The sequence below is a fragment of the Brachybacterium netajii (SeqCode) genome, from assembly GCF_054114245.1.
Window position 1 is genome coordinate 115,343 of the sequence record NZ_JBSYXB010000006.1, and the last position, 54,236, is coordinate 169,578.

A 54,236-nucleotide genomic window follows, 5' to 3' on the forward strand; every position below is an offset into this window, starting at 1 on the left:
GATTCACATGCGGCAGGGTCCGCTGGACCAGGTCCCGCGTCAGCACGCGCCGGGAGACCGGGTTGATGCTCGAGGCCCGCGGCAGGAACGAGCGGATGTCCTGCACCAGGTCCGTCGGCAGGCGGCCGACGTCGGCCCCATCCGCCCACTCGCGCAGCGAGGGCGGGACCTCGATCGGTGCGGGGATGCGGTCGCGCATCCGCTCCTGGATCACCATCGTCCCGGCGAGCATGTCCCCGAGGCGCCGCGAGCGGGAGTCGAGCACCGAGAGCGCGAGCGCGAGAGCGCCCGCCGTCGACCAGACCTCGAACATCGCCATGACCGCGCGCAGCAGGCTCTGGCGCACGTGCACGGGACCGCCGTCGTCGCGGACGACCCGCGTCCCCAGGGCGAGGCGTCCCAGGGACCGCCCCCGACCCAGCACCTCGCACAGCACCGGATAGCCGACGAACGCCGCGACCGACACCAGCACCGCCAGCGCGGAGGCCATCCCGTCGTCCAGCCCGCGGGCCGACAGCCAGGCGGTCGCGACGAGACCGCCGATCAGGATCAGCAGCTGGACGGCGCCGTCGATCGCCGCCGACAGCATCCGCACCGCGAACGAGGCGGAGCGCAGGTCCAGCCGCACGGCCTCCCCGGTGACCACCGCATCGCGATCCGCGGAGAGCGGGCCGGGGGCGGCGTACGGGGACGCGGCTCCGGCGGGGCCGGGGGATGCGGAGCTGAGGGATGCGGTGCCGGGGGACGCAGTGCCGGAGAGGGCGGACATGCGAGCCATCCTCGCAGGCTCGCAAGGGCTCCGTCAGCGCCGAGCGTCTGCTTCCGTGGGGGCGCGGCCCCGACGGAAGTCGGGGGCCCTCGCACGGGCCCGCGCCTACGCTGGGACGGTGGACATCGACGCCTTCATCGCCGTGCACCGGGGGGATTGGGAGCGCCTGCGGGAGCTGACCCGTCGGCGCCGGCTCGCCGCGTCCGAGATCGACGAGCTCATCGCCCTCTACCAGGAGACCGCGACGCATCTGTCGACCGTGCGCTCGACCGTCCCCGACCCCGCGCTCACGGCCCGGCTGTCGCTGCTCGTGCACCGGGCCCGGCTGCGGATCACGGGCACCCGCGTGCCGCTGTGGAGCCACGCGCGGCGCTTCCTCTGGGACGATCTGCCCGCCGCGCTCTACCGGGCGCGCGGGGCGGTCGCCCTCTCCGCGGTCCTGATGCTGGGATCGGCGCTCGTCTCCGGCCTGTACTTCGGCCTCGACGGCACCGCCCGCGACCTCGTCGCGACCCCCGAGCAGCAGAAGGCGCTCGTCGAGGAGGACTTCGTCGCCTACTACTTCCAGGGGGACGCCTCGGGCTTCGCCGCGCAGGTCTGGACCAACAACGCCTGGATCGCGGTGCAGGCCGTCGTGCTCGGCGCGACCGGCTTCTGGCCCGTCGTGATGCTCCTCCAGAACGGGCTCAACGTCGGCATGAGCGCCGGGGTGATGGGCGCCCACGGCGGGCTCGGCACCTTCTTCGTGTTCATCCTCCCGCACGGTCTGCTGGAGCTGACCGCGATCTGCGTCGGCGCGGGCGCCGGCCTGCGCGTGTTCTGGGCATGGGTCCGCCCGGGCGCGCTGCCCCGGCTGTGGTCGCTCGCGCGGGCGGCGCGCGCGCTGGTCACCGTCGCGATCGGGCTCGTGCCCGTGCTGCTGGTCTCGGGACTCGTCGAAGGCTTCGTGACGCCCAGCGCGCTCCCTGCGGGCGTCCGCATCGCCATCGGCGCCGCGGTCTGGATCGCGTTCCTCGTCTACATGCTGGGCCGCGGGCGCCAGGCCGTCCGGGAGGGCATCAGCGGGGACCTCTCGGAGGAGCTCGTGGGCGACGCCGTGGCCGTCGCCGGCTGAGGGGCCGCCGTGCCGGCCAGGGGAGGCGCCGCGCCGGCCGCAGGTTCGGCCGACGGACGGGGTCCTATACTCCGATCATGGTGAGCACGCGCGAGGAGCCGGCGCCGGAGGTGCTCTCCGCCCTCCGCCGCGCCTGGCCCGCTCTGCCCTGGGAGCGCGCGGAGCCCGCGCACGGAGCCTTCCATCGGGTGCTGGTCATCCCCGGCACGACCGTCGTGCGGCTGCGCGACGGCGCCGGGCACCGGACGGCCGTCGACCGCGAGCTGCGCGTCGCAGGCCTGCTCGCCGACGTCGGCCTGCGCGTGCCCGCGCCGCAGGGGACGGCGGTCCACGGAGAGGGCTGGTCCGCCGGACGCTGGGAGCACGCCCCCGGCCGCGGCATGCGCGCCCGCAGCTGGGCGGCGGATCGGAGCCTGCTGCTCGAGATCCTCGAGCGCTGGCGCGACGCCGCGATCGCGCACCCCGGACTGGCCGACGCCCTGCCGCCGGTGCGCACATGGTGCGGCGGCGAGGCCTGGCCGCGGATCCTCGAGGAGATCACCGCGCGAGATCCGGAGCTGCGGCGCCGCGCGCTCGACGCCGCCGCGGACGTGCGGCGCGACGAGACCGGGCCGGGCGCGGAGGAGGCGACCCTCGTGCACGGGGACCTGGGCCCGCACAACATCCTGCGGGACGCGCTCGTCGGAGACCCGAAGGACGGGGCCGACGATTCCTGCGGGCCGAGCGGGCCGCCCTGGATCATCGACGTCGATCACGCCGCCTGGGCGGATCCTGCCGTCGACGTGGCCCCGCTGCTGGCGTTCTACCCGCGCGGAGATCTCGCGCGGGACCTGCCGGCGGCGCTGCTGGATCGCGCGGTCCGCCTGCGACGGTCGCTGCCGCTGCAGGTCGCGGCGGCGGCGCATCTGCGCGGCGACATCGCCCTGCGCGAGCACGCGCTGGGCCGGGCCGGGAACCGGCTCACAGACGTCCCGCGGCCTTGAGCGCCAGGTAGGCGTCGGCGAGGGCCTGCGGCGCACGGTCGGGCGGTGCATCGACGACATGCGCGCCGACGCGCTCGACGGCCAGGGAGACGCCGGCGCGCTCGAGCCGTGCGCCCTCCGCCGCGGCCGCCCGGTACACGGCCTCGATGTCGCCGCGATCGGCGGCGAGCTCGTCGAGGGCCGGATCGGAGACCGAGGCCAGCACCAGCGGATGGTCCTTCGCGAGCCGGGCGACGACCGGCAGCAGGCCCGTGTGCAGCACCGACGCCTCCACAGGGGTGAGGAGCACGATGAGCGAGCCCCGGCCGGCGCGCTGCGCGATCGTCGACGCGGCGCGCTCCCAGTCGGTCTCCACGAGGGCCGGGTGGACGGGCGAGGTCGCGGCGACCATGTCGTGCAGGACCGTCGTCCGGCTGGACCCGGTGACGGAGGCATGGGGGATCCGGTCCAGGCACAGCAGGTCCACGCGGTCCCCGGCCTGACGGGCGAGGGCGGTCAGGAGCAGGGAGGCGTCGAACGCGGCGTCGAGGCGGGTGCCCCCGCCGATGCGCGCGGCGGAGACGCGGGAGGTGTCCACGACGATGAGGACGTGGCGGTCCCGCTCGGGCCGCCAGGTCCGCACGACGACGCTGCGGCGGCGGGCGGTGGCGCGCCAGTCGATCGAGCGCACGTCATCGCCGTCGACGAAGTCCCGCAGGGAGTCGAACTCGGTGCCGGCGCCCCGCTGATGGAGGGCGGAGAGCCCCTCGATCTCCCGCAGCCGCTGGACGCGGGAGGGGAGGTGCCGCCGGGAGCCGAACGGATGCAGCGCGAGGAGCCGGCCGGGGGCGTCGACGGCGGCGCTGCGTCGGCCGAGGCCCAGCGGTCCGCGGGAGCCGATGACGAGGGCCCGGGACGTGTGCTCGCCGCGACGGGTCGGGGTGAAGGACTGCTCGATCGCGCGCCGCTCGCGACCGGGGACCCGCAGCCGGTGGCGCTGCGCGTCGAGACCGGCGGTCGGATTCCAGGCATCGCGGATCTCGAGGTCCGCGGCGCGCGAGGCGGGGTTCGCGATCAGGAGCCGGCCCGCGGCGTCCGATCCCAGGCGCACCTGCCCGGGCGCCTGGCGCCGCACCGTCAGCGCTCGCGGCGACGGGGCGGCGAGGGCATCGCCCAGCACGATCGCCGCCCAGGCGACGACGAGCGCGAGGAGCGTCCACCAGTGCGGCCACAGCACCACGACGGGCAGCCCGACGAGGGCCGCGAGCGCGGCCCTCGGGGTCGGGGAGATCCTCATCGGTGCTCGCTCAACGGGGGACGGCCACGGAGGCGAGCGTCGCGGCGAGGACCGCCTCGACCTGCGTGCCCTCGAGCTCGGCCTCGGTGGTCAGGCGCACGCGGTGGGAGAGCGTGGCCGGGGCCATCGTCTTGACGTCGTCGGGGGTGATGAAGTCGCGGCCGGAGAGGTACGCCCAGGCGCGGGCGGTGCGCAGCAGGGCGATCGCACCGCGGGGGGAGACGCCCAGGGAGAGGCTGGGGGAGCGGCGCGTCGCGCGGCACACGTCGACGACGTACTGGACGACCGGGTCCTCGGCGGCGACGCGGGCGACGTCCTGCTGCGCCCGGTGGAGGGAGGCGACGTCGACGACGGGGCGCAGGCCCATGGCGGAGAGGTCGGTGGTGTCGAAGCCGTCGGCGTGGCGGCGCAGCACGTCGATCTCGACATCGCGCTCCGGCAGCGGCATGACGGCCTTGAGGAGGAAGCGGTCCAGCTGCGCCTCGGGCAGCGCGTAGGTGCCGTCGAACTCGATGGGGTTCTGGGTCGCCACCACGAGGAACGGGTCCGGCAGGGGCCGGCCGACGCCGTCGACGGTGACCTGCCGCTCCTCCATCGCCTCCAGGAGCGCCGACTGGGTCTTCGGGGGCGTCCGGTTGATCTCGTCCGCGAGCAGCAGGTTCGTGAAGACCGGGCCCTCGCGGAAGACGAGATCGGAGGTCGTGCTGTCGTAGATCAGGGAGCCCGTGATGTCGCCGGGCATCATGTCCGGGGTGAACTGGACACGGCGCATGCGCACGTCCAGCGCGGCCGCGAGGGAGCGCACGAGCAGCGTCTTGGCGACCCCGGGCACGCCCTCGAGCAGCACGTGCCCGCGGCACAGCAGCGCGACGACGAGGCTGGTGACGGCGGCGTCCTGGCCGACGACCCCCTTGTGGACCTCGGCGGCGAGGCCCTGGAGGCGGTCGCGGGCGGTGCCGTCGGGCCGGGGCGCGGGCTCTGAATCGGTGGACTGGGCGGAGGGCTGCGCTCCGGGCTGCGCCGCCGGGGAGGCGGAGGCGTCGGGGAGGTGGGTCATCGGTCGATCTCCTTCTCGAGGTCGTCGAGGCGAGCGGCCAGGTCGACGAGATCCTGGTCGGTGGGGACGGGGGTCGGGCCCAGCAGGTCGCGGAGGCTCTGCGGGGTGCGGGGTGTGACCCCCTCGGGGACGCTCAGATCGCCGATCGCGGCGATCAGCGCATCGAGGGAGTCCTCGCGGCGCAGCCCCAGGCGGGAGGCCAGGCGGCTGGAGGTCGCGGAGCGCAGCGAGGCCGCGGCGGCGTCGCGCGCATCGGCCTGCTGGAGCAGCCGGGCGCGCCCGAGCACGATCTCCTGCGGACGAACGGTCACCGGGAGCGGCTCGACGACGACGGGGCCGTCGCGTCGGCCGACGGCGACCAGCGCGATCACGGCGATGACGATCACCCACAGCGCGACCGGGGCGATCCAGCGGGGGAGATGCGTGAACAGGCTCGACGAGGCCGCCGCCAGGGGATCGGCCGCGGAGGGCAGGTACCAGGTCACTGCACGCGCTGCACTGTCCGCGCCATCCGTCTCGTCCGCCCCGAGGGCGTTCAGGGCGAGCGCGGCGTTGTCCGCGCGACCGATGCCCTCGTTGGTGAGCAGGTCCGGCGAGCCGAGGACGAGGATGGAGCCCTCGCGGGCGACGAGGCTGCGTCCATCGGCATCCCCGGCAGGGCCGAAGCATCCCTCGGCATCTCCGGCGGTGCGGTACAGGCGCGAGGCCCCGCCCGCGCCGTCCGTGCCCAGCACCTGCAGCGTGCGGGCGCCGTGGTCGAGGCCGCCGCAGCTCTCGGCGGTCAGCGTCGTCTCGTCCTCGAGCGCTCCGGCGGGACTGATGTCCGGCGCCAGGTACCCGAGGGCGATGGTGTCGGGACGCACGAGCACCAGGCGGCCCTCTCCCTCGGAGAGCGCCTCCTCGAGGAGATCGAGCTGCGCGAGATCGAGGGCGGCGGTCGAGGTCACGACGACGGTGCGGCCCTCGCGGAGGTCCTCGGCGGCATCGGAGGTGCGCCGGGCGACCTCCACGTCGACGTCGAGGTCCTCGAGGACGGTCACGACCGCGCGCGATCCCTGCGGCGTGGGGGCGTCGACCTCGAGCAGGCCATCGCGGTAGTAGCCGCGGGCGACGCCGGCGAGCACCGCGGCGAGCACCGCGAGGACCACGAGCGCCATGAGACCGGGATGCCGGCGCGGCGGACGGGCGGCGCTGCGAGCGGTGCCGTCGGCGCGATCGCCGGAGGGATCGCCGACGGGGCTGTCGACAGTCGCGGGGGCTGCGGGGGCTGCGGGGGCCGAGGGGGCCCCGGTGGGAGCGCTCACGGGGCGGCCTCGAGGAGATCCTGCTCCGGAGCGGAGAGGTCGGGCGCCGCCTCGGCGACGTACTCGGCGAGGCGCAGGAGGTCGTCGGCCTGCTTGCGGCGGACGCTGCGATGGGAGTAGGCGGCCATGTCGAAGGCGTCGGCGGCGCGCAGGAGCCGCGCCCGGAGATCGGGGAAGGCGGCGCCGGCCTCGCGCGCGGCCTCGTGCGCCGTCATCCCGGTGGTCGCGTCGAGCAGGGTGCGCTCCTCGAGGTCCCGCACGAGCGCGCGCAGCGCCAGGACGGTGCCGTCGTCGAGCAGCCCGTCGTCGATCGCGGCGCGGGACCGGTCGCGCAGCTCCTTCCCGCTCAGGCGCGCATCGGCGCCGAGGCGCGCGTCGACGCCGAGCACGGCGCCCCGCCGGATGAGGCCCGATCGTCGGATGACGAGGACGAGGACCACGACCAGGAGGACGGCGCCGAGGAGCGCGACGCCGGTGCCGAGGGCGCTGGATCCGTGGACGCCCTCGAGCAGGCCGTCGATCCAGTCCTCGATGCTCGAGAGCAGCCACGCCACGAACCCGTCGGACCCGGCGTACTCGCCCTTGGCGAGCTCCTCGAGCACCCGGGCGCGGGCCTCGTCGGGCTCGAGGGCGGGGCCGGCGAGGATCATCGGAGGCCCCCGGCGTCGCGGCCGGAGGACGGACCGTCGGCGAGCAGGCCACCGGAGCGGGAGCCGACCTGCCCGGCGGCGCCGCCGGAGCCGCCGGCGACCGCCATCGCGCCGGCGCGATGCGCGCGGTCGGCGCGGACGAGCTCCACGTCCCAGGCCTCGTGGCGCATGCGGATGTCGGCGTAGAGGGCGGCGACGGCGGAGGCGTAGAACGGGGTGAGCAGGAAGGTCGCGAGATAGGCGCCGATCATCGAGACGACCGTCAGGACGGTGACGCCGAGGACGACGGCCTCGAAGGAGGTCGCGAGCAGGATCGCGAAGTAGACGACGGCGCCGACGGTGCCGAACACCCCGGCGACCACCTGGCTGGCCAGGTAGTAGAGGATGTACGAGAGGACGCCGATGCCGAGCACGCGCCACTGTCGCCGTCCGGCCGTCAGCGCGAACGAGCGCCGGACCGCCCCGAGGACGCCGGTGCCCTCGACGGCGAGGGAGGGCACCGCGAGCAGCAGGCGGGCCCACACCCAGACCGACGCGAGGACGCCGAGGAGGAGGCCGACGAGCAGCCCTCCCACGGTCCCGATCCCGGCCTCGCGCACGATGAGCAGCGGGAGCGCGCCGAGCGCCGTGGGGACGACGAAGGCGACCGCGGTCAGGACGGCGACGATCAGCGAGACCGCCACGGCGGGCAGGGCGAAGCGGCGGGTCGTCGGCCAGAGCGCCCCGTCCTCGCCGCGGCCCGCGGTCGCGGCGTCGATCGCGAGCCGCGTCAGGGGCACCGTGACGACGGAGGCGGCCACGAGCGTGATGATCGAGGTGACGACGGTGGAGCCGACAGTGGAGAGGATCTCGCCGAGGCCCCCGAAGGTCGCGGAGGTCGACGTGCTGGTGGTATCCGCCATCACCGACTGCATCTCGCCGATCAGGGGGAGCATGCCGACGCCCGTGGTGATGGTGATCAGCACGTAGGCGATGCCGTAGACCGCGGCGGAGAGCACGAGCGCCGGGCGGGCGCGCAGCCGGTAGATCCGCACGGCGGCGCCGAGGATCTCGCCGAGCCCCAGCGGGCGCAGGGGGAAGAGCGGCTGGACGGTGTCGAGCTCGCGCGCGGTCCCGCCGGCGACCGGGGCGGCGCCGAGACCCGGCGCGGCCGGGCCGGATCCGAGCGGTTCCGGGCCTCCGCCGGGCATGCCCGCGGCGTCGTCGCCCTCGGCGGGACCCCGGTCGGGCGCCGTCGATCCGGGTGCTGTCCATCCGGTGCTCATGGGATGCGTGCTCCTCTCTGGTGCGAAGCGGTCCGTGCGGATCCCAACCTACGGACCCGGCGGGCACGGACCGATCCGACGAACGTCGATCCCGTCGATCCGGTGGTCCATCCCCCTCTCTGGGCGCCTTCCCCCCGGCAGCGGGCGGAAATGGCACAATGAGCCCTATGACGTCGCCTTCACGGATCCTCGTTGTCGATGACGACCAGGCGATCGCCGAGATGGTCGGCATCGTGCTGCGCGGCAAGGGCTTCGAGGTCGCCACCTCCCCGGATGGAGCCTCTGCCCTCGAGACCTTCCCCCGCCTCCGCCCCGATCTGGTCCTCCTGGACCTGATGCTGCCGGGCATGGACGGCATCGAGGTCTGCCGCCGCCTGCGCCGGGACTCCGGCGTCCCGATCATCATGCTCACCGCCCGCTCCGACACGGCCGACGTGGTCGAGGGGCTCGAGGCGGGGGCCGACGACTACCTGACCAAGCCCTTCGAGCCGGACGAGCTGGTCGCGCGCATCAAGGCCCGCGTGCGCCGGGTCGAGGCGCCGACCACCGAGCACCTCACCATCGGCGACCTCGTCATCGACGTCGACGGTCACGAGGTGCGCCGGGACGGCGAGCTGATCGCGCTGACCCCGCTCGAGTTCGACCTGCTCGCCCAGCTCGCCCGCAAGCCCTGGCAGGTGTTCACCCGCGACGTGCTCCTGCGCGACGTCTGGGGCTACCGCCACAGCGCCGACACCCGCCTGGTCAACGTCCACGTGCAGCGGCTGCGCTCGAAGATCGAGCACGATCCGGAGAACCCGGCGATCGTCGTGACCGTCCGCGGCGTGGGCTATCGCGCCGGCGGCGCCTGAGAGGCGACGACCGCAGGTGACCGGAGGCGAAGGAGCCTCGCGGCTGCGCGAGCGCGGCCGCCGCGTCCGGGAGGCGGTCGAGCCGCGGCGCTGGTCGCTCGCCCTGCGCGTCGTGCTGGTGACGACGCTGCTGGCGACCTTCGCGATCCTCTCCGTCGGCGCCTATCTGTCCTCGGTGATCGCCGACGGGCTCTACGAGCAGCGCCGCGAGCGGGTGCTCGACGAGACCGTCGAGGTGCGCAGCCAGCTCGTCGACGACCTCACCTCGCTGTCGGGGGCGACGAGCACGCAGCAGCAGGACGCGGCGTACGCGTTCATCACCTCGGTGGGCGGGCAGTCCGGCGCCGACGCCCGCGAGGTCGCCCTGTTCCCGGCGGACTCCTCGTCCACCCTCCTGCAGGTCGCCTCCGACCAGTCCCTCTTCGATGCGATCGATGACGAGTTCGAGGACTCGGTGGCGGAGTCCCCGGACTCGCTCGTCTGGAGATCCATCGGCCGCGACGACGGCACCGGGGCCGTGGAGCCCGCGCTGCTCGTCGGCACCCGGGTGATCGTCCCCGGCACCGGTTCCTACGACCTCTACATCGTCTACTCGCTCCAGGAGGAGCAGCAGACCCTCTCCTTCGTGCAGCGTGTGATCCTGGGCGGCGGCGCCGTGCTGCTGGCGCTCGTCGTCGGCATCGCCGTCGTCGTCGCACGGCTCGTGACCACGCCGCTCAAGCGCGCCGCCCTCGCCGCCGAGCGGATGGCCGGCGGCGATCTCGACAGCCGTGTGGAGGTCTCCGGCAGCGACGAGCTCGCGAAGGTGGGGGAGTCGTTCAACGACATGGCCCGCAGCCTCGCCCAGAAGGTCGACGACCTCACCGAGCTCTCCCGCGTCCAGCAGCGCTTCGTCGCCGACGTCTCCCATGAGCTGCGCACGCCGCTGACGACGATCCGCATGGCCGCCTCCGTGCTCGACGATCAGCGCGACCGCCTGCCCGGGGAGCTGTCGCGCACCGCCGAGCTGCTGTCGACGCAGGTCGACCGCTTCGACGCGCTCCTCGCGGACCTGCTGGAGATCTCCCGCTTCGACGCGGGTGCCGCGCGCCTGGAGACCCACCGCGAGGACATCGACGATCTCGTCATCGCCGCCGTCGGGGACGCACGGCCCCTGGCCGCCGCCCGCGGGAGCACCCTCGAGCTGCGCCTCGCCGGCGAGGGCGTCGAGGCGATGGTCGACGCCCGTCGCGTCGACCGGATCCTGCGGAACCTCCTGACCAACGCCATCGAGCACGGTGCGGGACGCCCGGTGCTCGTGCAGACCGCGGGCGACGAGGACGCGGTCGCGATCGTCGTCCAGGACTTCGGATCCGGGATCAGCCCCGAGGACGCCCGCCGTGTTTTCGACCGCTTCTGGCGCGCTGACCCCTCCCGCGCCCGCACCCTCGGCGGGACCGGGCTGGGCCTGGCGATCTCCGTCGAGGATGCGCACCTCCACGACGGCTGGCTGCAGGCCTGGGGGCAGGCCGGGGAGGGCGCGGTCTTCCGTCTCACGCTGCCGCGCCGGCCCGGCGGCTCGTTCTCCCGCTCCCCGCTCCGCCTCGAGCGCTCCTTCGACCGCAGCGCGGTCGACGACGGGGCGAGCACCATGACCGGCGAGATCGAGATCTCTCCCGACCTGCTGCCCGACATGCTGACCGACCCCGCCCCCCGGGCGGGAGAGACCGGAGAGGAGCACCGATGAGCCGTCCCGATGATCGCGACCCGTCGGCGCCCGGACGCCGGGCGCTCCTGCGCGCCGCCGGGATCGCGGCGGTCGCGGGCCTCGCGAGCGCCTGCGCGCGCATCCCCACCGACTCGGAGATCACCGTGCGCGAGCTCGCGGGCGAGGCGCAGGCCGGCGCCCCCTACGTGCGAGCGCTGCCGCCCGCGGAGGACGCCACGCCCTCCGAGGTCGTGCTGGGCTTCGTCCAGGCGGGCGTGGGCCCCGAGGACGACTACGCCGTCGCCCGCGAGTACCTCACCGAGGACCTCGCACGGACCTGGGACCCCGGAGAGCAGGTGACCATCTACTCGGGCAGCCAGGAGCTGCAGGTCGAGTCCGTCGACGAGGCCAGCGCGACGCTCCTGGTGCAGGTCGTCGCCTCGGTCACCAGCGGGGGGCTGCGCAGCCTCCTGGCGGGCGTCACCCCGCGCGAGGTGCCCATCGGGCTCACCCAGGTCGACGGGCAGTGGAGGATCTCCGACGTCCCCGACGGCATCTTCCTCTCGGAGGCCGCCTTCGACACCCTCTACGCCTCTGCGCGGCTCTACTTCGTGGACCCCCGGCAGCTCCACCTTGTCCCCGATCAGCGGTGGTTCTCCCTGAACCGCGGCGCCTCCGCGGTGCTCGCCGCGCTCGCCGCCGGCCCGTCCCCGTACCTCGACGGCGCGGTCGTCTCCGAGGTCCCCGCCAGCTCCGGCGTCGCCGCCGCCGTCGTCACGAGCGGCGCCGACGGCGTCGTGCAGGTCGAGGTCCCGACGGCCGTCGGACAGCTCGACCTCGGCCGTCGGGCGATCGCCCTCCGGCAGATCGAGGCATCGCTGCGCTCCATGTCGACGCTCAGCGGGGTCCGTCTGACCTGGGAGGGCGACGACCTCACGCCGGCAGGAGAGGACGCGATCCAGCGGGCGCTGCCCGGCCACCGGCCCATCGCCGCCGCGACCCGCGGCGTCATCTCCCTCACCGACACCGACATGCAGGGACTGCCCGTGCAGCTGGTGCCCGCCCTGGCCTCGGTCGCCGTCGCCGCGCCCGCGATCGCGCAGGACGGCATCCTGGCCGCCGCCCTCGGCGACGAGGACGCAGTCGTGCTCGTGACCTCCACCGACGGGTCCCTGCCGCTGCGCGAGGCCGCGAGCGGGGGAGTCTTCGTCGCCCCTCGGATCGACGACGCCGGCTACGTGTGGACGGGCGCCCGCGCGAGCTCCGGTGTGCTGCTCGCGCTCTCCGGCGTCGGAGCAGACGCCGACGTGAAGATCGACGCCCCCTTCCTGAGCGATCGCGAGGTGCTCTCCCTCGATATCGCCGCCGACGCCACCCGCCTGCTCGTGCTCTCCGCCGACAGCGCCGGGTCGCGGCTGGACCTGTGCGCCGTGCGGCGCGATGCGGACGGCGTCCCGGTCTCGCTCACCGAGCCCATCGTCATCCGCGCCCCGCAGATGAGCGGCATGACCCGCGCCGGATGGTACGACGAGGTCGCGATGCTCGTGCTCGGCGAGGACACCGGAGCGCAGGAGCAGCGCGCGCAGGTCCTCGACCTCGCCAACGGACGCGACCCCCTCCCGGACTTCGGCATCGAGGTCATCTCGATCGCCGGGACCTCGGTCGCCGAGACCGTCTGGGCCGGCACCGTCGAGGGCACCCTGCTGCGCAGCGACGGCGAGGGCTGGGCGGGCGTCGACCTCACGGCCACCGACCCGGCGTTCTACTGACCCCGGGGCGGGGCGGGGCGGGGCGGGGCGGGGCGGGGCGGGTGCCGGGGCCGGGGCGCTCGACAGAGCCGGATCGGCGGCGCGGCGATGCTCCTCCCCAGGGGCGCATCGTCCACAGCCGCGGGCCTCGCGGACTTCGAGGACCCGAGGTCGTGCTGGGATCGCCGGATGGACGGCCTCGGACGCGCAGAGCACGTGGAACGCACAGGACCCACAGGACCCACAGACCCCATCGGGCCCACCGGACCCTCAGGACCAGGAGTCGCTGAGCGCATTCGGCGCCCGGACTCCGTGAGCTCGGCGGCCGGGGCGCTCCTGCGTCGGACGGCGTTCCTGCTCGGCGAGATCCTGGCGCAGACCTGCGCCCTGATCGCCCCGAGGGAGTGCCCGTGCGGACGCGAGGGCGCATGGCTCTGCCGGGACTGCGCCCTGCTGCTCGAGGCGCCGCCGACCCGGGTCGACAGCGTCTGCGACGCTCTGCAGCTGCTCTCCTCCACCCGTGTCCGAGAGGAGGACGCCGTGCCCGCCGGGACGGACCATCGTCCGCTGCTGCCCGTCCTCGCGATCGGCGAGTACGCCGGCCCGCTGCAGAGCCTGGTGCTGGCCTGGAAGAACGGCGGGATGCTGCATCTCGGTCCCCACCTGGCCTCCGCCCTCGTGCCCGCCGTCGAGGCCCTCGCGTGCGAGACGCGCGAGACGGCGGCGTCGAGCAGCGACCCCGTGCTGCTGATCCCCGTCCCCTCCCGACGCTCCGCACGGCTGCGCCGCGGCGAGGACCATGTCGCCGAGCTCGTCCGGGAGATCGCGGCGCGAGGCGGGGGCCGCGCGCTCGTCCTGCGCGCCTCGCCCACCACTGCGCAGGAGGGCGGCGGATCGCGCCAGCGCCGCCATCGGCGCATCCGCCTCGGGCGCGGCGGGGTGCCGGAGCCGTTGCGCGGGAGAGCGGCTGTGATCGTCGACGACGTCGTCACGACCGGGGCCACGCTCCGCGGCATGCACGAGGCGCTGACCTCAGCGGGAGTGCCCGTCCTCGGCGCGGTGGTGATCGCCTCCGCCCGGCTTCCCGTCCCGAAGCGGCTGCCCCGCCGCGCCGCAGGGGCGGTCGGGACCTCAGGTGCAGAAACCCGATGAGATCCATGGCACACTGTTCTCACTCGCAGGGACAGATCGCGAGTCCTCTCCCGTCAGGAGGTGCCCACCCAGCCGAAGAGCCATCGCGGCCGGGCTCAGAGCGGCCGCACCCCGACCTGAGGAGTACCACTCATGGAGATCAATGTCGTCGGACGCCACATGGACGTCCCGGATCGCTTCCGCCGCCACCTCACCGACAAGCTCGACAAGGTCACCCAGCTCGCCCCCGCGGCCATGCGGGTCGACGTGGAGATCTCGCAGGAGAAGAATCCCCGCCAGAACGAGCTCAGCGATCGCGTCGAGCTCACGGTCTACGACAACGGGGCGGTCATCCGCTCCGAGGCGCGGGCGGACGACCTGTACGGTGCGCTGGATGTCGCTCACGGGAAGCTCCTCGAACGTCTGCGGCGCTCGCGCGACCGCCGGAAGGACCGTCGTCGCGGCCGCGAGCGCTCCCACCAGGGCGCCACGGCGAGCCTGCGCACGATGACCGCGGACGGCGACCTCCCTGCACCGCTGCAGGACGCGGAGCCCGTGGACGCGGCTGCCGTCGCCGAGGACGCGACGAGCACGGCCGAGGACTTCAGCCCGGTCGTGATCAGGGAGAAGAAGCACCCTGCCGAGCCCATGAGCATCGACGACGCCCTCTACCGGATGGAGCTCGTCGGCCATGACTTCTTCCTCTTCATCGACGAGGGATCCGGCAATCCGAAGGTGGTCTACCGTCGGAAGGGATGGAACTACGGCGTGATCGAGCTCGACGGGGAGCTGCAGAGCTCCTGAGCCGATAGCCGTCCCGCAGGGCGGGCGGTGCGCACGATCTGCGCGCCGCCCGCCCTCGGCATGTCCGAGAGCGGGCGTACGGTGCACGAGCACGAGCACGAGCACGAGCACGAGCACGAGCACGAGCACGAGCACGAGCACGAGCTGAGGCCCGTGCGCCATGAGCAGGGATCCAGTGAGGCACGCAGGCGGAAGGGGCGATGGATGACGGCGAGCGACGGGGCAGGGGCATCGGGCCGGCTCACGGCGGCGCAGGCGAGAGCGATCGCCCTGCGCTCCCAGGGGATCGGCGGGGTCCGACGAACGGCGACGCCGTCGACCAGGACGAGCACGGAGGCGCTGCGGCGCACCGTCGAACGGACCCATCTGCTGCAGATCGACTCCGTCAGCGTCTTCGCGCGCGCCCACCACCTGCCGGTGTACACCCGGCACGGCAGCTGGGACGTCCGCGCCCTCGACCGCGCCGCACGCCCGGGGGAGGAGCGGCTCCTGCAGGAGGCCCTCGCCCATGAGGCCGCCTTCACCACCGACGAGGTGCACCGCCGCCTCGGATTCCGCCGTCGCGCTGCGCGGAACGAAGGATGGCAGGCGGTGCAGGACGCCGCGCGGAGCATGCCCGACGGGCTCGCCAGGATCCGGGAGGTCCTCGCGGAGCAGGGCCCGCTGAGCGCCGCGGAGATCTCCCGCGCACTCGGAGACCATCAGCGCGGAGACGGATGGGGATGGCGACGGACCACCGTCCAATGGGCGGTCGAGCACCACTTCCGCACGGGCGACCTCGAGTGCGTCGGCCGCAGCGCGCAGTTCGAGAGGCTCTACCTCCCGGTCGCGTCGTCGGCCGATGGCGCAGGCGACGCCGCAGGGGACGGCGCAGTCCTCGGGGGGAGCGACGAGACGGACCTGCGATCGCGGGATGAGGAGGACGTGGCGCATCTGATCGCCCTCGCCGCCCGCGCCCTGGGCGTCGCAGAGGCCTCCTCCCTGTCCGACTACTTCCGGATCAGGAGCGCGACCGCACGTCCGGCGATCCAGGAGCTGATCGCCACCGGCGAGGTCCGGGAGGTCGAGGTCGACCTCCCGGGCGGGACGCGGCGCATGCTGCTCCACCGCGATGCGCCGGACCCGGCACCCGTGCGCACCCGCGCCCTGGTCAGCCCCTTCGACCCCGTCGTCTTCCACCGTCCGCGCCTGGCCTCGCTGTTCGACGTGGACTACCGCATCGGGATCTACACGCCCGCCGAGCGCCGCACGACCGGCTACTACTCCCTCCTCTTCCTGATGGGCGACCTCTTCCCCGCACGAGTCGACCTTCGCGCCGACCGGGCGCGCGGCGTCCTCGAGGTCCGCGGCGTCTACCGCGAAGAGCTGCCGCAGCTGGGACGGCGGATGCGGAGGAGCGATGCCGCCATCGCCCGCGACCTCGCCGTCGAGCTCCGTCGAGCGGCCCGCTGGCAGCAGCTCGACGAGGTGCGCGTCCCGCAGGAACCCCTCGCGCAGGGCGCCGATCCCGCGCTCACCTCGGCGCTCGCGACCGCGCTCGCCGGAGCCCCGACGGACGACGGCTGACGGACTCCGACGGAGTCGAGGAGGATGCGTGAGCGCCTCTCGTCGTGAGGATCGGCGCAGCCGTCAGCGCGCGAGGATGCGCGCCGTCTACGATGGGTCAGGCATCGGACGCCCTGAGGGCGCATGAGACAACTTCGGGAGCATGTGTGGTCAACCTCTTCGACAAGATCCTCCGCGCCGGCGAGGGGCGCGAGCTCCGTCGACTGCAGGGCATCGCCCAGCAGGTCGAGGACGCGGGCGACGTCTTCGCGGAGCTGAGCGATGAGGAGCTCAAGGGCGAGACCGCCCGCTTCCGCGAGCGCCTGGAGGACGGCGAGACCCTCGACGACATCATGGTCGAGGCCTTCGCCGCGGTGCGCGAGGCGGCGACCCGCACGCTCGGGCAGCGCCCCTACCCCGTCCAGATCATGGGCGGTGCGGCGCTCCACCGCGGTCGCATCGCCGAGATGAAGACCGGTGAGGGCAAGACCCTCGTCGCGACCCTCCCGTCGTACCTCAACGCCCTCGCGGGCAAGGGCGTGCACGTCGTCACGGTCAACGACTACCTCGCCGGCTACCAGAGCGACCTGATGGGCCGCGTCTTCCGCACCCTCGGCATGACCACCGGCGTCATCAAGTCCGGGCTCACCCCCGCGGAGCGCCGCGAGGAGTACGCCGCGGACATCACCTACGGCACGAACAACGAGTTCGGCTTCGACTACCTGCGCGACAACATGGCCCTCAAGCCCGAGGACCGGGTCCAGCGGGAGCACTTCTTCTGCGTCGTCGACGAGGTCGACTCGATCCTCATCGATGAGGCCCGCACCCCGCTGATCATCTCCGGGCCGGCCTCCGGCGACGCCAACAAGTGGTACTCGGAGTTCGCGAAGGTCGTGAAGCTGCTCCGCCGTGACCGCGACTACGAGGTCGACGAGAAGAAGCGCACCGTCGGCGTCCTCGAATCCGGCATCGACAAGGTCGAGGACCATCTCGGGATCGAGAACCTCTACGAATCGCTGAACACGCCGCTGATCGGCTTCCTGAACAATGCGATCAAGGCGAAGGAGCTGTTCAAGCGCGATAAGGACTACGTCGTCCTGAACGGCGAGGTGCTCATCGTCGACGAGCACACCGGGCGCATCCTCGCCGGTCGCCGCTACAACGAGGGCATGCACCAGGCGATCGAGGCCAAGGAGGGGGTGAAGATCAAGGCCGAGAACCAGACCCTCGCCACGATCACCCTCCAGAACTACTTCAAGCTCTACGAGAAGCTCTCGGGCATGACCGGCACCGCCGAGACCGAGGCCGCCGAGTTCATGAACACCTACAAGCTCGGCGTGGTGCCGATCCCCACGCACCGCGAGATGCAGCGCGTGGATCAGGCCGATCGCATCTACCGCACCGAGAAGGCGAAGTTCGATGCCGTCGTCGAGGACATCGTCCGTCGGCACGACAAGGGCCAGCCGGTCCTCGTGGGCACCACCAGCGTCGAGAAGTCCGAGTACCTCGCGAAGCTGCTGACCGCTCAGGGCGTCAAGCATGAGGTCCTCAACGCGAAGAACCATGCGAAGGAGGCCGGCATCATCGCGATGGCCGGCGCCAAGGGTGCGGTCACCGTCGCCACCAACATGGCGGGTCGAGGCACCGACATCATGCTCGGCGGCAACGTCGAGTTCATGGCGCACTCGGCCGTCGAGCAGCTCGGCATCGATCCCGAGGAGGATCCCGAGGGCTACGAGGCCGCTTGGGATGAGGAGATGGCCAAGGCCAAGGCCGCCGTGGCGACGCAGCACGACGAGGTCGTCGAGCTCGGAGGGCTCTATGTGCTCGGCACCGAGCGCCATGAGTCCCGGCGCATCGACAACCAGCTGCGCGGCCGCTCCGGCCGACAGGGCGACCCGGGCGAGTCCCGCTTCTACCTCTCGCTCCAGGACGATCTGATGCGCCTGTTCAACTCCGGGGCCGCGGAGTCGCTGCTCGCCCGCGGTGGCGTCGACGAGTCGATCCCGCTGACCGGCCGCATGGTCTCGGGCGCGATCCAGCGCGCGCAGAACTCGATCGAGTCCCGCAACGCGGAGATCCGCAAGAACGTCCTGAAGTACGACGACGTCCTCACGAAGCAGCGCAAGAAGCTGTACGAGGAGCGTGCACGGATCCTCGAGGGCGAGGACCTCGACGAGCACATCGACCGCTTCATCGAGGAGGTCATCGGCGGCACCGTCGACGCGCACACCAAGGGCGTCAACGGCGAGGACATCGACCTCGAGGAGCTGTGGGGGGCGCTGCGCACCGCCTTCCCGATCTCGATCACGGCCGAGGAGGTCATCGAGGAGGTCGGCGGCAAGGAGGACCTGAGCGGCGAGGTCCTCAAGGAGGAGATCCTCTCCGACGCTCGCCTCGCCTACGAGAAGCGACGCGAGGAGCTCGGCGACGAGGGCCTCCATCAGCTCCAGCGTCGCGTGCTGCTCTCGGTGATGGATCGCCGCTGGCGCGAGCACCTCTACGAGATGGACTATCTCAAGGAGGGCATCGGCCTGCGCGCCATGGCTCAGCGCGACCCGCTCGTCGAGTACGAGCGCGAGGGCCATCTGATGTTCAACGACATGATCGCGGGCATCAAGGAGGACTCCGTCGGGTACGTCTACAACCTCGAGGTCCAGGTCGCCAAGGCCGAGTCCGTCGTGCCGAAGGCGGTCTCGGATCTGCTGACGTCGACCGCCGGCGCGCACGGGAGGACCGCGGCGGCCGTGGCGGCTGCTGCGAACGCGGTCGAGGCGGCGAAGACCGGGGCCGCGAGCTCCGCGGATGCCTCGACGGAGGGCGCTGCGGCCGACGGCGGTGAGCCGGCCTCGGACGAGGAGAGCGTGGTGCTGACCGGTCGTGGCCTCGAGGACGGCGTCGGTGCAGGGCAGCTGCGCTACAGCTCCGCCGAGGGCTCGGGCATCCAGGACCCGGCGAACCTGTCGCGTGCGCAGCGTCGTCGCCTCGAGCGACAGGGGCGCCGCAGCGGAGCCTCGAACCGCCAGGACCGTGACAAGCCGCGTCCGGAAGATCGCTCGCACCGCGCCTGAGGCCGCGGGAGCGGCCGGGGCCTGACCGGCGGTGCGCCGGGCCGACGGCATTGGGCCCGCGGCAGTGGGCCGGCGGATGCTGCACAGCATGAGGGAGGGGACGGACCATCTGGTCCGTCCCCTCCCTCATGTCCCGCTGGCCGCGCGCTCAGCCGATCTCGAGCACGGTGATCTTCCATCCGGTATGGCGGAGCTCCCAGCGCATCGCGAGGAAGCGGGCGCGATCGGGCTCGCGCAGCACGCAGCTGGCCTCGACCGTGCGTGCGTTGACGATGCACGTGCGCACACCGGAGACCTGCAGCTGCTTGGGCGGCGCGTACCCGGTGGTCGCCCGCAGGCGCCGGGTGAGGGAGGCGCGGCGGGAGAGCATGAGGGCCACCTCGGGGGTGACCAGTCGGGTCAGGGCATTGTCGGGACGCATGTCGCGCACGATCTCCACGGCGCAGCGGGCGACGGGCTCGATCATCCTCGCGACGGCACGGGGGTCCTCGGAGCGCAGATCCTCCTGGCCGGAGGGGAGAGGCTGCTGATCGGTGGTGCTCATGACTGCTCCTGGGTGGTCAGGTGGCCGGGGACGGTGAGGACCTGGCCGGGGATGAGGAGGGAGGGGTCGTCGCCGAGGAGATCGCGATTGGCCTGGTGGAGATCCGGCCATGCGGCAGTGATGTCGGCGTCGGCATCGGCGTCGGGACCGAGCAGGTCGTCCGTGATGGACCACAGGGTGTCTCCCTGCTCGACGACGACGGTGCCGGGCGGAGGGGCGGGCGCCCCGGTGTCCTCGGCATACGTGCCGGCCGCCTCAGCCGCCTCGCCCGCATCGGTCGCCTGCTGGGCGTTCTGGGAGTCCTGATCGGCGTGGGGATCCTGGTCGTCGGACGACGGCGCATCCGCGGCCTCCTCCGGGATGGGGACGGGCGTGCCCTCCCAGCCGAGGTCGGGAAGCTCCTGCCGCGGGATCTCGTCGAGCGTCGGGAGGCTGCCCTCCTCGGGTGCGGCGGGATCCGGGAGTGCCGGTCCGTCGTCGGTGTCGGTCCCGTCCGCTGCGATGCTCTGCGCGGCGGAGGCCGAGGAGGCGGACGGATTCTCGAAGACGTCCTCCACCGCGGCCGAGGCGGGCAGGAGCATGAGGGACCCGGCGACGGTCGCCGCGGAGGCGCCCACGGCGACCCGTCGCGCGAGTCGGGGAGCGAGCAGACGCAGCGCCACGAGGAGCGTCCGACCCGCGGTGCTGGCAGGTCCGGTCACGGCGACGAGCGAGGCGAGGCCCCACACCAGGGCCAGGTAGGCGCACAGCAGTGCGCCGCCGCCCGCGAGGAGGACGAGGACCCACGCCATCATCGCGTCCGTCCCCAGCCCCTGCCTCGCCTGGGCGAGCAGAGCGTCGACGGTGCTCGACATCGCCAGCGCACCGACCACGGAGATCGCGGCGCCGGCCGCATACCGCCCGGCGCTCGGCATGCGGGACGGCGACGACGGCGGCGGCGAGCCGACCGCACCGTGCGTCGGCGCTGCTGACGGTGCCGACCTCGCCCGCGGCGTCGCCGTCCCGTCGCGTCCCTGCGGACGTCGCTGTTCCCCTGCGGACATCTCTTCCACCCCTGTCGTCGCGGCATCATCGCGAACGTCTGTGTTTGATGCGATTTGATGCCGATTGGTTCCCCCACAAGAAGCTAGTGGGCTGTGGGCGCGAGCACAATTGGACGTAAGTGCCATGTGGACGGCCGACATTGGGGAGGAGTGGTACGTAAGTACCAACCGGAGCGGCCGATTGGTACGAAAGTACGAGAAATGAGCGGGTGCGATCCGGGGAGAGGAAACTCCCGGCGATATCGGACGGCCGCCGCCTACAGTGACGCCATGCGATTCGAGCGGATCTTCGACGATCTCGAGGGGCAGTTCGCCCATGGGCAGCAGGAGGAGATCCGCGCGGTCTCGGAGGACTTGGCGCGCGCCGAACGCGCGCAGGTGCATCTCGCCGACCGGCTGCGGGGAGCATCGGGCGCAGAGGTGTCGCTCGTGATCGGCGCGTCGATCCGCCTCAGCGGACGCGTCGAGAGATGTGGGGAGGACTGGATGCTCCTGGAGGAGCACGGGCACCGGCGGGTGCTCGTGCCGCTGGCCGCGATCAGCACCCTGCAGGGCCTGCCGGCCCGGGCCCGCCCGGTCTCCGACGCCCTCGGTGGACGGCCGTCGCTGCTCTCCGCGCTGCGCTCCCTCGCACGGGACCGGCGCGCCGTCCTCGTGGAGACCGCCGCGGGGAGGAGCACCGGGAGGATCTCCGGCGTCGGTGCCGACTGGATGGGCTTCAGCCTCCTGCCGACGGGCGAAGTCCGCTCCGGCGCGACCGGTGCGCTCACGATCCCGCTCAGCGCCCTGCTGCTCATCGCCGAGGCGTGATCGAGGGCACCAGGCGCCGCGGGGAACCGCGTGCCGGGTCAGGCGTGGTGCTCGCGCAGGCGCTCCTCGTGCAGCGCATGCTCCGTCGCCCGGTAGCTGCGTTCGATGTAGGACTCGAGCTCGGCGGCCTCGACGCGCCACTGGCCGCGCCCCCCGACCTTGATCGCCCGCAGCTCTCCCGAGCGGACGAGTGCGTAGGCCTGGGATGCCGAGATGGCGAGCACCTCCGCGACATCGGTCAGCGGCATGAAGCGAGGAGCCATCGTGCGTCCTTCCGTTGCGGTCTCGGCGGCGAGGGAGTCGTCCGCGCACCAGTCTTGCAGAGCTCGCAAGGTTCCGATGACGTCTGTGGATGACCGCTGCGGATACTCGTCCTCTCCATGGCGGAATCCGGGGAGAAGGCCCCTTGGGGGAGGCCTCCGGGTGGAGATCGGGCCGGTTATCCACAATTCGGGGCGGGAGGAGGTGATCGCCGAGGAGAACGCATAGCCTCCCCGCCAGGGAATCCCGACCGGGATCCCGACCGGCTCGAGGACCAGGAGGCGAATATGACGGCTGCCGCTCCCGTGATGAGGCTGCGTCGACCGCGATGGAAGGATCCGCGGCTCATCGTCGGCGTCGTGCTCGTGATCGCGAGCGTGCTGATGGGTGCGCTGCTCGTCTCCCGGCTGTCGCAGACGGCCACGGTCCTGGTCGCCCGCACCGACATCGTGCCCGGGCAGGTGCTGGATGCGAGTGTGCTGACGACCGTCGACGTGCGGCTCGGCGATCAGGACGAGATGTACGTCGGCGACATCGGTGCGATCCCCGAGGGCGCCGTCGCCTCCCATGCCGTCCGCTCGGGCGAGCTGCTGCCGTCCTCCGCGGTCGGCCAGGCCGTCGACATCTCGTTGAGGCCCGTCGTGATCCCCGTGGGATCGGCGGTCGCGGAGTCCGTGACCGTCGGCGCACCGGTGGAGCTCTGGCACACCGAGGACGCGGACAAGGGGAGCGGGGAGACGAGCCTCCTCGTCGAGGACGCCGTCGTGCGTCGCATCGACGAGGGCAGCGCGCTGGGCATGCAGTCGCGCTCGGTCGAGGTGCTCGTCCCGCAGGACCGTCTCGCCGAGGTCCTCGAGGTCCTCGCGCGCGGTGAGCGGCTGGACGTCATCGGCGTCCCCGGCGCGTACGGCACGGGCCGATGATCGACATCGTCCTGTGCGCCTCTGGCGCGGACGAGGTGCGCATCGTCCACGACATCGCCGGGGAGCACGCCGCCGAGATGCGCGTCGTCCGCCGCTGCGCAGACCTCGCCGAGACCCTCGCCGTGGCCGCGGCCGGCATCGGCGACGTCATCCTCATCGACCTGGGGGTGCGCGGTCTGGGCAGGGACCCGCTGGCCGCTCTGCTGCGCGACGCCGCGGTGATCGGTCTCCGCGGCACCTCGGACACCTCGCGGACGGTCCTCGGCCTGCGCCACATCGTCGAGGCCTCGGCGCCCACCGGGGACGTGGTCGCCGCGATCCGGGCCGCCCTCGAGGGGGAGGCCGAGCACGATGCCTGGACGGAGGCGCCCCCTCCGGCGCCGGAGGGGGCGCCGGGCCGGATGGTCGTCCTCTGGGGCCCCGTCGGATCGCCGGGACGCAGCACGATCGCCGCGAACCTCGCCTTCGAGGCGGCGCTCGCCGGGCGCCCGACGATCCTCGTCGACGCCGACACCGTCGGCCCGTCCCTCGCGCAGCTGCTGGGCGTGCTCGATGAGACGCCCGGTCTGGTCGCCGCCTGCCGCGCCTACGATCGCGACACCCTCGACGACGACACCCTGCATGCGCTCATGCCGGAGCTGCGACCCGGTCTGCGGCTGCTCAGCGGCATCGGCGTCCCCGCCCGCTGGCCAGAGCTGCGACGATCGGCGCTGGAGGGCGTGTGGCAGGCGCTGCGCCGCCTCGAGGCGCTGGTCGTCGTCGACGTATCCGGGCTGCTCGAGGAGGATGAGGAGCTCAGCTACGACACCGCGGCGCCGCAGCGCCATGCGGCAGCGATCAGCGCTCTCGAGCATGCGGATGCCGTCCTGGCGGTCGCCGGCGCGGATCCGCTCAGCATCACCCGGCTCCTGCGCGCGGCGCCGCGGCTCGAGGAGCTGGGCGTGAGCAGTCCGCATATCGTCGTCAATCGAGTAGGAGCGCCGGTCTCTGCGGATCGGGTGCGGGAGCTCATCCTGCATCGCATGCCGGCGACGAGCTTCACAGCACTCCCCGACGATCCTGCCGCCTGCCGCACTGCGCTCTGGGACGGGGCGCTGCTCGCCGAAGCGGCCCCTCGTTCGGCGCTCCGCCGAGCACTGCGGGATCTCGCCGCAGAGACGATCGCGCGGTGGTGGCCGCAGGAGGCTCCGTCGCCATGGCGCGGCCGGCGTCGCCCGCGCGCTCGGGGCGCGGAGGACGACGGGATGCCCGCGGAGGGTCACGAGCTCGTGCCGACGGCCGGGTGAGAGGATGACCGCATGAGGATCTTCCTGCCCCTGACCGACGAGGAACGCCCCGCACTGACCGGTATCGCACCCGAGCTGCTGATCGCGCCGGGCCGGGCGGCCTGGGCCGTGACGGCCGCGGCGCGGGCGGACCATCCCGAGGAGGATACGGAGGAGCTCGAGTACGACGCCCTGCAGGACGCCGTGCATGTCGCGCTCGTCACCGGCTCGCGGGACGCGCGCGCCCTGGTCATCGCCGCCGACGTCCCGGACTCCGACATCGGCGGGGCGGAGGACACCGGCGGCGCCTACGGCGTCGTGACCGTGTCCGAGACCCTCGCGCGGGTCGCCGCCCTGCACGTCACCGAGCTGGATGCTGCAGCGGCGGATGCTGACGACACCGACCCCGCGCTGCTGTGGTTCGACGCCTCGGAGGGCGCCGAGGCCATCGCCTATCTCGACGAGCGCACCCAGGGCTGACCCAGGAAGCCCGGAAACCAGGAAGTCAGGTAGCCATGAAGCCTGGAAACGCAGAGGAGCCGGTCGTCCCCGTACGGGATGACCGGCTCCTCTCCTCCCGCTTCTGGTCGAGCACGGGGCGGGCGGGCGTCGAGCCGCGGAGCGAGCCGGGCCGACGTGCAGGATCAGGCGCTGTGCGCGTCGCGGTAGCGCGCGGCGGCCTTCTCCTCGGTGCGCAGGACCTTGGAGATGTAGGGGACGGCCGCCTTCTCCAGGCGCCCGCCGATCAGCGGGACCTTCGCCGTGAGATCGCCGTCGATGACGACGGTGCAGGCGGAATCGCCCTTCGGGGTCATCGTCAGCGCCGCCTTCACCCCGGCGGGCGTTCCGGCGACGGTGAGCGTCATCGTCCCGGTGCGGGAGCCGTCGGCGGCCGCGGCGGACCAGCTCTGCTCCTCGCGCACCGTCACCGACGAGCCGACGAAGGGACGGACGATGTCCGGCACACGATCGGTCGGCATCGCCAGCTCGGTGGTGACGACGAAGGCGCCCGATGCATCGCCCTGCACCGATGACGAGCCGCTGGAGGCGCCGAGCGCAGCCCGACGCACCTCCGCGTACGACTCGTCGGTGTACATGGTCGCGGCAGCGCCCGCCGAGACGGGCAGGTTGAGGGTCTCGCTCAGCTTCATTCCGGTCCTTCCGGGGAGAGTGGTCGGTCCCAGACTAGGCCAGAGCGCCGACGAACCTGCACGTCGGCCGTGGTGTGGGCAGTCCGGCCTGCGGCTCCTCCTCGCTGTCCATGCGCTCGTCACCCGGCAGTCACGCGCGCGTCGTCGACGCAGTCGCCGTCGGACGTCGCCGCGGATGCGTCCTGAGCGCCGCCGCCGTCGCCTGCCGAGCGCCGCCGCCCCGCATCCGGGCGAACGGAGCCCGGCATCACGATGTGAGTCCGAGGCCGCAGCGCCACTACCATGAGCGCATGCCGAGCCTGTCGAAGTTCCTTGCCGACAACCGCCGCTTCTCCGCGAAGGGTGCGGATTGGCTCCAGCACCTGGCCGGGGACTGGAACCTCGTGTCCGATCTGCTGCGTGCGGACCTGGTGCTGTGGGTCCAGACCGATGAGGGCCCGACGGCCGTGGCGCATTGCCGTCCCGCGACGGGCGCGACCGTGTACTACGAGGACCCGGTCGGCGACGTCCTCGGCGAGGGGGAGAATCCGGCGCTGATCGCGCTGCTCGAGGGCGGCGCGGCCGATCATCGCCCCATCGAGATCGAGCGCGAGGGCCGTCAGGCCGTCGGGATCCTGGTGCCGGTGCGCAAGAACGGCGAGACCTATGCGGTCCTCGCGGCCGAGAGCGCGAAGCCGACGAGCCCTCTCTCGACCGCCGAGCAGCGCCAGGAGGAGCTGGGCCTGCGCCTGCTGCGGATGGTCGAAGGGGGCGCCTATCCGATCGACGGGGCGCCGATCCCGCCGCGCCGCGGCGCACCGCGTGTCGGTGACGGCGTGGTGGAGCTCGACGCGGGCGGCGTCGTCCAGTGGACCTCGCCCAACGCCCTGTCGGCCTTCCACCGCTTCGGCGTCGAGGGCGATATGGAGGGGGTGACCCTCGCGGAGCTGTCCACGGATGTCCTGCAATCCCGGGTCCCGGTCGACGAGTCCCTGCCGCTGGTGCTGATGGGACGGGCGGCCTGGCGCTCCGACATGCAGGCTCGTGGCGGGACGCTGTCGCTGCGCGCCGTGCCGCTGACGGAGCGCGGCACGCGCACGGGCGCGATCGTGCTGGTGCGGGACGTGACCGAGCTGCGCCGCCGCGAGCGCGAGCTCATCACGAAGGACGCCACGATCCGCGAGGTCCACCACCGGGTCAAGAACAACCTGCAGACGGTCGCGGCGCTGCTGCGCATGCAGTCGCGTCGGATGAAGTCCGACGAGGCGCGCGAGGCGCTGACGGAGGCGATGCGACGGGTCTCGACCATCGCGCTCGTCCACGAGTCCCTCCTGCAGGGATCCCAGGAGGCCGTCCACTTCGACGATGTGATCGACCGCTGCCTGCGGCTCGCGGTCGATGCGGCCAGCGCGACCGTGCACCAGGAGGGCACCCCGCAGCTCACCGAGGCGCAGGTGGAGGTGCGCACGCAGAAGATCGGACGGGTCGGCTCGATCAACGCGGAGGATGCGACGCCGCTGGCGCTCGTGGTGACCGAGCTCGCGACCAACGCCGTCGAGCACGGCCTGTCGGAGACCGGTGGGATGCTCACGGTGCGCAGCGAGCGGACCGGATCCCACCTGATCATCTCGATCGAGGACGACGGCGCGGGCATGGGGAGCAAGCGGCCCTCGGGACTGGGGACGAACATCGCCCAGACCCTCGTGCAGGGGCAGCTGGGCGGCACGCTCACCTGGCAGAGCGGTCCCGACGGAGGGACGCAGGCGACGATCGACGTCTATCTGGATCCCGTCACCGTCTGACCGGCTCCTCCGGCAGGCTCGGCCGTGGCCGTGGCCGTGGCCGTGGCCGGGGCCGTGGCCGGGGCTGGAATCGGGGCCGGAACCGCGACCGCCGACGGATCCGTGAGGATCCGTCGGCGGTGGCGCAGTTGCGCAGATCGACGGGCGCGGCGGTCAGCCGACGCGAAGGATGCTGAGGCTCAGCTGGCGCGGCGAGCGCGCGCATTGCGGCGCTTGAGGGAGCGGCGCTCGTCCTCGCTCAGCCCGCCCCAGACGCCCGAGTCCTGACCGGTCTCGAGGGCGAACTTCAGGCAGGCCGTCATGACGTCGCACTTCTGGCACACCGCCTTCGCCTCCTGGATCTGGGTGATCGCCGGTCCGGTGTTCCCGATCGGGAAGAACAGCTCGGGATCATGCTTGAGGCACTCGGCACGGTGGCGCCAGTCCATCGTCACTCTCTCTTTCCAGATCGCCCCGCGCCGCCCGTGGGCGGCTCGCGGCGAGGGGTTGCCCCGACTCGGGACGTTCTCGGTTCGAAGGCCCGCACCGGAGTGTGCGGAGCATGCTGCCGCCGCGTTCTACGGTGGGGTGTGAGGGCCGTGTTCCATTGTCTGGGCCGGTCGCGGCGTCGACAAGGGTGCCGAGCACTCGGGCTGGGTGGCACTTCCCACATGGCGGACGCTTGCGCGCGACAGGGTGAGATGCGGTTGCGGATTCGGAGCTCGAAAGCGCTGTGCAGAGCAGCGGGGGACGGCTCCTGCCCGGGAGCGAATCGGTACGGACCTGTGCATCTGCTGGGTGGAGGGGCGGTCCGAGGTCGGGCGGATACAGTGCCCCCATGCCCTCGAACGAGTCCTCCGACCGCCGATCCGCCGCCTCCCGAACCTCGCGGTCCGATGCCGCGCGCGATGCGTCGGGCCGACCCGCGACCCTCGCGGATCCGGATCCTCGCATCCGTCCGACCGCCGCCGTGCTCCTGGGCGTCGAGGCCCTCGGGATGCTCGCGATCGCGACCTACTGCCTCGTCATGGTCGGCGGAGGCTCGCTCTACCCGCGCATCGGGATCGGCCTGGCCCTGTTCCTCCTGCTGTTCGCCGTCGGCGCCGTGGCCGCGGCTCGCTCCGTGCTGGCACGGGGCCGCTTCGGCCTGGGCTACGGGATCACCTGGCAGCTGTTCCAGGCGCTCGTCGGTGCGAGCATGCTGCGCGGAGCGCTCTACTGGCAGGGCGGTCTCGCCCTCGGCCTGGCCATCGCCCTGTTCGCGCTGCTGACGACGCTCGTCCGCTCGACGCCGCTGCCCGAGCGCGACTGACCCTGAGCGCGACTGACCTCGACGCGAGCGGCCCGGGCGCAGCAAGCGTCGAGGGGCGTCGGGGCGTCGGATATGCCGGAGGCCCGGATCCGCGAGCGCGGGTCCGGGCCTCCGGTGTCGGCCGGGCCGACGGGGATGCGATCAGGCGGCCTCCGCCAGCGCCTCCGCGGGAGCGGTGCGGGCGGCGGCGCGACCGGGCAGGATCGAGGCCACGGCTCCCGCGAGCACGGCGAGCACCAGCACCAGGGCGAGCTGGGACCAGGGCAGCGAGATCGTCACCGGGAACGGGCCGCCCAGCAGGGCGATGATCCCGAGCGTCCCGTACACGGTGCCGAGGACGATCCCGAGCACGGCGCCGACGATCGCGAGGAGGATGCCCTCCCAGCCGAGCATCGCGCGCATCTGCCGACGGGTGGTGCCGAGAGCTCGCAGCAGGGCGTTCTCGCCCGTGCGCTCGACGACCCCGAGGGCCAGGGTGTTCGCGACGCCGACGAGCGCGACGATCACCGCCACCGCGAGGAGACCGACCGTGATGCCGAGCAGCACGTTCAGGACCTGCGAGTAGGACTCGCGCTCGGCGCCTCCGACGTCGTAGGCGGCCCCCTCGAAGCCGTCTCCCACGACCACCTGTCCGACGGCGTCCCCGAGGTCGAAGACGTTCACGTCGCCCCGCTCGGGAGTGCCGGGGTCGGCGAAGTCCGCCATCACCACCGGGGTCGCGGCGTCCCCGACGAGCTGGTCGAGGGTGGCCTCGGTGACCAGCGACATCTGCAGGTTCGCGTCGACCTGGACGCGCAGCTCGTGCGCGACGCCGTCGGCGCCCTGCACCGAGAGCACCTGTCCGTCGGTCACGCCGAAGCGCTCGGCGCGCTCCTGGCCGAGCAGGACCGTGCCGTCGACCATCAGGTCGGCCAGGCCGGGGCGATGCGAGACCTCCCGGATCGACTCCGGGGTCGTCGCGTACAGGGTCATCGGCTCCTCGGCGCCGACCTCGATGTCCCCGCGCTCGGCGGTGACGGCGGTGTCCATCCCGTCGACGGCCGCGACCCGTGCCGCAGCGTCCGCGGGCATCGCGTCGGCGACGACGACCATGTCGATGGGGCGGCGGGAATCGAGCTCGGAGGTCAGCGTCGCCTCCGCCGAGCTGGCGCCGACGGCCATCATCGTCATCAGGGTGGTGCCGATCAGCAGGGCCGCGATCGTGGCGGCGCTGCGCCGCGGGTTGCGGGCGACGTTCGCACTGGCCACGCGGGCGGGCAGGCCGCCGACGGTCGCGAGTGCCTTCCCGACCAGCGCCGACAGCGGACGGGTCGCGACGACGAGCGAGAGCAGGATCCCGCAGAAGCTGAGGACGCCCCCGGCGAGAGCGGCGAGCACCCCGAGCCCCGTGTTCCCGTTCGTCGTGGCCACAGCGCCGCCGACCATGGCCGCGGTGCCGAGGACCACGGCGACGAGCGCGAGGATCCCGCGCACCCCGGGACCGCGGCGCTGCGCGGCGACGGCCGGGCGCAGGGCCTGCAGGGGAGCGACCCGGGTCGCCGCCCGCATCGGGGCGAGGCTCGCCAGCAGCGTGATGAGCAGCCCCGCTATCAGAGGCAGCAGCACCGACAGGACGGTGACGGGGACGAGTGCCAGTCCATCGATCCAGCCGAGCCCGGAGGCGGCGAGGAGCGCGAGCTGGACCAGCAGATGCCCGGCGACGGCGCCGGCGGCCGCGCCGACCAGGCCGACGGCGAGGGACTCGCGCAGGACCACGCCGCGCACCTGGCGGCGGGTGGCGCCGAGGGTTCGCAGCAGCGCGAGGCTGCGGGTGCGCTGAGCGAGGGTCACGGCGAAGGTGTTGGCGATGACCACGGCGCTCGTGAACAGGGCGATCACCACGAAGACCGCGAGGATCGCGCCGAGTGCGCCGAAGCCGCGCAGGTAGTCGGCAGTCGCGTCCTCGATGGCCTGCTCGGCGGAGATGATCTCGAGTCCGTCGGCGGCGCCGGCGGCCACGACCGCATCGATGTCGGTGCCCTCGGGCATGGACACGAACCAGGTGGTGGTGATCGTCCCGGCCGTCGGGCCGAGGAGGGCGGCGGCGTGGTCCTGGGCGATGATCAGGCGCGGCGTCGCCCCGAAGAAGGAACCGGGCTCGGCGGCGGCGATGCCGGAGACGGTCATATCGACCATGGCATAGGTGCCGGTCGCCTCGTCGTAGTCCATCGACTGCAGGGAGACGGTGCCGCCCACGCCGACGCCGAGCAGATCGGCCGCGGTCTCGTCGAGCAGGACCTCGTCGTCGGCCGCAGGCAGTGCGCCCTCGACGATGTCGGTGCCCTCGGCGCCCTTCGGCAGCAGGGAGGCGCTGAGGTACGTCGAGTCCGATGCGGAGGAGGCCTCGAGATAGGTCTGCAGCAGCGGCCAGACGGCATCGGCGCCCTCGACCTCGGGGGCCGGGAGGGGAGTGGTCGCGGCCCAGTCGTCATCGCTGAGCTCGGTCGTGACGACCGCATCGGCGCCGGTGAAGGCGGAGGCGGTCTGGGAGCGGATGGAGGTCTGCACGAGGCTGCCGGCCAGCACCATGACGGCGACGAAGGCGCAGGACAGGGCGATGGTGAGGACCGCAGCGAGATGACGCCGCAGCGGGGTCAGCCGGACGACGGTGCGGGGACGGCGGCTCATCGGGCGAGCCCTCGCAGGTCCTCGTCGGCGGCGATCCGGCCGTCGGCCAGGGAGATGATGCGATCGGCGCGTTCGGCGGCGTCGCGCTCATGGGTGACCATGACGACGGTCTGGCCGAACTGGTCCACCGACAGGCGCAGGAAGTCCAGCACCTCCTCGGTGGTGCGGGAGTCGAGGTTGCCGGTCGGCTCGTCGGCGAAGACGACCGCGGGCGAGGTCACGAGCGCACGGGCGATCGCCACGCGCTGGATCTGGCCGCCCGACAGCTGGGAGGGGAGGTGGTCCAGGCGATCGGTCAGCCCGAACGCACCGGTGACGGTGTCGAACCAGATGCGATCCACGCGCGTGCCGGCGAGCTCGAGGGGGAGCAGGATGTTCTGCTCGGCCGTGAGCATAGGCAGCAGGTTGAAGGACTGGAAGACGAAGCCGATGCGGTCGCGGCGCAGGCGGGTCAGGGCGTCGTCGCCGAGGCCGGTGATCTCCGTTCCGTCGATCTGCACCGAACCGGAGTCGAGCTCGTCGAGCCCGGCCAGGACGTGCAGGAGCGTCGACTTGCCCGATCCGGACGGGCCCATGATCGCGGTGAACTCGCCGCGGCGGATCTCGACGTCGACGTCATCGAGCGCGGTCACCGCGCCCGGGCCGGTGCCGTAGACGCGGCGCAGGGAGCGCGCGAGGATCGCGGGGGCGCCAGCCGCATCGGCGGCGGACGCGGAGGCGGGGGCGGGGGATGCGCCGGAGGCGTCGACGGCGGTGCCGTTCGGGGACAGGGCCGGGGTGCTCATGGGGCTCCTTCGGATCGGGGATGGGCCGGGGATGCGGCGACGGGGTCCATCCTGCGTTCCACCGCCCCTGCGGCGCGTCCCCCTCAGGGCCCATTCCGGTGCCGGTCAGAAGGCCTTTCGAGGCCCCGTCGGTGCATCCCGGAGGCCCGATGTCATACCCCGGGATGATCTCCGCCCTCGCCGGGGGTGACCAGCCCGGTCTCGAAGGCGATGATCACGGCCTGGACCCGATCCCGGGCGCGCAGCTTCGCCAGCACGCGCCCGACGTGCGTCTTGACCGTGGCCTCGGCGACGAACAGCTCGGCACCGATCTCCTGGTTCGACAGGCCCCGCCCCATGAGCACCAGGACCTCGCGCTCGCGATCGGTCAGGGCGTCGAGCACGGAGGTGTCCCGCTCGGGCACCTCAGGGGCCGCCACGACGCGCTCGAGCAGACGACGGGTCGCCGACGGCGCGATCACCGCGTCGCCGCGGTGGACGGTGCGGATCGCCGCGAGCAGCTCCTCCGGCTGCGCGTCCTTGAGCAGGAAGCCGCTGGCCCCCGCCCGGATCGCCGAGACGACGTACTCGTCGAGGTCGAAGGTGGTCAGCACGATGACCCGGGGCGCCCGATCCGCGGGCGCCTGCGCGAGGATCCGCTCGGTCGCCTCGATGCCGTCCATGCGGGGCATGCGCACGTCCATCAGGACGACGTCGACGGTCCGCGCCCGCAGCGCCTCCACGGCCTCCGCGCCGTCGGCCGCCTGGACCACGACCTCCAGGTCGTCCTGGGAGTCGATCACCATCGAGAACCCGGCGCGGACCAGCGGCTGGTCGTCGACGAGGGCGATGCGGAGGGGACGGTCGGCGGGAACGGTCATCGGGGGGTCCCTTCGGGGCGAGGTGCGGAGGCGTGAGGTGCGGGGGCGGGAGGTGCGGCGGCCGGGGAGGGAGCACCGGGTGCGGGCTCGGAGGCCAGGGGGAAGTCTGCCAGCACCCGGAAGCCGTGACCCGGGAGCGGGCCGGCCTGCAGGGTGCCGCCGAACAGGGCGACGCGCTCGCGCATGCCCGTCAGGCCGTGCCCCTGCCCGTCGGAGGACGGATCGATGCCCTGGCCGTCGTCGACCACCTCGACCTCCAGCCTCCGGGCATCGCGGGTGATGCGGACGACGGCGCTCGCGCCCTCGCCCCCGTGCTTCAGGACGTTGGTCAGCGACTCCTGGACCAGGCGGAACAGCGACATCCCCAGTGACTGCGAGAGTCCGTCGAGGGAGCCCGTGCGCTCGAGGGCGACCTCGAGGCCCGTGGCGCGGACCTGCGCGATCAGGTCGTCGAGCCGCTCCGGCCCGGGCTGCGGTCCGAAGGCGGTGGACTCCTCCTGCCGCAGGACCCCGAGCAGGGAGCGCATGTCCGCCAGGGCGGTGCGGCCGGTCGTCGAGATCGTGGTGAGCACGTCGACGGCCTTCTCCGGATGCTGCGCCGCGATGAAGCGTCCGCCGTCGGCCTGCGCGATGATCACCGAGAGCGAGTGCGCGACGACGTCGTGCATCTCGCGGGCGATGCGGGCGCGCTCGCCGGCGACGGCGAGCGCGGTGCGCTGCTCGCGCTCCCGCACGGCCTGCTCGGCCCGCTCCTGGGCGAGCCGCAGCTGCCCCACGCGCACCCGCTGATAGCGGCCCAGCGCCCAGACGCCCAGCACGACGGCGCTGCCGAGCAGCATGTAGACGACGAACGCGATCGCCGTCATCACCCACTGCTCAGGGGTCGTGAACGATGCCCGGTTGGTGAGCGCCAGCAGCCCCGCCTGCATCGCGCAGCCGACGAAGGCGGCGGTCATCGCCAGGCGCCCGGTCCATCGCGAGCCGTGGGCTGTGGCCATGTACAGGGCGTAGAAGATCATGACGTCGCCGAGGATCACGGGTCCCAGCAGCGCCCAATGGGTCACGGCCAGGAGGCCGACGGCGAAGGTCGCCCAGCCGGTGCGGGTCCGCAGGAACATGCCAGCGGCGACCATGGGCACGGTGAACAGCAGCCAGCCGCCTCCGCCGGTGATGATCGCCGGGACGATCCCGAGGGCGAGCACGCCGGTGAGGGAGCCGAAGACGATCTTGTCGACGGTGCCGGGGTTCTCGACGATCCAGCGCAGCGGGCGGTCCAGACCGCCGGGGAGGGCGGTGCGGTCCGGGCGGTCGGCGAGGGGCATGATCGGAGCGTATCCGGGCCCGACGGCCGGAGGCGTCAGCCCCAGGGAGGACGCGCGGGATCGTCGCATCGGAGCGCGGTGGGACGCCGGGCCGGGACCGGGCGTCAGAGCAGGGTGGGGCGGGGCGCGATGAGGTTGGGACCGTCGTTGCCGACGGATCCGACCTCCGGCCCGACCTCGTACGGCGCGAGCAGGGCGTCATCCAGCAGATGCGCGTCGTCGAGGATCCAGGCCTGGGCCTCGCCGCGATCGTCGAGGGAGGTGTCGAGCCAGGCGTCGACCGCGTCGCGGCGGAGCATCACCGGGGTGCGATCGTGGATCTCGGCGAGCGGGCCTGCGGCCGCGCGCGTGATGATCGTGACCGTGAGCAGGAAGCGGCCGTCGTCGGAGGCCGCGGGGCCCGTGTGATCGCCCGGGCCCTTCCACCAGGACACGAGCGCGGCCATGAGCAGGGGCGAGCCGTCGGCCGGGGCGATGTAGAAGGGACGCTTGCGCGTCCTGCCCTCGCGGACCCATTCGTAGTAGCCGTCCATCGGGACGATCGCCCGGTAGCGGGCGAGGCTGCCGCGGAAGCTGGGCTTCTCGGCGAGGGACTCGCGGCGGGCGTTGAAGGTGCGCGAGGAGAAGGCCTCCTCCTTCGCGAAGGGCGGCAGGAGCCCCCAGCGGGCGATCCGCAGCGCCCGCAGGACCTCGCCGCTGTCGCGGTCCAGGGACTCGGTGACGACGTGGATGGGCACCGTGGGCGGGATGTTCCAGCGCGGTCGCAGGCCCGGGTCGGTGAGGTCGACGGCGTCGAGGTCGTCGACGAGGGGCTCGATCTCCTGGAAGAACGCGAAGCGCCCGCACATGTCAGCGTGCCTTCCTGCCGGACCTGCCGGCGTCGTCGGCCGCCGCGCCGTCGTCGGACCGGTCGACGGCCCCGGGGCCGTCGGATCCCTCGACGGCGGGGATGCCGCGCGCGGGGGTGAGGCGATGCTGCGCGTCGAGATAGGCCTCGGCGTCGCGGTGGAGGTTGCGCAGCCGGATGTCGCGACCGGCGTCGACGAGCTTCTCGTGCTTGGCCTCGGCCTTCTCCGCGCCCTTGTCCTCCCGCAGCGGCAGGGCCAGGGCCCGTTCCGCAGGGCGGCCCGCCTCGAGCTCCTTCGCCCGTTCGAACTCGGCATCGACCTCGGCACCGAGGATGATCACGATGTTGATGACCCAGAGCGCGAACAGGACGGCCATGATGCCGCCGATCGCGCCGTAGCTCGAATAGCCGGCGATCGTGGACATGTAGATCGACAGCGCGACCGCGGCGACCGCGATGCCGAGGATCGCGAAGACACCGCCGGGGGAGACCAGGCGGAAGGGCTTGGCGATGTTCGGGGCGCCCCAGTACAGCAGCGAGATCAGCACGAAGGCGATCACGAGGATCACGGGCCAGCGGGCCCACGCCCAGATCGGGAGGAACGAGTCGGTGAGGAAGTCGAAGGCGCCCGTCGCCCCGGTCCGCTCGACGATCGGCCCGAACAGGCCCTCGACGATCGTCCGGTTCAGCAGCACCGAGATCAGCAGGACGAGGATCCCGACGACGAGCGCGACGGTCAGCCCGAGCATCGTCGCGTTCAGCCGGATCGGCCCGCGGCCCTCGGGGACGCCGTAGATGCGGTTGGCGACCCGGCCGAAGGCCTTGATGAACGCCGACGCCGACCACATCGCCGTCCCGATGCCGATGATCAGGGCGACCGTGCCGCCGGTCGCCGAGCCCATCAGCGAGTCGAGCGTCGAGTCGACGGCGCTGTCGAGGTCCATCCCGCTGCCGCCCGCGGCGTCGGCGATCGCGTCCTTGATGAGATCGCCGATCTGGTCCTTGATCCCGGCGAGCAGCAGGGTCGCGAGCGAGAACAGCGCCAGCAGCGTCGGGGCGATGGACAGCACCATGAAGTAGGTGAGCTTCGCGGCCTGGTCGGTGCCGCCGTCGCGGGAGAACTCGGCTATCGTCCGCTTCGCGAGATACCGGATCGTGGAGAGGGGCAGTCGCGGCGAGCGCTCCTCCGCGGAGCCGGGGCGCGTCCCCTCCCGGGCGGACTCCGATCCGCTCTGCGCGCCGACGTCGCCCGCTGGTCCCCGGCGTCCCTCGCGGTCCCCCGATCGCTGTCGCATGCCGACGGTGTCCTCCATGAGCGCCTCCTGACAGGTCGCTGCGGATCGTGACGTGGCTGACATCCTGCCATGAACCGGGCGGCGGAGCAGGGGACGGCGCAGCGGGTCGCGGGCGGACGAGGGACGGGCGGCGAACGGGCGGCGAGCGGGCGTCGGACGGAGGGCCCGCCGGAGTTATCCACAATCCGGCTCGGGCCCGAGCGGGAGGCGGCGGAGCTTTCCTACAGTGACCGACGACATCCGGGCGACGGGCCCGGGGCCCCGCGGAGCAGCGGGCGGGGCGCACGGGATGCGGCGAGAGGGAGCGGATGGACGCGGTCACGATCATCGAGGCGGAGGCGCGGGAGCTCATCCGCCGCCGGGGGCTCGACGCCCGAGCGGACCAGCTCGAACCCCTCATCCGCGATGTCATCGCCGACTACGACCGACGGGCGGCGTCCGGCGCCGTGCCCGTCCTGCGCGCCTCCGACACCCTCGTCGCCGAGGTCGCCGCGCGCATCGGCGGCTTCGGCGTCCTGCAGGAGCTGCTCGACGACCCCGCGATCGAGGAGATCTGGATCAACTCGCCGTCAGAGGTCTTCTGCGCCCGAAACGGGCGCAGCGAGCTCACCACGATCGTCATGACCGACGAGGAGATCCAGGGGATCGTCGAGCGGATGCTCGTCAGCTCCGGGCGGCGCCTCGACATGAGCACCCCCTTCGTCGACGCGCTGCTGCCCGACGGGTCGCGCCTGCACGTGGTGATCCCGTCCGTGACGCGTCAGCACTGGTCCGTGAACATCCGCAAGTTCGTCGTCCAGGCGGTCGACCTCGACGGCCTCGTCGCGATGGGATCGCTGACCCCGCAGGCCGCCGCCTTCCTCGACGCCGCCGTCGGCGCCGGTCTCAACGTCATCGCGTCAGGGGCGACCGGCGCCGGGAAGACGACCTTCCTGCGGTGCATCGCCCAGTCGATCGGCGCCCGGGAGCGGGTCGTCACCATCGAGGAGGTCTTCGAGCTGGACCTCGCTCTGCGCGATGTGGTGTCGATGCAGACCCGGCAGGCGAACCTCGAGGGAGTCGGCGAGATCACGATGCGTCGGCTCGTGCGCGAGTCCCTCCGGATGCGCCCCAGCCGGATCATCGTCGGCGAGGTCCGCGAGGCGGAGGCGCTGGACATGCTGATCGCTCTGAACAGCGGCCTGCCGGGGATGGCGACGATCCATGCGAACTCCGCCCGCGACGCCGTCACGAAGCTGTGCACGCTGCCTCTGCTCGCCGGCGAGAACGTCTCGAGCCGCTTCGTGGTGCCGACGGTCGCGAGCGCGATCGATCTCGTGGTCCACCTCGACATCCTCTCCGACGGCCGACGCCGGGTCCGCGAGATCATCGGGCTGACCGGGCGGGTCGAGGACGAGGTCATCGAGGTGTCCGACCTGTTCGTGCTCGAGGGGGACCGGCTCGCTCGCGCCGACGGGCATCCTCCGCATCCGGAGCGCTTCGCCCTGGCCGGGCATGATCTGCGCGGAATCCTCGCCTCGGCGGGGGCGGCATGATCGACGGCGCGTTCGTCGGCCTCGTCCTCGGCCTGGGACTGCTGGCCGTGTGGTGGTCACTCTGGGAGATCCACGGGCAGGAGCCCCGCCGCGGGCGCATCGCCGCCGCGATGGACTCGCTGCGCGACGACCTGGTGGCGGTCGGTCTCGGCACCGTCCCGGCCGTCGCCGTCCCGCTGCTCAGCGCGGGCATCGGTCTGACGATCTCCGCCGCGCTCTGGGCCATGGCCGGGGGGATCGCCCCCGCGCTCGCGCTCGGGATCATCGCCGCAGCCCTCCCGACGGTCGTGCTGCGGGCCGCCGCGCGACGCCGCGCCACCGCGTTGCGCGAGGTCTGGCCCGAGGCCGTCGATCACGTCGGATCCGCCATCCGCGCGGGCCTCTCGCTGCCCGAGGCGCTGGGCCAGCTCGGCAGGAAGGGACCGCTCGAGCTCCGGCCCGCCTTCGTGGAGTTCACCCGCGATTACCAGGCCAGCGGAGACTTCGCCAGCAGCCTCGACCGGCTGAAGGCGCGGCTGGCGGATCCCGTGGGGGACCGCATCGTCGAGGCGCTGCGCATCACCCGCGACGTCGGCGGCACCGACCTGGGAGCGCTGCTGCGCACCCTCTCGGCCTTCCTCCGGGAGGATGCACGGACGCGCGCGGAGCTCGAGACGAGACAGTCCTGGACCGTCAACGCCGCACGCATGGCGCTCGCCGCCCCCTGGGCGGTGCTCGCCCTGATGGCGACGAGGCCGCAGGCCGCGCAGGCGTACGACACTCCCGCGGGACTGGTCATGATCGCGGCCGGCGCCGTCATCTCGATCCTCGCGTACCGGGTCATGCTCGTCATCGCCCGGCTCCCCCAGGACGAGAGGGTCCTGCGATGACCGGCACCGGCGCGATCGCCTCCGGGGCCCTGCTCGGACTCTGCCTCGGCATCGGTCTCGCACTGCTCTCCGAGGCCCTGCCCTGGCTCCGTCGCCGTGACCTGTCCCAGCGCATCGATCCATATCTCCGCCGTTCCCGATCGAGCGCACTGCTCGATGCGCCCCGCACCGCGGGACGCGCCCGCATCGTCATCGAGAACCTCGTCGGCCCCGTCGCCCAGCGCACGATCGGCCTGCTGGAGCGCCTCACCGGCGGCGCCGAGCAGCTCGAACGCAGGCTCCGCCTCGCGGGCCGCAGCTCGAGCACCGACTCGTTCCGCATCGAGCAGGTCGTCTTCGGAGCCGCCGGCGCGGTCGCCGGGATCACTCTCGCGATCGCCGCGATCTCGCTGCGGGGCGCCAGCCCCATGCTCGGCCTCGTGATCGTGCTGCTGGGTGCACTGCTCGGCGTCCTCCTGCGCGACTACCTGCTCAGCCGCGAGATCGCCCGCCGCGCGTCCCGCATGGCACGGGAGTTCCCCACCATCGCTGATCTTCTCGCGCTCGCGGTCGCCGCGGGGGAGAGCCCGATCTCGGCCATGGAGCGCGTCGCACGCTCCTCGACCGGGGCCCTGCCCGACGAGTTCGCGGCGACCGTCTCCGACATCCGGGCCGGGACCGGCATCGCTCAGGCGCTCGTGTCCCTCGGATCCCGCACCCCGCTGCACGCGCTGTCGCGCTTCGGCGAGGGGGTCGCGATCGCGATCGAGCGGGGCACGCCCCTGGCCGACGTGCTGCGCGCCCAGGCGCAGGACGCCCGCGAAGCCTCCAAGCGGGACCTGATGGAGACCGCCGGTCGACGCGAAGCGATCATGCTCGTCCCCGTGGTGTTCCTCGTCCTGCCATTGGTGGTGGTCTTCGCGATCTTCCCGGGTCTCTCCGTCCTGGAGATCTCGCTCTGACCGGCGTGCCGAACCGCCGTCACCTCGAACCCCCACCTTCCCGAACCCCCACCATCCCGAACCGTCCCGCACCGATCCCGTCCCGCAGCCCGCGGGACCCGCTCAAGGAGAGAAGCATGACCATCCGCACCTCATCGGTCGTCCGCCCGGCTCGCCCCCGCACCGCCCTCGGCCGCATCGGGAACCTCGACCCCGCACGGCGCCTCGCCCGCACCCTCGCGCAGCGCGCCGCCTCCGACCGCGGCGACGTCCCGGGCTGGGTCCTCATCACGCTGATGACGGCGGGGATCGTGGTCGCCCTCTGGGCAGTGGCCTCGGAGCAGATCGTCCAGATTTTCACCAACGCGATGGCGCCCTTCCTGGGCGGATCGCTCTGAGGCCGCAGCCGTGTCCCGCTCCGGTCGGCGGAGCCGTGCGCTCGCCGACGACACCGGATCCGCCGTCGCCGAGTTCCCCCTGGTCGCGGTGCTGGTGGTCATGATCGCTCTCGCCGTGATCCAGGCGTCTCTCATCATGCACACCCGCAACACGCTGATCGACGCGGCCGTCCGCGGCGCCCATCACGCCGCGCTCATGGGGGCGGGCCCGGAGGACGGCGCGGAGCGGGCCGAGCAGATCCTGGACGGGCGCCTCGGCGATGCCCTCGGCGTCGAGGCGACGGGCATGGCCTCGGCCGACGGCACCATCACCGTCCGCATCAGCGCGACGCTGCCGCTGGTGGGAGTCCTCGGGCCGTCGGCCGGCCTCGTGGTCGAAGGCCATGCGATCGACGAGGGCAGCTGGTGAGTGCGGACCGATGGCGGCGGCGCCTCCGCGCGGCGGCCGTCCGGCTGCCCGCGGGGGCGGCGCGCCGGCCCGCGACCATGCGGCGCCGGCTCCGGGACGAGTCGGGCAATGCCCTGGTGGAGTTCGTGGTCCTGTCGGTCGCCCTGCTGATCCCGAGCCTGTACATGGTCCTGACCCTCGGGTCCGTGCAGTCCGCCGTCTTCGCCGCCGACGTCATCGCGCGCGATGCCGCGAGGATCCATGCCGTGGAGCGGGACCCCGGGAGGGCCTCCGCCCGCACCGACGCCCACGCCGACATGATCCTGGCCGACTACGGCCTCGAGACCGCGGCCGGCGCCGACGCGATCACCATCAGCTGCAGCGACGATCCCTGCGCGACCGCGGGCGGGACGGTCACCGCGACCGTCCGGTTGACGGTCCCCATCCCGGGGCTCGGCCCGGTGCTCGGGATGGACGGGCCGGTCACGGTCTCCGCGCAGCGCTCGGCGCCCGTGGACGTCCATCGGGAGCCCGGAGCATGAGCCGGGTCCGCCCGGCCGGCCGGGGACGAGGCCGCGACCCGATCCTCCGACGAGCGGTCGCCGGCGCCCGTCGGCTCGTCCGACGCGCACGGCGCCGCCTCTCCGATGCGCGCGGATCGATGACGGTCCTGACGACGGGTGTGCTGGTCGTCATCATCATGGTCATGGCCGTCGGGACCGCCGTCACCGGCGTCCACCTCGAACGCTCGGCGCTGCAGGACATGGCCGACTCCGCCGCCCTCGCCGGCGCCGATGCGATGGCGCCCTCGCGCCTGTACGACGGCGTTCGAGGCCCTCTCGTCGACGAATCCTCGGCGCGCACGGCCGCGCAGGCGCAGCTCGCTCGCCAGGCGGGGACGGCCTCCCGCTCCCGCGAGGTGGCGATCAGCCGCGTCGAGGTCGACGCCGACGGGACCGTCCGCGTGGTCGTCACCGCGCGCGTCGACCCTCCGCTGGCAGGATGGTTCACACGAGGGACCGGCACCGCGGTCCCCGTGGCCGTCGAAGGAGAGGCCCGCGCCCGATGAACGACCCCTCTGGTCCCCGTCCCGTCCTGCTGCTCGCGCCCGACAAGTTCAAGGGGTCGCTGAGCGCGCTCGAGGTCTCCGAGGCGCTCGCCGCGGGCATCGCCGAGACCGCCCCGGAGGCGAGCCTGCTCGTCTGCCCGATCGCCGACGGCGGCGACGGCACCGTCGACGCAGCGATCGCCGCGGGCTTCACCGCCCGCGAGAGCACCGTCGCCGGGCCGACCGGCCTGCCGGTCCGTGCGCGCTGGGCGCTGCGCGGCGAGGACGCCGTCCTGGAGCTCGCCGAGAGCTCGGGGCTGAGGCGCCTGCCGGAGGGCCGGCTCACGCACGGCACGGCGCACACCGCGGGTCTCGGCGAGGCGATCCTCGCCGCCCGGGACGCCGGAGCCCGGCGACTGCTCATCGGCCTCGGCGGTTCCGCCAGCACCGACGGGGGAGCGGGGCTCCTGGCCGCGCTCGGCGCCCGCCTCCTGGACCGGGACGGGCGTCCGGTGCCGGCCGGGCACGACGGGCTCGCGGCGCTGGCCTCGGTCGACCTGGCACCCGCGCTCGCCGCGCTCGATGGCATGGAGCTCACCGCCGCCTGCGATGTGACCAGTCCGCTGCTCGGGCCCAGCGGCGCGGCCGCCGTCTTCGGGCCGCAGAAGGGACTGGCCGAGCAGTCGATCGCCGCGGCCGACGACGTGCTGCGAGCCTTCGCCGATCTCGTCGAGGCACCCGCCGCCGCTCCTGCGGCTGCCTCGGCTCCTGACCCTCGCTCGGCGCCTGCCTCTCTCTCCGCCCCTGCCCCTGAGCTCGCGCACCGCGACCGACCCGGTGCCGGCGCGGCCGGCGGCACCGGCTTCGCGCTGTACGCGCTCGGCGCGCGCTTCGTCTCGGGCGCCGACGCGGTGCTGGACCTGCTGGGATTCGACGCGCAGCTCGCCCGCGCCGACGCCGTGCTGATCGGCGAGGGCAAGCTCGACGAGCAGACGCTCCAGGGCAAGGGACCGGCGGAGGTCGCCCGTCGGGCCGCGGCCGCCGGACGCCGCGTCCTCGCCGTGGCCGGTGCGATCACGCTCCCGCCGGAGGACCTCGAGGCGGCCGGCATCGACGCCGCCTGGGACCTGATCTCCCGCGCCGACGGCCTCGAGGACGCGATCGCGCGCGGCCCGCAGCTGCTCGTCGGGATCGGCCGCGAGATCGGCCGCGAGATCGGACGTGAGATCGCTCGCGACGGGCTCCGGCGCTCCCTGCCGTAGACTCACCCCTCGTGGCTGCCATCGACTTCTCCGAAGAACTTCCGAAACTCCGCTCGACCCTGTCGTCGATCGAGCAGGTGACGGACGTCGACGCCCTCGACGTGAAGATCGCCGAGCTGGAGAAGCAGGCGTCGGCTCCCGATCTGTGGGACGACGTCGAGAACGCCCAGAAGGTCTCCAGCGCCCTCTCGCACGCGCAGGCCGAGCGTCGCCGCATCAGCGATCTCTCCTCCCGCATCGAGGACCTCGAGGTCATGGTCGAGCTCGCCGCCGAGGAGGATGACGCCGACACGCTCGCCGAGGCCGAGGCCGAGCTGGTCAGCATCCACAAGACGCTCGACGAGCTCGAGGTGCGGACCCTCCTCTCCGGCGAGTACGACGAGCGCGACGCCGTCATCACGATCCGAGCGGGTGCCGGTGGCGTCGACGCCGCGGACTTCGCCGAGATGCTCCTGCGCATGTACCTGCGCTGGGCGGAGCGCCATGGCTACGCGACCAAGGTCATGGACACCTCCTACGCCGAGGAGGCGGGGCTGAAGTCGGTCACCTTCGAGGTGTCCGCGCCCTTCGCCTACGGCACCCTCTCCGTCGAGGGCGGCACCCATCGTCTGGTGCGCATCAGCCCCTTCGACAACCAGGGCCGTCGGCAGACGTCCTTCGCCGCCGTCGAGGTGATCCCGCTGATCGAGTCGACCGACTCCATCGAGATCCCCGAGAACGAGCTGAAGATCGACGTCTTCCGCTCGTCCGGCCCCGGCGGCCAGAGCGTGAACACGACCGACTCGGCCGTCCGCATGACGCACCTCCCCACCGGCATCGTCGTCTCCATGCAGGACGAGAAGTCGCAGATCCAGAACCGTGCGGCGGCGCTGCGCGTCATGCAGTCCCGCCTGCTGCTGGTGAAGAAGCAGGAGGAGAACGCCAAGCGCAAGGAGCTCGCGGGCGACATCAAGGCCAGCTGGGGCGACCAGATGCGCTCCTACGTGCTGAACCCGTACCAGATGGTCAAGGACCTGCGCACCGAGTACCAGGAGGGCAACCCCCAGACGGTGTTCGACGGCGAGATCGACGAGTTCATCGACGCCGGCATCCGCTGGCGCGCCGGACAGGGCCGCAGCGAGGACTGATCGCGGTGCCGCCGCATGCGGGCGAGGCGTTCAGCGAGGTTTGACCAAGTCTTTGTCCGCCTCCCCGGGGTCGGATGCCCGTTCCGTCCCTGTCCAGGACCTACGCTGGACAGGCACCGTTCCCCGACGTGACAGGCACCCGTGATCCGCTTCGACTCCGTCACCAAGACGTATCTGCGCGGCCAGCACCCCGCAGTGGAGAATCTCGACATCGAGTTCGCCCGTGGGGAGTTCGTCTTCCTCGTAGGAGCCTCGGGCTCCGGGAAGTCCACGCTCATGCGGATGGTCCTCAAGGAGACCTCCCCGACCCGCGGCACCGTGTATGTGGCGGGCAAGGACCTTTCCCGCATCCCGTCGTGGAAGGTTCCGAGCCTGCGTCGTGACATCGGCATGGTCTTCCAGGACTTCCGCCTGCTCCCGTCGAAGACGGCCTACCAGAACATCGAGTTCGCGCTCGCCGTCATCGGCACGCCCCGCAAGGTGGTGCGCCGCCTGGTGCCCGAGATGCTCGAGATGGTCGGGCTCGAGGACAAGGGGCGGCGTCTTCCGCATGAGCTCTCCGGCGGCGAGCAGCAGCGTGTCGCCATCGCCCGCGCCTACGTGAACCGGCCCTCGATCCTCCTGGCCGACGAGCCCACGGGCAACCTCGATCCGGCGACGGCCGAGGGGATCCTCGAGCTCCTCAGCGAGATCAACGAGCGCGGGACCACCGTCGTCATGGCGACGCACGATCGCGCCGCCGTGGACCGCATGCGTCGGCGGGTGGTCGAGATGGTCGGCGGGAAGGTCGTGCGCGATGACGCCGAGGGCACGTACGCCACGGTCGCTCCCAGCAGCGTGATCTCCGGGAACCTGCCCGACGGCGAGGGGCATCCGGCCGACGAGCAGGATGCCGACGACGTCCTCGAGGAGGAGCTCATCGACGACCGCGAAGCCCGCGAGGACGAGGTCGATGCCTTCTCGGAGGAGGACGGCGCCTTCGGGGACGGCCCCTTCGACGCCGCGGGGAAGGACGACCGATGAGGGCGCGCTACATCCTCGGGGAGATCACCACCGGCCTGTGGCGGAACATCGCCATGGTCATCTCGGTGGTGATCGTGACCGCCGTGTCCCTGACCTTCGTGGGCGTCGGGCTCCTGATGCAGAAGCAGATCATGGACATGAAGTCCACGCTCGTCGAGCAGTCGCAGGTGACGATCTACATGTGCTCGCCGCATTCGACGGCGGCATCCTGCGCCGGCGGCACGGCGACCGATGCGCAGATCGAGTCCGTGCGCAGCGCCCTCGACGGGGACGTGCTCGCGCAGTACGTCGCCTCCTCCACGGAGCGTGATCAGGACGAGGCGCTCGCGATCTACCAGGACCAGTTCGCGGGCGAGGGCTTCGTCTCGAACTTCACGGCGGAGGACATGCCGGTGTCCTTCCACATCACTCTGCAGGACGCCGACGACTCCGCCGCCGTCGTCGAGTTCTTCCAGGGCCGCGACGGGGTGGACGAGGTCACCGACCTGCTGAGCACCTTCGCACCCTTCATCGATGTGCTGAACCAGTCCACGCTCGGCGCGCTCGGACTCGCCGTCCTGATGCTGGTGGCGGCCGCGCTGCTGGTCGCGACCACGATCCGCATGTCGGTCGCGAACCGTCGGCGCGAGATCGCGATCATGCGCCTCGTGGGCGCCTCGAACGTCTTCATCCGTGCGCCCTTCCTGCTCGAGGGCGCGGTCGCCGCGATCCTCGGCGGCCTCATCGCCTCGGGCATGCTGTGGCTGGGCGTGCACTATCTCGTCGAGGGATGGCTCGCCCCGACGCTCGGCGCGCAGCTGATCACCATCAGCGCGGCCGATCTGCTGTGGTGCGCCCCGATCCTCGTGGTCGCCGGGGCGGTCCTCGCGATCGGGTCCTCCGTCGTCTCGCTGAACCGCTATCTGAAGGTGTGAGCATGCCGAACGCCGTCCCCGGCTCCTCCGTGCCGATGCTCCGCGCCCGTCCGCTCGGCGCGGGCCCCGGTGCGCGCACCGCCGCCCTGCGCCGCGGGCTGTGCGCCCTGGCCGCCGTCTCGCTCACCCTCGTCCCCCTGCTCGCCGGTCCGATGCCGGGTGCTCTCGCCGACGGCGAGAAGGACCAGAAGATCGCCGAGCGCGCCTCGATCGACCAGCAGCTCGACGACCTCCGCATCGAGCTCGCCGACGTCAACGAGGATCTCGCGCAGACGTATCTCGACCTCGCGGAGACCGAGCTGCTGATCCCCGAGGCCCAGCAGGACCTCGAGGATGCCCAGGACGAGCTCGAAGCGGCGCGCGAGGAGGACCGCCAGGTCGGCGAGCGGCTCGAGAGCGCCCAGGAGGAGGAGGCCCAGCTCACCGAGGAGGTCGACTCCGGCCAGGACGAGGTCGACCGCTCCGACGAGGAGCTCGCCGAGATCGCGATCTCCGCCTACAAGGGATCGGGCACGCCCAATCCGGCCTCGGTGTACATCGGCTCCGAGAGCCCGCAGGCCACCGTCGACCGCACCATGAACTACAAGCTGACCCTCGCCTCCCAGGGCAGCCGCCTGGACCAGCTGCGCGAGGACCAGGCCGTCACCGAGAACTCCGCGGACCGCCTGGAGGCCGTCCGCGAGGAGATCGACGATCTCAAGCAGCAGGCCGAGGAGGCCGTCGTGCGCAAGGAGACCGCCGAGCAGGAGGCGGAGGACGCCAAGCAGGCCCTCGATGACCTCTATGCGCAGCAGCAGACCCAGCGCGACGACCTCGAGGCGAAGAAGACCGAGTACGAGGACCAGGAGACCTCGCTCGAGAACCAGGGGAACGAGCTCGACGACGAGATCGAGCGCCTCGCCGAGGCGGAGCGGGCGCGGCTGGAGAGGGAGGCGCAGAGCTCCTCGAGCTCCAGCGGCTCCAGCGGATCGAGCTCCGGGAACAGCGCCGGCACCAGGAGCGGCTGGATCCGTCCCGTCGGCGGCGTCATGAACTCGACCTTCGGTTGGCGCGTCCACCCGATCTACGGCACCCGCAAGTTCCATGCCGGCGACGACTTCCCGGTCGGCTGCGGGACCCCGGTCAAGGCGGCGCATTCGGGCACGGTCCTGCAGACCACCTACAACTCGTCCGCGGGCAACAAGCTGATCATGTCCAACGGCATCAACAACGGGCACGTCATCACGACCTCGTACCACCACCTGCAGGGCTTCGCGGTCTCGGCGGGCACCAAGGTCAACGCCGGCGACACCATCGCCTACGTCGGCACCACGGGCTCGTCGACCGGATGCCACCTGCACTTCGAGGTCCACGAGGACGGCACCGCCGTCGATCCCGCCGGCTACGTGTGATGCACGGCCGACGGCCTACGGCTGGCAACCGGCAGATGGCGGCTGGCGGGCGTCCCGGCGGCACGCACGAGCGTCGGCCTGGACATATTCGGTGGTCGCGGTCGGGACGACCGCGTAGGCTGGGACGTCGGCCCCGGCATCGGGGAAGGAACACCGTCCGCGGGGACGACCACCCCCTCGCGGAGGGCATGAGGCGCTCGGGCGCGGACAGGAGGATCCCATGGCGGCGAAGCAGGCGAAGAACCAGGCCAAGGACGAGGGTCCGCGCAAGCAGCTCATCGCGTCGAACAAGAAGGCGCGCCACGACTACCACATCGACCAGACGTGGGAGGCCGGCATCGTGCTGACCGGCACCGAGGTCAAGTCCCTGCGCGATCGCGGCGCTTCCCTCGTCGACGGCTTCTGCTACATCGAGGGCGGCGAGATGTGGATGGAGGCCGTGCACATCGCCCCCTACGTCAAGGGCACCTGGACGAACCACGCCGCCCGCCGCAAGCGCAAGCTCCTGCTGCACAAGCAGGAGATCGCCAAGCTCGCAGGGAAGACCCGCGAGAAGGGCTACACGATCGTCCCGCTGGAGATGTATTTCCTGGGTTCGCACGCGAAGGTCGTCATCGCCCTCGCCCGCGGCAAGAAGGAATGGGACAAGCGCCAGACGCTGCGCGAGCAGCAGGATCTGCGCGAGGCGCAGCGCGCCATGCGCCAGCGCGAGCTCATCTGACCCTTCGCCGCTCCTGCCGCCCCGACGGCTCCAGGCGGCGGCATCAGACGGCGCGTTCGATCCGGTCCAGGGTCTGATGGGCGGAGGCGAGCGCCTCCTCGTCGTCGGCCCCGAGGTGGGTGCGGATCGCGACGGCGCGCCGCGCATCCTCCAGCGCCCGTTCGAGGAGGGTTCTTGCCGCGTCGCCGCGGCCCTGCCCGGTGAGAGCCCCGGAGTGCTCGAGGCGGCTCTTCGCCCGGTGCTGGAACACCGACGCCAGCACCGTCAGCGAGGACGACGACGTCGGATCGCCGAAGCCGGTCTCCTCGGCGGCGAGGTCGAACTCCTCCTCGGCGGCGACGAACGCGCCCTGCCATTGCAGCACCTGGGCGTAGCGGGTGCGTCGCACCGCCCGCACGAGGGCCGGCAGCTCGGGGTCCGCGAGGGACGCGCGTCCGGCGATCGCCGCATCGTCGAGCCGGCCGAGGATCCGCAGATGCATGACGGCGCGGGGATCGTCGGGATGCTCGTCGCACCAGCGGCCGAGCGCCTCCGGGTCCGACGCCGTCTCGCGCAGCGTGTCGTCATCGATGGTGATCCGCACGCCGGCGGTCAGGTAGGCGACCATCCCGTCATCCTTCTCCGGGCCCCGTCCGCTGTCCACCGATCGTGACCTGCCCCCGCCCGCAGGGTCCGACGACGGTGCGACGAGGGCCCGACGACGGCCCGATGACCGTGCGACGACGGCGCGTTCCCGGCGGCTTCGCCCACAGCGGAGAGTATTCGCTGGTCGCCGTCGCGGAGTGGCGCTAGACTGGGACGACGCCGGAGCGATCCGGCACGTGGAAGGTCCGCCGGCGAGCGATGCCGGCGGTTGACAACAGAATCGTGAGCGCGACGGCGATCCTCGAGATCGCCACCACTGTGCTGCATTTCCACGCTCGGGGACGATCGGTTTCGACGGTAGTTGTCCAGCGAGGGGAAGCGGGCCGAGAATCCAGAGTCATCTCGTTAATGTCCTCTGGAAACCAATAAGTGCCGAATCCAAGCGCACTGACTTCGCTCTCGCTGCCTGATCAGCGTTAGCAGTCTGGAACCCCGGGGGTGCTCCTGACCCGGATCGTTCCATCATCAAAGGAGCCACTGCTGCCGTCCCTCGTCATCGGGGCCGGATGAACACCTCAGAGTGACTGAGTCTGTCGACGACGTGTCCGTGAGATCGTCGGGACTGAGAAAACGCCTTCACGGACTGCGCCCGGAGAAGCCCTGGCTCCGCACTATCGGACGCGGGTTCGATTCCCGCCGTCTCCACTCTCGCGCTCACCGGAAGAGGCCCCCTCACCTGCACAGATGTGCGGGGGAGGGGGCCTCTTCCACGCTCTGGACGCTCGGTGCGCACGCCTGAGCACACCGTGAGCACGGCCGCGCCGCTCGCGCAGATTTCGCCGCGAGCCCGCTCAGCGCGTCGTGGCCGATCGCTCCCCGGCCGATCGTTCCCCGACGGAGCGTTCGTCGGCCTGTTGCCGGCGCTCCTCATCGGCGCGCGCATCGCGGATCCCGTCGGCGACGCCGCGGCGGATCACCCAGTACAGGGTCAGGGCGATGACGGCGGCGAGCAGGCCGTAGATGATGAGGAGAACCAGGATGTCCATGGGGTCATCGTACGGATCCTCAAGAGGGGGACGGGCCCCGGCGCCACCGAGGAAGCGGCGGCGACGGGGCCCGGAGGCCGTGTACCCATGATGCCGCCGGCAACGCACGGCGACGCTGCGGGACGAGGAGGGGCGCCGCGGGCCGGCCGGGGCGTCGCGGACGACAGCGGGCGGCAGCCCGGAGCGCGGTGGGGGTCAGCCGTCGTAGGAGAGGCCGTGGCCGAGCTGCCAGCGGTTCCCGTCGGCGTCGACGTACACGTAGGGGCGGCCGTCCATGTGCTGCTCCTTCGCGTACCCGGGGACGTCGTTGGGGGAGGCGCAGATGCCGTCCTCGTCCACCGCGATGGCCTCCTCGGAGATCGGGAAGGTCAGCGGCAGGCGCCCGCTGGGGGAGAACTCGCCGAGGATGAGGTCGAAGAGCACCTCGGTGCGGGTGTCGAAGCCGGCGACGAAGGCGTCGGCGAGGGGCTCGAGGGTCCCGGGCAGCCAGGGCATGACGACGTTCAGCCCGACCACCAGGGTGTCGACGCTCTCGCGGATCGCCCGGATCTTCTCGATGTCGACGTGGGAGTGGTCGTCGATCGCGAGGTCCAGCAGCCCGATCGAGCGGAAGTAGTCGCCGGTGAACGGGTTCGCGAAGACCACGGCCACGTCGGCGTCGCGGTGATCGGTGGTGAAGGCGATCTGCGGATGCGCGGCCGCGAGGCGGGCACGCAGGCCGTCGAGCTTGCGGACGGTGAGGCCCTGCTCGAAGAGCTCCACGTAGACCTTCCGGCCCTCGAGCGCCGAGGCGCTCAGCGGCAGCACGGGCGCGTCGCCCTGCACGGGGTTCTTCAGCAGCACGGCGGACCGTCGGTGGGCCTCGAGGGCGGCGGCCTCGAACTCGGGGTTCGCGACGATCTCGTCGGCCTCCTGCGGATCGACGTAGGGGTTCTCGAACAGGCCCAGGCGGAACAGCTCGATGAGAAGCCGGCGCGCGGCGTCGTCGAGGCGCTCGGTGGTGATCAGGCCCTGCATGTAGGCGGTGCGGATCGAGCGCACGTCGTTCGTGTCGGCGATGATGTCGGTGCCGGCCATGATCGCTCGGCCCGCGCGCTCGGGCACGGACAGCTCCTCGACGCCCCAGGCCATCTTGTTGAGGATGCCGGAGTCGGAGTTGATGTAGCCGTCGTGGCCCATGGAGCGCAGGAGATCCAGGATCTCCTTGTTGAAGGCGAAGCCGACGGGCTCGAACTCCGTCACGGGACCCTGCGGGGTCGCGGACTTCTCGGCCGACGGGATCGCGTAGTACGGCATCACCGAGGAGGTGCCGGCGTCGATCGCGGCCTGGAAGGGCGGCAGGTGGTACTCCTCGAGGGAGCCGGGCGTGGGATACACGTTCCACTTGCCCTCCGCATAGTGCGGGTCGAAGCCGTTCTCGCGGGCGCCGCCGCCGGGGAAGTGCTTGGTGGTGAGGGCGACGCCCTCGGAGCACAGGCCGTCCTCGCCCTGGAAGCCGCGGACCACGGCGCTGATGGCGCGGGCGTTCGCCTGCGGGTCCTCGCCGAAGGTCCCGTAGGAGCGGAACCAGCGGGGATCGGTGACGGTGTCGGCCATGTACATGTAGCCCTTGCGCAGGCCCGAGGCGCGCCACTCCTGCCGGGAGCGCTCGGCGAAGTCGCGGATGAGCTCGTCGTCGCCCGTGGCGGCGAGGCCCAGGGTGCCGGGCCACTGCGTGAAGTCCTTGTCCTCCGGGGTGGAGCCCATCGCGAAGCCGCCGGCCTCGTTCTTCGAGTTCGCCGCGACGATGACGGGGATGCCCCAGCGGGTCGACTCGGCGACCTCCTGCATGGCGTTGACCCAGGTGGCGATGCGGGATCCCGTGGGGGTCTCGCGCATGATGAAGTGGCGCATGTGCAGCTCGGCGATCTGCTGGGTGGTGCCCTCGTAGGGGTCGCCGGCCGTGTTGTGCGGATCCATCTTGACCGGGTGGTACTGCTCGTCGAGAGCACCGTCATGGCTGGTCAGCTCGGGATCATGCTGCGAGATGCCCATGGAGCGGGAGTTGATGACCATCAGGCCGATCTTCTCCTCGGGGCTCATGCGCGCCACGAGGTCGGCGGCGCGCTCGGCGGGGGTGAGCCGCCAGTCCTCGTAGGGCGTGAGCTCGCCGTCGCCGTCGAGGTCACGGAAGCGCAGGCCGTCGACCTCGAGGACGGGGGCGAGACGGGACGAGATCGGGACCTGCTCGGTCATGACGGCTCCTTGCGGGTGAGGCGTTGGACGATGGTGCGGTGGTGCGTGCGGCCGACGGCGGTCGGCGGGTGCGGGCCGGGAGAGCCGGAGCGGCCGACGGTCCGCGCGGGTGCGCGGCGGCCGTCGGCCGCGATGCGGGGTCAGCCGGTGATGAGCTGCTCGAAGCCGATCTCGACGACATGGGCGCGGCTGATGGCGAGGGACTCGAAGATGTCGCGGCCGTAGGTCTGGTCCTGCTCGATCAGCAGGTGGGAGGCGCCGGAGGCGATGCCCTGCTCGATGACGGGCTTCCAGTCGAGGGTGCCCTCGCCGACCTCGCCGAACTGGACGATGTCGCCGCCCCAGAACTGGAAGAAGGGCTTCGGGTCGCCGGCGGCCATGGCCTCCAGCACCTCGGCCGGCGGCCAGGCGATGCGGAAGTCCTTGAGGTGCACGAGGTCCAGCACGCCGTCGAAGGAGGCGAGGGTGCGCTCGGGGTCGAGTCCGCCGCGGGCGACCCAGTGGCAGTCGATCTCGTAGCGGAGATGCGGGGCGAGCTCGCGCAGGTGCTCGAGCATCGTGCGCCCGTCGAACTTCGTGAACTCGATGTGGTGGTTGTGGTAGCTGAGGGAGACTCCCTGCGCGGCGAGGCGCTCGGCATAGCCGTCGGCCTCCGCGGCGAAGTCCCGGAAGGTGTCGACCGAGGCCATCGCCGAGAACGGCATCATGCCGATGCGGATCTTGTCGGTGCCCAGGCGCTGGGCGTGCTCGACGTGGAGGTCGAAGTCCTTCGCGAGGGTGAGGTCGTCGCTGTCGGCGGGGGCGGAGGTCTTGCCGGAGATCGCGGCGTACTCGATGCCGAGGTCGGTGCGGGCGGTCTCCATCGCCGCCACGTTCTCCTCGGTCATCGGGATCTGGGAGACCTCGACCACGGAGAATCCGCTGTCGCGGACCTTCTCGAGCACCGGCAGGACGCCCTGCTCGGCGATGTGGTCCTTGAGCATCATGAGCTGGATGCCGATGCGCGCCATGGTGAGTCCTCCTGGGATCGTCGTCTTCGTCGTCTTCGTCGTCGTGAGGATCGGAGTGCGCCCGCACCGGTCCGGGGACCGTGCTGCGCGTCGGTTCCCGGGGCGGTGGCCCGAGCGTCTGCCGCGGGTCTCCTCGGCCGGCGCTCCGGAAAGTGGGGCGCGGACCGTCGAGACCGTCTCCGACTGCACTCCGACACTAATGAGCGGGCGGGAGAGGAAACGAGGGTTGCCATGCATTGCCTGGGGCAACGCCCTGCAACCCGGGCGGAGTTGCGCAAAAAGACCGCAGGATCGGGGGACCGGATAATCGCGGTGCGGCGGGACGATTCGACGCTTCCCCGCGGCATCCGCCCACGACGTGAACCGAAAGGCGCAGACAATGACGACGACGTCCTCCCCGACCGCAGGCGAGCAGGAGCGCACCGTGCGACTGGGCATCATCGGCGCGGGCACGCAGGGCTCCGCCTACGCCCGCTTCATCAGCGAGGGGCTCGTGCCGCACATGAGCATCGGGGCGTTCGCCGACACCGACCCCGCCGCTCTCGAGCGCGCCCGCGAGAACCACCCCGGCGTGCCGACCTATGCGACGGCCGAGGAGCTCCTCGCCTCCGACGACATCGACGCGATCATCACCACGATCCCGCACTACGACCACCCGGCGGTGGCGATCGCGGCGATCGAAGCGGGCATCCCGACCCTCGTCGAGAAGCCCGCCGCGGTGCACACCCGCCAGGTCAAGCGCATGAACGAGGTCGCCGCCGCGCACCCCGAGGTGCCCTTCGCGATCATGTTCAACCAGCGCAACAACCCGCTGTACCAGAAGATCAAGGCGATCGTCGACAGCGGGGACATCGGCGAGATCCTCCGCTCGACCTGGATCATCACCACCTGGTGGCGCCCGCAGGGCTACTACGACCAGTCCGCATGGCGCGCCACCTGGGGCGGCGAGGGCGGCGGCGTCCTGGTGAACCAGGCCCCCCACCAGCTGGACCTGTGGCAGTGGATCTGCGGGGTCCCCGAGAAGGTCTTCGCGAAGGCCGCCTTCGGGTTCCGCCGTGCGATCGCCGTCGAGGACGAGGTCACCGCGCTCGTCGACTACGGCGACGGCCGCACGGGCACGTTCATCACCGCGACCCACGACATGAAAGGCACCGACCGCTTCGAGATCCTCGGCACCGCCGGCAAGATCATCGTCGAGGGCTCGAAGACCGCGACCGTGCACCGCTACGCGAAGCCGGAGAAGGAGGTCTCGGACTCGGTCGACATCGAGGGCGCACGCAAGCTCATGTCCGGCGACACGGCCGTGCTCGACGGGCTCGTGACCACCGAGACCATCGAGGACTCCTCCCCGTGGGGCGCCCAGCACTCCGGCGTCCTGGAGAACTTCGCCCGCCACGTGCTCTTCGGCGAGGACCTGCTCGCCCCCGGCTCCGACGGCATCGCCGGCGTGCGCCTGGCCAACGCCATCCACCTCTCCGCATGGACCGGCCGCGAGGTCCCGCTGGAGTTCGACGAGGACGAGTACCTCGCCGAGCTCAACAAGCGAATCGCCGCCGAGGGCACCTTCCCCCAGCAGTCCTGATCCGTCGACGGCCCGACGGCCCGACGGCCCGACGGCCCGACGGCCCGACGGCCCGACGGCCCGACGGCCTGACGGCCGCCGG

Annotated in this window: 50 protein-coding genes and 1 other RNA gene (1 of these 51 cut by a window edge); 30 read left to right on the forward strand and 21 right to left on the reverse strand. The window is 72.3% G+C overall.

The features are described 5' to 3' along the window. Window positions 1-769: the 5' portion of an RDD family protein gene (locus ACXET9_RS12150; RefSeq protein ID WP_457886874.1), read on the reverse strand. The gene continues 149 nt to the left of window position 1, outside the view; the window shows 769 of its 918 coding nt (coding positions 1-769); it begins with the start codon at window positions 767-769; its stop codon lies off the left edge, out of view. A gap of 118 nt (window positions 770-887) precedes the next feature. Here ACXET9_RS12150 and ACXET9_RS12155 point away from each other — a divergent pair, with 118 nt between their 5' ends. Further along, entirely contained in the window at window positions 888-1,883 is a 996-nt protein-coding gene (locus ACXET9_RS12155) for a stage II sporulation protein M (RefSeq protein ID WP_457886876.1), read from the forward strand. Window positions 1,884-1,960: 77 nt separating this feature from the next. Next, window positions 1,961-2,866, forward strand: a complete 906-nt coding sequence (locus ACXET9_RS12160; protein ID WP_457886877.1) for a phosphotransferase family protein — start codon at window positions 1,961-1,963, stop codon at window positions 2,864-2,866. Here ACXET9_RS12160 and ACXET9_RS12165 read toward each other — a convergent pair. From ACXET9_RS12165 to ACXET9_RS12185, 5 genes are read right to left on the reverse strand one after another with little or no spacing between them, the layout of a single operon-like run. Continuing rightward, the gene (locus ACXET9_RS12165) at window positions 2,844-4,142 is read right to left on the reverse strand and encodes a DUF58 domain-containing protein (protein WP_457886878.1); all 1,299 of its coding nucleotides are present in this window, start codon (window positions 4,140-4,142) and stop codon (window positions 2,844-2,846) included. The two genes, ACXET9_RS12160 and ACXET9_RS12165, sit on opposite strands and share 23 nt — an antisense overlap. Before the next feature lie 10 nt (window positions 4,143-4,152). Then, window positions 4,153-5,199, reverse strand: a complete 1,047-nt coding sequence (locus ACXET9_RS12170; protein ID WP_457886879.1) for an AAA family ATPase — start codon at window positions 5,197-5,199, stop codon at window positions 4,153-4,155. Continuing rightward, window positions 5,196-6,503: a DUF4350 domain-containing protein gene (locus ACXET9_RS12175; protein WP_457886880.1), complete on the reverse strand. Its 1,308-nt coding sequence runs from the start codon at window positions 6,501-6,503 to the stop codon at window positions 5,196-5,198. The genes ACXET9_RS12170 and ACXET9_RS12175 overlap by 4 nt, the downstream gene beginning before the upstream one ends. Then, complete coding sequence (locus ACXET9_RS12180) at window positions 6,500-7,153, reverse strand: DUF4129 domain-containing protein (protein ID WP_457886881.1); 654 nt, start codon at window positions 7,151-7,153, stop codon at window positions 6,500-6,502. Before ACXET9_RS12180 ends, ACXET9_RS12175 begins: the two co-directional genes overlap by 4 nt. Then, window positions 7,150-8,418, reverse strand: coding sequence for a glycerophosphoryl diester phosphodiesterase membrane domain-containing protein (locus ACXET9_RS12185; RefSeq protein WP_457886882.1), 1,269 nt, complete (start codon window positions 8,416-8,418; stop codon window positions 7,150-7,152). Before ACXET9_RS12185 ends, ACXET9_RS12180 begins: the two co-directional genes overlap by 4 nt. A gap of 158 nt (window positions 8,419-8,576) precedes the next feature. Between ACXET9_RS12185 and mtrA the strand changes: the two genes are divergently transcribed. The 7 genes from mtrA (at window position 8,577) to secA (ending at window position 19,255) form a co-directional block, all read left to right on the forward strand. Next, window positions 8,577-9,269, forward strand: coding sequence for an MtrAB system response regulator MtrA (mtrA, locus tag ACXET9_RS12190; protein WP_457886883.1), 693 nt, complete (start codon window positions 8,577-8,579; stop codon window positions 9,267-9,269). Between the two features lie 16 nt (window positions 9,270-9,285). Further along, entirely contained in the window at window positions 9,286-10,995 is a 1,710-nt protein-coding gene (gene mtrB / locus ACXET9_RS12195; protein ID WP_457886884.1) for an MtrAB system histidine kinase MtrB, read from the forward strand. After that, on the forward strand, window positions 10,992-12,725 hold the full coding sequence (locus tag ACXET9_RS12200; protein WP_457886885.1) for an LpqB family beta-propeller domain-containing protein: 1,734 nt from the start codon (window positions 10,992-10,994) through the stop codon (window positions 12,723-12,725). Before mtrB ends, ACXET9_RS12200 begins: the two co-directional genes overlap by 4 nt. Window positions 12,726-13,016: 291 nt before the next feature. Further along, window positions 13,017-13,856 (forward strand): ComF family protein, encoded by an 840-nt coding sequence (locus tag ACXET9_RS12205; protein WP_457886886.1) that lies wholly within the window; start codon window positions 13,017-13,019, stop codon window positions 13,854-13,856. 132 nt (window positions 13,857-13,988) lie between these two features. Continuing rightward, the gene (hpf, locus tag ACXET9_RS12210) at window positions 13,989-14,639 is read left to right on the forward strand and encodes a ribosome hibernation-promoting factor, HPF/YfiA family (RefSeq protein WP_457886888.1); all 651 of its coding nucleotides are present in this window, start codon (window positions 13,989-13,991) and stop codon (window positions 14,637-14,639) included. A 204-nt stretch (window positions 14,640-14,843) separates the two neighbouring features. Beyond that, window positions 14,844-16,205, forward strand: a complete 1,362-nt coding sequence (locus ACXET9_RS12215) for a winged helix-turn-helix domain-containing protein (protein WP_457886889.1) — start codon at window positions 14,844-14,846, stop codon at window positions 16,203-16,205. 146 nt (window positions 16,206-16,351) lie between these two features. After that, entirely contained in the window at window positions 16,352-19,255 is a 2,904-nt protein-coding gene (gene secA / locus ACXET9_RS12220) for a preprotein translocase subunit SecA (RefSeq protein WP_457886890.1), read from the forward strand. A 148-nt stretch (window positions 19,256-19,403) separates the two neighbouring features. Here the strand turns inward: secA and ACXET9_RS12225 are convergent, their stop codons facing one another. Next, window positions 19,404-19,799, reverse strand: a complete 396-nt coding sequence (locus ACXET9_RS12225; RefSeq protein WP_457886891.1) for an Rv3235 family protein — start codon at window positions 19,797-19,799, stop codon at window positions 19,404-19,406. Then, entirely contained in the window at window positions 19,796-20,713 is a 918-nt protein-coding gene (locus ACXET9_RS12230) for a LysM peptidoglycan-binding domain-containing protein (RefSeq protein ID WP_457886892.1), read from the reverse strand. Before ACXET9_RS12230 ends, ACXET9_RS12225 begins: the two co-directional genes overlap by 4 nt. Before the next feature lie 399 nt (window positions 20,714-21,112). Between ACXET9_RS12230 and ACXET9_RS12235 the strand changes: the two genes are divergently transcribed. Further along, complete coding sequence (locus ACXET9_RS12235) at window positions 21,113-21,652, forward strand: hypothetical protein (protein ID WP_457886894.1); 540 nt, start codon at window positions 21,113-21,115, stop codon at window positions 21,650-21,652. Window positions 21,653-21,690: 38 nt separating this feature from the next. Here the strand turns inward: ACXET9_RS12235 and ACXET9_RS12240 are convergent, their stop codons facing one another. After that, window positions 21,691-21,915, reverse strand: a complete 225-nt coding sequence (locus ACXET9_RS12240; protein WP_457886896.1) for a helix-turn-helix domain-containing protein — start codon at window positions 21,913-21,915, stop codon at window positions 21,691-21,693. 285 nt (window positions 21,916-22,200) lie between these two features. Between ACXET9_RS12240 and ACXET9_RS12245 the strand changes: the two genes are divergently transcribed. From ACXET9_RS12245 to ACXET9_RS12255, 3 genes are read left to right on the forward strand one after another with little or no spacing between them, the layout of a single operon-like run. Continuing rightward, window positions 22,201-22,836, forward strand: coding sequence for an SAF domain-containing protein (locus ACXET9_RS12245; protein WP_457886897.1), 636 nt, complete (start codon window positions 22,201-22,203; stop codon window positions 22,834-22,836). Continuing rightward, window positions 22,833-24,122: an AAA family ATPase gene (locus ACXET9_RS12250; protein WP_457886898.1), complete on the forward strand. Its 1,290-nt coding sequence runs from the start codon at window positions 22,833-22,835 to the stop codon at window positions 24,120-24,122. Before ACXET9_RS12245 ends, ACXET9_RS12250 begins: the two co-directional genes overlap by 4 nt. Before the next feature lie 12 nt (window positions 24,123-24,134). Continuing rightward, entirely contained in the window at window positions 24,135-24,581 is a 447-nt protein-coding gene (locus ACXET9_RS12255) for a DUF6912 family protein (protein ID WP_457886900.1), read from the forward strand. Between the two features lie 164 nt (window positions 24,582-24,745). Here the strand turns inward: ACXET9_RS12255 and ACXET9_RS12260 are convergent, their stop codons facing one another. After that, entirely contained in the window at window positions 24,746-25,252 is a 507-nt protein-coding gene (locus ACXET9_RS12260; protein WP_457886901.1) for a DUF2505 domain-containing protein, read from the reverse strand. 290 nt (window positions 25,253-25,542) lie between these two features. On the opposite strand from ACXET9_RS12260, the gene ACXET9_RS12265 reads away from it, so the two are divergent. Then, window positions 25,543-27,033: a sensor histidine kinase gene (locus ACXET9_RS12265; RefSeq protein WP_457886902.1), complete on the forward strand. Its 1,491-nt coding sequence runs from the start codon at window positions 25,543-25,545 to the stop codon at window positions 27,031-27,033. Between the two features lie 179 nt (window positions 27,034-27,212). Here ACXET9_RS12265 and ACXET9_RS12270 read toward each other — a convergent pair whose 3' ends face one another. After that, entirely contained in the window at window positions 27,213-27,461 is a 249-nt protein-coding gene (locus ACXET9_RS12270; protein ID WP_329745188.1) for a WhiB family transcriptional regulator, read from the reverse strand. 389 nt (window positions 27,462-27,850) lie between these two features. Here ACXET9_RS12270 and ACXET9_RS12275 point away from each other — a divergent pair, with 389 nt between their 5' ends. Further along, entirely contained in the window at window positions 27,851-28,324 is a 474-nt protein-coding gene (locus ACXET9_RS12275; protein ID WP_457886903.1) for a hypothetical protein, read from the forward strand. Between the two features lie 141 nt (window positions 28,325-28,465). Here the strand turns inward: ACXET9_RS12275 and ACXET9_RS12280 are convergent, their stop codons facing one another. The 6 genes from ACXET9_RS12280 to ACXET9_RS12305 form a co-directional block, all read right to left on the reverse strand. Next, a complete protein-coding gene (locus ACXET9_RS12280) occupies window positions 28,466-30,991 on the reverse strand; it encodes an FtsX-like permease family protein (RefSeq protein WP_457886904.1) in 2,526 nt (841 codons plus the stop codon). Then, window positions 30,988-31,776: an ABC transporter ATP-binding protein gene (locus ACXET9_RS12285; protein ID WP_457886905.1), complete on the reverse strand. Its 789-nt coding sequence runs from the start codon at window positions 31,774-31,776 to the stop codon at window positions 30,988-30,990. The genes ACXET9_RS12280 and ACXET9_RS12285 overlap by 4 nt, the downstream gene beginning before the upstream one ends. Before the next feature lie 152 nt (window positions 31,777-31,928). Further along, entirely contained in the window at window positions 31,929-32,636 is a 708-nt protein-coding gene (locus ACXET9_RS12290; protein ID WP_457886906.1) for a response regulator, read from the reverse strand. Beyond that, window positions 32,633-33,958: a sensor histidine kinase gene (locus ACXET9_RS12295; RefSeq protein ID WP_457886907.1), complete on the reverse strand. Its 1,326-nt coding sequence runs from the start codon at window positions 33,956-33,958 to the stop codon at window positions 32,633-32,635. The genes ACXET9_RS12290 and ACXET9_RS12295 overlap by 4 nt, the downstream gene beginning before the upstream one ends. A gap of 104 nt (window positions 33,959-34,062) precedes the next feature. Then, window positions 34,063-34,806, reverse strand: a complete 744-nt coding sequence (locus ACXET9_RS12300) for an SOS response-associated peptidase (RefSeq protein WP_457886909.1) — start codon at window positions 34,804-34,806, stop codon at window positions 34,063-34,065. A 1-nt stretch (window position 34,807) separates the two neighbouring features. Then, entirely contained in the window at window positions 34,808-36,118 is a 1,311-nt protein-coding gene (locus ACXET9_RS12305) for a YihY/virulence factor BrkB family protein (protein ID WP_457886910.1), read from the reverse strand. A 290-nt stretch (window positions 36,119-36,408) separates the two neighbouring features. Here ACXET9_RS12305 and ACXET9_RS12310 point away from each other — a divergent pair, with 290 nt between their 5' ends. The 13 genes from ACXET9_RS12310 (at window position 36,409) to smpB (ending at window position 47,696) form a co-directional block, all read left to right on the forward strand. Then, entirely contained in the window at window positions 36,409-37,635 is a 1,227-nt protein-coding gene (locus tag ACXET9_RS12310; RefSeq protein ID WP_457886911.1) for a CpaF family protein, read from the forward strand. After that, entirely contained in the window at window positions 37,632-38,504 is an 873-nt protein-coding gene (locus ACXET9_RS12315; protein ID WP_457886912.1) for a type II secretion system F family protein, read from the forward strand. The genes ACXET9_RS12310 and ACXET9_RS12315 overlap by 4 nt, the downstream gene beginning before the upstream one ends. Beyond that, window positions 38,501-39,445: a type II secretion system F family protein gene (locus ACXET9_RS12320; RefSeq protein WP_457886913.1), complete on the forward strand. Its 945-nt coding sequence runs from the start codon at window positions 38,501-38,503 to the stop codon at window positions 39,443-39,445. Before ACXET9_RS12315 ends, ACXET9_RS12320 begins: the two co-directional genes overlap by 4 nt. Before the next feature lie 116 nt (window positions 39,446-39,561). Then, a complete protein-coding gene (locus ACXET9_RS12325; RefSeq protein ID WP_457886914.1) occupies window positions 39,562-39,822 on the forward strand; it encodes a hypothetical protein in 261 nt (86 codons plus the stop codon). A 10-nt stretch (window positions 39,823-39,832) separates the two neighbouring features. After that, on the forward strand, window positions 39,833-40,231 hold the full coding sequence (locus ACXET9_RS12330; protein WP_457886915.1) for a TadE family protein: 399 nt from the start codon (window positions 39,833-39,835) through the stop codon (window positions 40,229-40,231). A 116-nt stretch (window positions 40,232-40,347) separates the two neighbouring features. Beyond that, complete coding sequence (locus ACXET9_RS12335; protein ID WP_457886916.1) at window positions 40,348-40,752, forward strand: hypothetical protein; 405 nt, start codon at window positions 40,348-40,350, stop codon at window positions 40,750-40,752. Window positions 40,753-40,871: 119 nt separating this feature from the next. Further along, window positions 40,872-41,279: a pilus assembly protein TadG-related protein gene (locus ACXET9_RS12340; RefSeq protein ID WP_457886917.1), complete on the forward strand. Its 408-nt coding sequence runs from the start codon at window positions 40,872-40,874 to the stop codon at window positions 41,277-41,279. Next, entirely contained in the window at window positions 41,276-42,520 is a 1,245-nt protein-coding gene (locus ACXET9_RS12345; protein WP_457886918.1) for a glycerate kinase, read from the forward strand. Before ACXET9_RS12340 ends, ACXET9_RS12345 begins: the two co-directional genes overlap by 4 nt. Before the next feature lie 11 nt (window positions 42,521-42,531). After that, window positions 42,532-43,647 (forward strand): peptide chain release factor 2, encoded by a 1,116-nt coding sequence (gene prfB / locus ACXET9_RS12350; RefSeq protein WP_457886920.1) that lies wholly within the window; start codon window positions 42,532-42,534, stop codon window positions 43,645-43,647. A gap of 141 nt (window positions 43,648-43,788) precedes the next feature. After that, window positions 43,789-44,670 carry a cell division ATP-binding protein FtsE gene (gene ftsE, locus ACXET9_RS12355; RefSeq protein WP_457886921.1) on the forward strand — a complete coding sequence of 294 codons (882 nt, stop codon included), beginning with the start codon at window positions 43,789-43,791 and terminating at the stop codon, window positions 44,668-44,670. Beyond that, a complete protein-coding gene (gene ftsX / locus ACXET9_RS12360) occupies window positions 44,667-45,584 on the forward strand; it encodes a permease-like cell division protein FtsX (RefSeq protein ID WP_457886923.1) in 918 nt (305 codons plus the stop codon). Before ftsE ends, ftsX begins: the two co-directional genes overlap by 4 nt. 2 nt (window positions 45,585-45,586) lie before the next feature. Then, complete coding sequence (locus tag ACXET9_RS12365; RefSeq protein ID WP_457886924.1) at window positions 45,587-46,975, forward strand: murein hydrolase activator EnvC family protein; 1,389 nt, start codon at window positions 45,587-45,589, stop codon at window positions 46,973-46,975. Window positions 46,976-47,195: 220 nt separating this feature from the next. Beyond that, window positions 47,196-47,696: an SsrA-binding protein SmpB gene (gene smpB, locus ACXET9_RS12370; RefSeq protein WP_457886925.1), complete on the forward strand. Its 501-nt coding sequence runs from the start codon at window positions 47,196-47,198 to the stop codon at window positions 47,694-47,696. A 43-nt stretch (window positions 47,697-47,739) separates the two neighbouring features. Here the strand turns inward: smpB and ACXET9_RS12375 are convergent, their stop codons facing one another. Further along, window positions 47,740-48,303: a hypothetical protein gene (locus tag ACXET9_RS12375; RefSeq protein ID WP_457886926.1), complete on the reverse strand. Its 564-nt coding sequence runs from the start codon at window positions 48,301-48,303 to the stop codon at window positions 47,740-47,742. A 315-nt stretch (window positions 48,304-48,618) separates the two neighbouring features. On the opposite strand from ACXET9_RS12375, the gene ssrA reads away from it, so the two are divergent. After that, window positions 48,619-48,989: a transfer-messenger RNA gene (gene ssrA, locus ACXET9_RS12380) on the forward strand. A gap of 143 nt (window positions 48,990-49,132) precedes the next feature. Here ssrA and ACXET9_RS12385 read toward each other — a convergent pair. From ACXET9_RS12385 to ACXET9_RS12395, 3 genes are all read right to left on the reverse strand, one after another. Continuing rightward, window positions 49,133-49,327, reverse strand: a complete 195-nt coding sequence (locus ACXET9_RS12385) for a hypothetical protein (protein ID WP_457886927.1) — start codon at window positions 49,325-49,327, stop codon at window positions 49,133-49,135. 195 nt (window positions 49,328-49,522) lie between these two features. Further along, window positions 49,523-51,562 (reverse strand): glycoside hydrolase family 3 protein, encoded by a 2,040-nt coding sequence (locus tag ACXET9_RS12390; RefSeq protein ID WP_457886928.1) that lies wholly within the window; start codon window positions 51,560-51,562, stop codon window positions 49,523-49,525. A 140-nt stretch (window positions 51,563-51,702) separates the two neighbouring features. Then, window positions 51,703-52,572 (reverse strand): sugar phosphate isomerase/epimerase family protein, encoded by an 870-nt coding sequence (locus ACXET9_RS12395; RefSeq protein ID WP_457886929.1) that lies wholly within the window; start codon window positions 52,570-52,572, stop codon window positions 51,703-51,705. Between the two features lie 379 nt (window positions 52,573-52,951). Between ACXET9_RS12395 and ACXET9_RS12400 the strand changes: the two genes are divergently transcribed. Further along, entirely contained in the window at window positions 52,952-54,154 is a 1,203-nt protein-coding gene (locus tag ACXET9_RS12400) for a Gfo/Idh/MocA family protein (RefSeq protein WP_457886930.1), read from the forward strand. Window positions 54,155-54,236: the final 82 nt, after the last annotated feature.

What these genes read in the sequence shown, in the direction of transcription:
- ACXET9_RS12250 (WP_457886898.1), top strand. Translation starts at nt 22,833, where the DNA reads ATGATCGACATCGTCCTGTGCGCCTCTGGCGCGGACGAGGTGCGCATC.
- ACXET9_RS12365 (WP_457886924.1), top strand. Translation starts at nt 45,587, where the DNA reads ATGCCGAACGCCGTCCCCGGCTCCTCCGTGCCGATGCTCCGCGCCCGT.
- ACXET9_RS12310 (WP_457886911.1), top strand. Translation starts at nt 36,409, where the DNA reads ATGGACGCGGTCACGATCATCGAGGCGGAGGCGCGGGAGCTCATCCGC.
- ACXET9_RS12390 (WP_457886928.1), bottom strand. Translation starts at nt 51,562, where the DNA reads ATGACCGAGCAGGTCCCGATCTCGTCCCGTCTCGCCCCCGTCCTCGAG.
- ACXET9_RS12170 (WP_457886879.1), bottom strand. Translation starts at nt 5,199, where the DNA reads ATGACCCACCTCCCCGACGCCTCCGCCTCCCCGGCGGCGCAGCCCGGA.
- ACXET9_RS12315 (WP_457886912.1), top strand. Translation starts at nt 37,632, where the DNA reads ATGATCGACGGCGCGTTCGTCGGCCTCGTCCTCGGCCTGGGACTGCTG.
- ACXET9_RS12245 (WP_457886897.1), top strand. Translation starts at nt 22,201, where the DNA reads ATGACGGCTGCCGCTCCCGTGATGAGGCTGCGTCGACCGCGATGGAAG.
- ACXET9_RS12305 (WP_457886910.1), bottom strand. Translation starts at nt 36,118, where the DNA reads ATGGAGGACACCGTCGGCATGCGACAGCGATCGGGGGACCGCGAGGGA.
- ACXET9_RS12225 (WP_457886891.1), bottom strand. Translation starts at nt 19,799, where the DNA reads ATGAGCACCACCGATCAGCAGCCTCTCCCCTCCGGCCAGGAGGATCTG.
- ACXET9_RS12275 (WP_457886903.1), top strand. Translation starts at nt 27,851, where the DNA reads ATGCCCTCGAACGAGTCCTCCGACCGCCGATCCGCCGCCTCCCGAACC.
- ACXET9_RS12235 (WP_457886894.1), top strand. Translation starts at nt 21,113, where the DNA reads ATGCGATTCGAGCGGATCTTCGACGATCTCGAGGGGCAGTTCGCCCAT.
- ACXET9_RS12230 (WP_457886892.1), bottom strand. Translation starts at nt 20,713, where the DNA reads ATGCCGAGCGCCGGGCGGTATGCGGCCGGCGCCGCGATCTCCGTGGTC.
- ACXET9_RS12255 (WP_457886900.1), top strand. Translation starts at nt 24,135, where the DNA reads ATGAGGATCTTCCTGCCCCTGACCGACGAGGAACGCCCCGCACTGACC.
- ACXET9_RS12375 (WP_457886926.1), bottom strand. Translation starts at nt 48,303, where the DNA reads ATGGTCGCCTACCTGACCGCCGGCGTGCGGATCACCATCGATGACGAC.
- ACXET9_RS12345 (WP_457886918.1), top strand. Translation starts at nt 41,276, where the DNA reads ATGAACGACCCCTCTGGTCCCCGTCCCGTCCTGCTGCTCGCGCCCGAC.
- ACXET9_RS12395 (WP_457886929.1), bottom strand. Translation starts at nt 52,572, where the DNA reads ATGGCGCGCATCGGCATCCAGCTCATGATGCTCAAGGACCACATCGCC.
- ACXET9_RS12290 (WP_457886906.1), bottom strand. Translation starts at nt 32,636, where the DNA reads ATGACCGTTCCCGCCGACCGTCCCCTCCGCATCGCCCTCGTCGACGAC.
- ACXET9_RS12300 (WP_457886909.1), bottom strand. Translation starts at nt 34,806, where the DNA reads ATGTGCGGGCGCTTCGCGTTCTTCCAGGAGATCGAGCCCCTCGTCGAC.
- mtrA (WP_457886883.1), top strand. Translation starts at nt 8,577, where the DNA reads ATGAGCCCTATGACGTCGCCTTCACGGATCCTCGTTGTCGATGACGAC.
- ftsX (WP_457886923.1), top strand. Translation starts at nt 44,667, where the DNA reads ATGAGGGCGCGCTACATCCTCGGGGAGATCACCACCGGCCTGTGGCGG.
- ACXET9_RS12165 (WP_457886878.1), bottom strand. Translation starts at nt 4,142, where the DNA reads ATGAGGATCTCCCCGACCCCGAGGGCCGCGCTCGCGGCCCTCGTCGGG.
- ACXET9_RS12160 (WP_457886877.1), top strand. Translation starts at nt 1,961, where the DNA reads ATGGTGAGCACGCGCGAGGAGCCGGCGCCGGAGGTGCTCTCCGCCCTC.
- ACXET9_RS12295 (WP_457886907.1), bottom strand. Translation starts at nt 33,958, where the DNA reads ATGCCCCTCGCCGACCGCCCGGACCGCACCGCCCTCCCCGGCGGTCTG.
- ACXET9_RS12200 (WP_457886885.1), top strand. Translation starts at nt 10,992, where the DNA reads ATGAGCCGTCCCGATGATCGCGACCCGTCGGCGCCCGGACGCCGGGCG.
- ACXET9_RS12385 (WP_457886927.1), bottom strand. Translation starts at nt 49,327, where the DNA reads ATGGACATCCTGGTTCTCCTCATCATCTACGGCCTGCTCGCCGCCGTC.
- ACXET9_RS12185 (WP_457886882.1), bottom strand. Translation starts at nt 8,418, where the DNA reads ATGAGCACCGGATGGACAGCACCCGGATCGACGGCGCCCGACCGGGGT.
- ACXET9_RS12240 (WP_457886896.1), bottom strand. Translation starts at nt 21,915, where the DNA reads ATGGCTCCTCGCTTCATGCCGCTGACCGATGTCGCGGAGGTGCTCGCC.
- ACXET9_RS12280 (WP_457886904.1), bottom strand. Translation starts at nt 30,991, where the DNA reads ATGAGCCGCCGTCCCCGCACCGTCGTCCGGCTGACCCCGCTGCGGCGT.
- ACXET9_RS12320 (WP_457886913.1), top strand. Translation starts at nt 38,501, where the DNA reads ATGACCGGCACCGGCGCGATCGCCTCCGGGGCCCTGCTCGGACTCTGC.
- ACXET9_RS12285 (WP_457886905.1), bottom strand. Translation starts at nt 31,776, where the DNA reads ATGAGCACCCCGGCCCTGTCCCCGAACGGCACCGCCGTCGACGCCTCC.
- ACXET9_RS12215 (WP_457886889.1), top strand. Translation starts at nt 14,844, where the DNA reads ATGACGGCGAGCGACGGGGCAGGGGCATCGGGCCGGCTCACGGCGGCG.
- ACXET9_RS12270 (WP_329745188.1), bottom strand. Translation starts at nt 27,461, where the DNA reads ATGGACTGGCGCCACCGTGCCGAGTGCCTCAAGCATGATCCCGAGCTG.
- hpf (WP_457886888.1), top strand. Translation starts at nt 13,989, where the DNA reads ATGGAGATCAATGTCGTCGGACGCCACATGGACGTCCCGGATCGCTTC.
- ACXET9_RS12260 (WP_457886901.1), bottom strand. Translation starts at nt 25,252, where the DNA reads ATGAAGCTGAGCGAGACCCTCAACCTGCCCGTCTCGGCGGGCGCTGCC.
- ACXET9_RS12265 (WP_457886902.1), top strand. Translation starts at nt 25,543, where the DNA reads ATGCCGAGCCTGTCGAAGTTCCTTGCCGACAACCGCCGCTTCTCCGCG.
- ACXET9_RS12180 (WP_457886881.1), bottom strand. Translation starts at nt 7,153, where the DNA reads ATGATCCTCGCCGGCCCCGCCCTCGAGCCCGACGAGGCCCGCGCCCGG.
- ACXET9_RS12400 (WP_457886930.1), top strand. Translation starts at nt 52,952, where the DNA reads ATGACGACGACGTCCTCCCCGACCGCAGGCGAGCAGGAGCGCACCGTG.
- ACXET9_RS12340 (WP_457886917.1), top strand. Translation starts at nt 40,872, where the DNA reads ATGACGGTCCTGACGACGGGTGTGCTGGTCGTCATCATCATGGTCATG.
- ACXET9_RS12325 (WP_457886914.1), top strand. Translation starts at nt 39,562, where the DNA reads ATGACCATCCGCACCTCATCGGTCGTCCGCCCGGCTCGCCCCCGCACC.
- smpB (WP_457886925.1), top strand. Translation starts at nt 47,196, where the DNA reads ATGGCGGCGAAGCAGGCGAAGAACCAGGCCAAGGACGAGGGTCCGCGC.